Origin of the sequence: Pseudomonas sp. Irchel s3a12 (assembly GCF_900187485.1) — a bacterium.
Lineage (GTDB): Bacteria > Pseudomonadota > Gammaproteobacteria > Pseudomonadales > Pseudomonadaceae > Aquipseudomonas > Aquipseudomonas neuropathica.
On the sequence record NZ_FYDN01000015.1, the window covers coordinates 173,015 to 214,970 of the forward strand.

At 59.3% G+C, this 41,956-nt stretch carries 37 protein-coding genes, 1 pseudogene and 1 riboswitch (1 of these 39 only partly in view); of the genes and pseudogenes, 22 read left to right on the forward strand and 16 right to left on the reverse strand.

Features of this window, described 5'->3' with window-relative positions:
* The 6 genes from CKW14_RS23980 to yccS form a co-directional block, all read left to right on the forward strand.
* Positions 1-1,057, forward strand: the 3' portion of a protein-coding gene (locus tag CKW14_RS23980; RefSeq protein WP_095126239.1) for a TldD/PmbA family protein. It extends 386 nt beyond the left edge of the window; 1,057 of the gene's 1,443 nt are visible here — the last part of the coding sequence; the start codon falls outside the window, past its left edge; its stop codon occupies positions 1,055-1,057.
* A complete protein-coding gene (locus CKW14_RS23985) occupies positions 1,057-2,394 on the forward strand; it encodes a TldD/PmbA family protein (RefSeq protein WP_095126240.1) in 1,338 nt (445 codons plus the stop codon). Before CKW14_RS23980 ends, CKW14_RS23985 begins: the two co-directional genes overlap by 1 nt.
* A gap of 150 nt (positions 2,395-2,544) precedes the next feature.
* A complete protein-coding gene (gene mdtD, locus CKW14_RS23990; RefSeq protein WP_093429880.1) occupies positions 2,545-3,972 on the forward strand; it encodes a multidrug transporter subunit MdtD in 1,428 nt (475 codons plus the stop codon).
* A gap of 80 nt (positions 3,973-4,052) precedes the next feature.
* Positions 4,053-5,438, forward strand: a complete 1,386-nt coding sequence (gene dbpA / locus CKW14_RS23995) for an ATP-dependent RNA helicase DbpA (protein WP_077574844.1) — start codon at positions 4,053-4,055, stop codon at positions 5,436-5,438.
* Positions 5,439-5,569: 131 nt separating this feature from the next.
* Positions 5,570-6,748, forward strand: a complete 1,179-nt coding sequence (locus tag CKW14_RS24000) for an NAD(P)/FAD-dependent oxidoreductase (protein ID WP_095126241.1) — start codon at positions 5,570-5,572, stop codon at positions 6,746-6,748.
* Between the two features lie 254 nt (positions 6,749-7,002).
* A complete protein-coding gene (gene yccS, locus CKW14_RS24005; protein ID WP_095050244.1) occupies positions 7,003-9,186 on the forward strand; it encodes a YccS family putative transporter in 2,184 nt (727 codons plus the stop codon).
* 142 nt (positions 9,187-9,328) lie between these two features.
* On the opposite strand, the gene CKW14_RS24010 is transcribed toward yccS, so the two are convergent.
* Positions 9,329-10,066 carry an ABC transporter substrate-binding protein gene (locus tag CKW14_RS24010; RefSeq protein WP_095050243.1) on the reverse strand — a complete coding sequence of 246 codons (738 nt, stop codon included), beginning with the start codon at positions 10,064-10,066 and terminating at the stop codon, positions 9,329-9,331.
* A 255-nt stretch (positions 10,067-10,321) separates the two neighbouring features.
* Here CKW14_RS24010 and CKW14_RS24015 point away from each other — a divergent pair, with 255 nt between their 5' ends.
* Positions 10,322-10,774 carry a GNAT family N-acetyltransferase gene (locus tag CKW14_RS24015; protein WP_034153611.1) on the forward strand — a complete coding sequence of 151 codons (453 nt, stop codon included), beginning with the start codon at positions 10,322-10,324 and terminating at the stop codon, positions 10,772-10,774.
* A gap of 187 nt (positions 10,775-10,961) precedes the next feature.
* Here CKW14_RS24015 and CKW14_RS24020 read toward each other — a convergent pair whose 3' ends face one another.
* Genes CKW14_RS24020 through CKW14_RS24030 form a run of 3 tightly spaced genes read right to left on the reverse strand, consistent with a single transcriptional unit; the run spans position 10,962 to position 13,944 of the window.
* Positions 10,962-11,258: a helix-turn-helix domain-containing protein gene (locus CKW14_RS24020; protein ID WP_008081019.1), complete on the reverse strand. Its 297-nt coding sequence runs from the start codon at positions 11,256-11,258 to the stop codon at positions 10,962-10,964.
* A 24-nt stretch (positions 11,259-11,282) separates the two neighbouring features.
* Positions 11,283-11,777 carry a M48 family metallopeptidase gene (locus tag CKW14_RS24025; RefSeq protein ID WP_095126242.1) on the reverse strand — a complete coding sequence of 165 codons (495 nt, stop codon included), beginning with the start codon at positions 11,775-11,777 and terminating at the stop codon, positions 11,283-11,285.
* 43 nt (positions 11,778-11,820) lie between these two features.
* Positions 11,821-13,944, reverse strand: coding sequence for a bifunctional diguanylate cyclase/phosphodiesterase (locus CKW14_RS24030; protein ID WP_095126243.1), 2,124 nt, complete (start codon positions 13,942-13,944; stop codon positions 11,821-11,823).
* Between the two features lie 321 nt (positions 13,945-14,265).
* On the opposite strand from CKW14_RS24030, the gene CKW14_RS24035 reads away from it, so the two are divergent.
* From CKW14_RS24035 to CKW14_RS24050, 4 genes and pseudogenes are all read left to right on the forward strand, one after another.
* Entirely contained in the window at positions 14,266-14,934 is a 669-nt protein-coding gene (locus CKW14_RS24035) for a polysaccharide lyase family 7 protein (RefSeq protein ID WP_095050240.1), read from the forward strand.
* Positions 14,935-15,396: 462 nt separating this feature from the next.
* Positions 15,397-15,759 (forward strand): DUF6124 family protein, encoded by a 363-nt coding sequence (locus CKW14_RS24040; protein ID WP_095050239.1) that lies wholly within the window; start codon positions 15,397-15,399, stop codon positions 15,757-15,759.
* Between the two features lie 101 nt (positions 15,760-15,860).
* Positions 15,861-16,113, forward strand: a pseudogene (locus tag CKW14_RS30575) (transcriptional regulator).
* Between the two features lie 405 nt (positions 16,114-16,518).
* The gene (locus CKW14_RS24050; protein ID WP_095126244.1) at positions 16,519-16,881 is read left to right on the forward strand and encodes a hypothetical protein; all 363 of its coding nucleotides are present in this window, start codon (positions 16,519-16,521) and stop codon (positions 16,879-16,881) included.
* Positions 16,882-16,988: 107 nt separating this feature from the next.
* Here the strand turns inward: CKW14_RS24050 and fba are convergent, their stop codons facing one another.
* The 6 genes from fba to tkt form a co-directional block, all read right to left on the reverse strand.
* Complete coding sequence (gene fba, locus CKW14_RS24055) at positions 16,989-18,053, reverse strand: class II fructose-bisphosphate aldolase (RefSeq protein ID WP_007913760.1); 1,065 nt, start codon at positions 18,051-18,053, stop codon at positions 16,989-16,991.
* Between the two features lie 252 nt (positions 18,054-18,305).
* Positions 18,306-18,638 (reverse strand): MliC family protein, encoded by a 333-nt coding sequence (locus CKW14_RS24060; RefSeq protein ID WP_008081029.1) that lies wholly within the window; start codon positions 18,636-18,638, stop codon positions 18,306-18,308.
* A 57-nt stretch (positions 18,639-18,695) separates the two neighbouring features.
* Positions 18,696-18,917 carry a hypothetical protein gene (locus CKW14_RS24065; RefSeq protein WP_007913756.1) on the reverse strand — a complete coding sequence of 74 codons (222 nt, stop codon included), beginning with the start codon at positions 18,915-18,917 and terminating at the stop codon, positions 18,696-18,698.
* A 34-nt stretch (positions 18,918-18,951) separates the two neighbouring features.
* A complete protein-coding gene (locus CKW14_RS24070; protein WP_007913753.1) occupies positions 18,952-20,115 on the reverse strand; it encodes a phosphoglycerate kinase in 1,164 nt (387 codons plus the stop codon).
* A gap of 12 nt (positions 20,116-20,127) precedes the next feature.
* Complete coding sequence (gene epd / locus CKW14_RS24075; protein ID WP_064388120.1) at positions 20,128-21,180, reverse strand: erythrose-4-phosphate dehydrogenase; 1,053 nt, start codon at positions 21,178-21,180, stop codon at positions 20,128-20,130.
* A gap of 178 nt (positions 21,181-21,358) precedes the next feature.
* A complete protein-coding gene (gene tkt / locus CKW14_RS24080; protein WP_093429867.1) occupies positions 21,359-23,356 on the reverse strand; it encodes a transketolase in 1,998 nt (665 codons plus the stop codon).
* A 259-nt stretch (positions 23,357-23,615) separates the two neighbouring features.
* Here tkt and CKW14_RS24085 point away from each other — a divergent pair, with 259 nt between their 5' ends.
* The 4 genes from CKW14_RS24085 to CKW14_RS24100 all read left to right on the forward strand — a co-directional run bounded on the left by CKW14_RS24085 (position 23,616) and on the right by CKW14_RS24100 (position 28,250).
* Entirely contained in the window at positions 23,616-24,611 is a 996-nt protein-coding gene (locus CKW14_RS24085; RefSeq protein WP_095049498.1) for a metalloregulator ArsR/SmtB family transcription factor, read from the forward strand.
* Between the two features lie 18 nt (positions 24,612-24,629).
* Positions 24,630-25,820, forward strand: coding sequence for a methionine adenosyltransferase (gene metK, locus CKW14_RS24090; RefSeq protein ID WP_095049497.1), 1,191 nt, complete (start codon positions 24,630-24,632; stop codon positions 25,818-25,820).
* A 260-nt stretch (positions 25,821-26,080) separates the two neighbouring features.
* On the forward strand, positions 26,081-27,757 hold the full coding sequence (gene ligB / locus CKW14_RS24095) for an NAD-dependent DNA ligase LigB (RefSeq protein ID WP_095049496.1): 1,677 nt from the start codon (positions 26,081-26,083) through the stop codon (positions 27,755-27,757).
* 97 nt (positions 27,758-27,854) lie between these two features.
* Positions 27,855-28,250 carry a DUF1090 domain-containing protein gene (locus CKW14_RS24100; protein ID WP_095049495.1) on the forward strand — a complete coding sequence of 132 codons (396 nt, stop codon included), beginning with the start codon at positions 27,855-27,857 and terminating at the stop codon, positions 28,248-28,250.
* Between the two features lie 78 nt (positions 28,251-28,328).
* Here the strand turns inward: CKW14_RS24100 and CKW14_RS24105 are convergent, their stop codons facing one another.
* Positions 28,329-28,778: a cytochrome c gene (locus CKW14_RS24105; RefSeq protein ID WP_095049494.1), complete on the reverse strand. Its 450-nt coding sequence runs from the start codon at positions 28,776-28,778 to the stop codon at positions 28,329-28,331.
* 128 nt (positions 28,779-28,906) lie between these two features.
* On the opposite strand from CKW14_RS24105, the gene CKW14_RS24110 reads away from it, so the two are divergent.
* On the forward strand, positions 28,907-30,085 hold the full coding sequence (locus tag CKW14_RS24110; protein ID WP_095049493.1) for a murein transglycosylase A: 1,179 nt from the start codon (positions 28,907-28,909) through the stop codon (positions 30,083-30,085).
* A 120-nt stretch (positions 30,086-30,205) separates the two neighbouring features.
* Here the strand turns inward: CKW14_RS24110 and CKW14_RS24115 are convergent, their stop codons facing one another.
* Positions 30,206-30,589: an MAPEG family protein gene (locus tag CKW14_RS24115; protein WP_008081053.1), complete on the reverse strand. Its 384-nt coding sequence runs from the start codon at positions 30,587-30,589 to the stop codon at positions 30,206-30,208.
* Between the two features lie 38 nt (positions 30,590-30,627).
* Complete coding sequence (locus tag CKW14_RS24120) at positions 30,628-31,461, reverse strand: EamA family transporter (protein ID WP_095049492.1); 834 nt, start codon at positions 31,459-31,461, stop codon at positions 30,628-30,630.
* Positions 31,462-31,796: 335 nt separating this feature from the next.
* Here CKW14_RS24120 and CKW14_RS24125 point away from each other — a divergent pair, with 335 nt between their 5' ends.
* Both CKW14_RS24125 and CKW14_RS24130 read left to right on the forward strand, forming a co-directional pair.
* A complete protein-coding gene (locus CKW14_RS24125; protein ID WP_095049491.1) occupies positions 31,797-32,966 on the forward strand; it encodes an MFS transporter in 1,170 nt (389 codons plus the stop codon).
* A 267-nt stretch (positions 32,967-33,233) separates the two neighbouring features.
* Positions 33,234-34,499: a sodium:proton antiporter gene (locus tag CKW14_RS24130; RefSeq protein WP_093429858.1), complete on the forward strand. Its 1,266-nt coding sequence runs from the start codon at positions 33,234-33,236 to the stop codon at positions 34,497-34,499.
* Here CKW14_RS24130 and CKW14_RS24135 read toward each other — a convergent pair whose 3' ends face one another.
* Together CKW14_RS24135 and CKW14_RS24140 are read right to left on the reverse strand one after the other, a co-directional pair.
* On the reverse strand, positions 34,500-35,387 hold the full coding sequence (locus tag CKW14_RS24135; protein ID WP_095049489.1) for a formate/nitrite transporter family protein: 888 nt from the start codon (positions 35,385-35,387) through the stop codon (positions 34,500-34,502). It lies immediately after the preceding gene.
* Positions 35,388-35,561: 174 nt separating this feature from the next.
* Positions 35,562-35,969 carry an acyl-CoA thioesterase gene (locus tag CKW14_RS24140; RefSeq protein ID WP_016984776.1) on the reverse strand — a complete coding sequence of 136 codons (408 nt, stop codon included), beginning with the start codon at positions 35,967-35,969 and terminating at the stop codon, positions 35,562-35,564.
* Between the two features lie 198 nt (positions 35,970-36,167).
* Positions 36,168-36,266: riboswitch (S-adenosyl-L-homocysteine riboswitch) on the forward strand.
* Positions 36,267-36,289: 23 nt separating this feature from the next.
* On the opposite strand from CKW14_RS24140, the gene ahcY reads away from it, so the two are divergent.
* The 4 genes from ahcY (at position 36,290) to CKW14_RS24160 (ending at position 41,777) form a co-directional block, all read left to right on the forward strand.
* Entirely contained in the window at positions 36,290-37,699 is a 1,410-nt protein-coding gene (gene ahcY / locus CKW14_RS24145; protein ID WP_008083099.1) for an adenosylhomocysteinase, read from the forward strand.
* A gap of 156 nt (positions 37,700-37,855) precedes the next feature.
* Positions 37,856-38,701 carry a methylenetetrahydrofolate reductase [NAD(P)H] gene (gene metF, locus CKW14_RS24150; RefSeq protein WP_095049506.1) on the forward strand — a complete coding sequence of 282 codons (846 nt, stop codon included), beginning with the start codon at positions 37,856-37,858 and terminating at the stop codon, positions 38,699-38,701.
* A gap of 145 nt (positions 38,702-38,846) precedes the next feature.
* Positions 38,847-39,659, forward strand: a complete 813-nt coding sequence (locus CKW14_RS24155; RefSeq protein ID WP_095049488.1) for an ABC transporter substrate-binding protein — start codon at positions 38,847-38,849, stop codon at positions 39,657-39,659.
* Between the two features lie 222 nt (positions 39,660-39,881).
* A complete protein-coding gene (locus tag CKW14_RS24160; protein WP_095126245.1) occupies positions 39,882-41,777 on the forward strand; it encodes a DEAD/DEAH box helicase in 1,896 nt (631 codons plus the stop codon).
* A gap of 58 nt (positions 41,778-41,835) precedes the next feature.
* Here the strand turns inward: CKW14_RS24160 and CKW14_RS24165 are convergent.
* On the reverse strand, positions 41,836-41,956 hold a 121-nt coding region (locus CKW14_RS24165; RefSeq protein ID WP_141228961.1), incomplete at its 5' end, for a transposase.

Sequence of the window (41,956 nt, forward strand, 5' to 3'; positions counted from 1 at the left end):
CGCGGAATCCGCCTCGGTGCCAAAGGATGAGCGCCTGGTGAACTGGCAGGTGAGCATTGGCATTACCCACGTCGAACAGATTTACCTGAGCAGCGCCGGGGCTGAATTGCGCCAGGCCCAACGCTTCGTCTATCCAGGCCTCGACGTCACCGCCTACGACGGTAACGACAGCCAGACCCGTAGCCTCGGCCGCGAGAACTTCGGCCAACAGGGCGGCGCTGACGTGATCAGCCGCTGCGGCCTGATCGGCGCCGGCCCGCAAGTCGCCGATCAGGCCTTGCAACTGCTGCTCGCGCCGAACACCCCGCAAGGCCCGCGCGACCTGCTGTTGATGCCGGACCAGATGATGCTGCAGATCCACGAATCCATCGGCCATCCTCTGGAACTCGACCGCATCCTCGGCGACGAGCGCAATTACGCCGGCACCAGTTTCGTCAAAGCCAGCGACTTCGGCAGCCTGCAATACGGCTCGAAACTGCTCAATGTGACGTTCGATCCGGGCATTCCCGAAGAACTCGCCAGCTACGGTCATGACGACGACGGCAGCAAGGCCAGCAAACAATTCCTGATCCGCGATGGCCTGTTGTTGCGCCCGCTGGGCGGTGCGCTGTCGCAGTTCCGCGCCGGTCTCGATGGCGTTGCCAACAGCCGCGCCTGCGGCTGGAACCGGCCGCCGATCGACCGCATGGCCAACCTCAATATCGAACCGGGCGATCAGCCTCTGAACAAACTGATCGAAGGCATCGAGAACGGCATCCTGATGAGCACCAACCGCTCATGGTCGATCGACGATGCGCGCAACAAATTCCAGTTCGGCTGCGAATGGGGCCAGTTGATCGAAAACGGTGAACTCAAAGGTGTGGTGAAAAACCCGAACTATCGGGCGATTTCCGCGCACTTCTGGAAAAGCCTGCGCGCCGTCGGCGACGCCAACACCGTCAAGGTGCTGGGCACGCCGAACTGCGGCAAGGGCGAACCGAACCAGGTGATCCGCGTCGGCCACGCTTCGCCGGCCTGCGTATTCAGCAACGTTGATGTGTTTGGGGGAGACGCCTGATGAGCATTTCGAAGAGTCAGTCCGACGCCTTCAAGGTCATGGTCGAGTGGCTGCGCGACAGCGTGCGCGAGCCGGAACAGTTCACCCTCAGCTTTGCCGCCGAATCCTCGGCGTTCGTGCGTTTCAATCACGCCAAGGTGCGTCAGGCCGGGCAAGTGCAGCAGGCCAATATCGTTCTGAAACTGATCAACGACGGTCGCCACGCCGACCTGCAGGTCACCCTGTCCGGTGATCAGGAAGGCGATCTGCGACGCCTCGCCGAAGGTCTGCAACAACTGCGCGAAACCCTGCCGCTGCTGCCGCAGGATCCGTACCTGTTGCTCAACCACAACGGCTGGCAGAGCAAAAATGTGCAGGAGCATCCGCTGCCGGACACCGAGCAGGTTGTCGATGAAATCTGCGCTGCCGCTGAAGGTCTGGATCTGGTGGGCTTCTATGCGGCCGGCCCGATCAGTCGTGGTTTCGCCAGTTCAGCGGGGGCGTTTGGCTGGCATCAGGCGAACAGCTTCAACTTCGATTTCAGCCTGTTCCACGAGAACGGTGAAGCGGTGAAAGCCAGCTACGCCGGGCATGACTGGAGCAGCGAAGGCTTCGCCAAGCGCTTCGGCCAGGCTCGCGAGCAACTGGAGTTTCTCGGCCGCCCACTGCGCACCTTGGCGCCGGGGCAGTACCGCGCGTATCTGGCACCGGCGGCGCTGGAAGAAATCATGGGCATGCTGAGCTGGGGCGGTTTCTCGGCGCAGTCGATCGCCAGTAAGAGCAGCCCGTTGCAGAAGCTGTATGTCGGCGATCAGGCGTTCAGTCCACTGCTGTCGCTGGATGAGAAAGTCAGCGAATCGCTGAGCCCGGCGTTTTCCGGCGAGGGGTATCCGCGCAGTGATTTGCGCCTGATCGTCGAAGGCAAGGCTGGCGATCAACTTGTCGGCTCGCGCAGTGCAGCGGAATATGGCCTGACCGCCAACGGCGCCGGTGGCGGTGAAATGCCAAGCGCGTTGAACATGGCGGCGGGTGATCTGGCGCAAGCAGAGATCCTCAAGCAATTGGGTACCGGGCTGTACATCAGCAACCTGTGGTACCTGAACTTCTCGGATCAACCGGCGGCGCGCATGACCGGCATGACCCGTTTCGCGACCTTCTGGGTCGAGAACGGCGAGATCCAGGCGCCGGTCAGCACCATGCGCTTCGACGATAGCGCTTACAGCCTGCTCGGTTCGCAGCTGGAAGCGTTGACCGCCGAGCGCGAGTTGCTGCTGTCGGCGAGTACCTACAGCCAGCGCAATACTTCGTCGGCGTTGCTGCCGGGGGCGCTGGTCAGCCGTTTGACTCTGACCCTCTGACGGCGAGCATTCCCACGCTCTGCGTGGGAATGCAGCAGGGGACGCTCTGCGTCCCAGCCAAAAGCGGACGCGGAGCGTCCGTGGAGGCATTCCCACGCAGAGCGTGGGAACGATCATGGATATGCATTAACTCCAACGACAAGAGGTTCCATGCCCAACCGCCCGCCTCTCGACGCCATCACCGCCCGCTGGTTGCCGTGGGTCGTCGCCATCGCTTTCTTCATGCAGTCCCTCGACGGGACCATTCTCAATACCGCCCTGCCCGCCATGGCTCGCGATCTGGCCGAAGATCCCTTGCGTATGCAGGGCGTGATCATCGCCTACATGCTCACCGTGGCCTTGCTGATTCCGGCTTCGGGCTGGATCGCCGACCGTTTCGGCACCAAGAAAATTTTCTTCGGCGCGATCTTGTTGTTCAGTTTCGGCTCGCTGCTCTGCGCCTTGTCGAGCAGTCTGAGCATGCTGGTCGGCGCCCGAGTGATTCAGGGCCTGGGCGGTGCGCTGATGCTACCGGTCGGGCGACTCGTCGTACTGCGCGCCTATCCGCGATCCGAACTGGTGCGGATCATGGGCTTCATCACCATCCCCGGCCTGCTCGGTCCGCTGATCGGCCCGACCATGGGCGGCTGGATGGTCGAGTACCTGACGTGGCACTGGATTTTCCTGATCAACCTGCCGGTCGGCGTGATTGGTTGCTACGCGGTGTGGAAATTCATTCCCGACCTGCGCGGCACCGAGCGCACGCGTTTCGATAGCCTGGGTTTCCTGCTGTTCGGCGCGGCGATGATCCTGATCACCATCGCCATGGAAGGCCTTGGCGAACTGCACTTGCCGCATCTGCGGGTGATGTTGCTGCTGTTCGCCGGTCTGGCGTGTCTGGCGGCGTACTGGTTGCGCGCCGGGCACATCGAAAACCCGCTGTTCGCGCCATCGCTGTTCAAGACCCGCACGTTTGCCGTCGGCATTCTCGGCAACCTCTTTGCCCGCCTGGGCAGCGGCGCATTGCCATTTCTGGTGCCGTTGCTGCTGCAAGTGGCGCTGGGCTATTCACCGTCGCAAGCGGGGATGAGCATGCTGCCACTGGCGGCGGCGGCAATGTTTGCCAAGTGGATGGCACGGCCGCTGATTGAGCGGCTTGGTTATCGCATCGTGCTCACCGGCAACACCCTGGCACTGGGGATCATGCTGGCGAGCATGGGCCTGGTCAGCGAGCAGACGCCGTACTGGTTGCTACTGTGTCTGCTGGCGATTCTCGGCGCGATCAACTCGCTGCAATTCACCGCGATGAACACGGTGACGCTGATCGATCTCGACGATGCGAGCGCCAGTAGCGGCAACAGCTTGCTGTCGGTGGTGGCGCAATTATCGTTGAGCCTGGGGGTGGCGTGCGCCGGTGCTTTGCTCGGTGGGTTTACCGCAGAGATCGGTAACGATGGCGTGGAGACCGTGCTGGGTGCGTTCCAGCTGACCTTCGTCACCGTCGGCATCATGGCGATGCTGGCCGCGACGATCTTCTCGCAACTGTCGAAAGAAGACGGGCGCCGCGCCAAACGTCCGGAAGAACACATCGAACATTAACCACTGTTCGTCCAGAACTTTCGAAGAAAGTGGCACGGGGCTGCTACACTGCGCGACATTTTGTTTTGCAGGCCAGTCCCGTGACCACCATCGCCACCGCTTTTAATACTCTGCCGCTGTCCGCTGCCATGCTGGCTAACCTCGAATCCCTCGGTTATGCCCAGATGACGCCGATCCAGGCGCAGAGCTTGCCGGTGATCCTCAAGGGGATGGACCTGATCGCCCAGGCCAAGACCGGCAGCGGCAAGACCGCCGCGTTCGGCATCGGCCTGCTCAACCCGATCAACCCGCGCTATTTCGGTTGCCAAGCGCTGGTGATCTGCCCGACGCGTGAGCTGGCCGACCAGGTCGCCAAGGAAATCCGTCGTCTGGCCCGTGCCGAAGACAACATCAAGGTCCTGACCCTGTGCGGCGGCGTGTCGTTCGGCCCGCAAATCGCTTCGCTGGAGCACGGCGCGCACATCATCGTCGGCACCCCGGGGCGTATCCAGCAGCACTTGCGCAAAGGTTCGCTGGTGCTCGATGGCCTGAACACGCTGATCCTCGACGAAGCCGACCGCATGCTCGACATGGGTTTCTACGACGCCATCGAAGACATCATCATCAAGACCCCGGAGCGTCGTCAGACCCTGCTGTTCTCAGCCACTTACCCGGTAGGCATCAAGCAACTGGCGTCGAAATTCATGCGTGATCCGCAAACGGTGAAAGCCGAAGCGTTCCACGATGACACGCAGATCGAGCAGCGTTTCTACGAGATTTCCCCGGAAGATCGCATGAGCGTGGTGACCAAAGTCCTGCACCACTTCCGCCCGGCATCGTGCGTGGCGTTCTGCTTCACCAAGCAGCAAGTGCAGGAAACCGTTGATCACCTGACCGCCAAGGGCATTTCCGCCGTCGGCCTGCACGGCGATCTGGAACAGCGTGACCGCGATCAGGTGCTGGCGATGTTCGCCAACCGCAGTACCTCGGTACTGGTTGCCACCGACGTCGCCGCCCGTGGTCTGGACATTGATGCGCTGGACATGGTGATCAACGTCGAACTGGCCCGCGACTCGGAAATCCACATTCACCGCGTCGGCCGTACCGGTCGCGCTGGCGAAAAAGGCATCGCGATCAGCCTGGTTGCACCGGGCGAAGCGCACCGCGCGCAAGCCATCGAACAACTGCAGAAGTCGCCGCTGAACTGGGATCAGGTCGATAACCTCAAGTCCCAGGGCCTCGCCCCGCTGCAACCGCCGATGACCACGCTGTGCATCGGCGCGGGCCGTAAAGACAAGGTTCGCCCGGGCGACATTCTGGGCGCACTGACTGGCGATGCCGGCATTCCGGGTGCGCAGGTTGGCAAGATCGCGATTTTCGACTTCCAGGCTTATGTAGCCGTGGACCGCACCGTGGCCATGCAAGCCTTGCAGCGTTTGAACGACGGCAAGATCAAGGGCCGTTCGCTGCGCGTCCGCATCCTCTGACCTGATCGTTCCCACGCTCTGCGTGGGAATGCATCCCGTGACGCTCCGCGTCACATAACAACGGACGCAGAGCGTCCATGGCGGCATTCCCACGCAGAGCGTGGGAACGATCATTGTGTGAGGACACCGTTTTGCGCTCTACCGAAGTCGTGATCATTGGCGCTGGCGCCGCTGGGTTGATGTGTGCACTGACCGCTGCCGGACGCGGGCGTCAGGTGTTGCTGCTCGACCACGCGAACAAGGCCGGCAAGAAAATCCTGATGTCGGGCGGTGGTCGCTGCAATTTCACCAACATGTACACCGAACCGAGCAATTTCCTCTCGCAGAACCCGCACTTCTGCAAATCGGCACTGGCGCGCTACACCCAGTGGGATTTCATCGGCATGGTCGGCAAACACGCCGTGCCGTACCACGAGAAGAAACTCGGCCAGTTGTTCTGCGATAACAAATCCAGCGACATCCTCGAAATGCTCCTGACCGAGTGCGATCAGGCCGGTGTCGAACTGCACCTCGACACGTCGATCCAGACTATCGAGAAGGTCGAAAGCGGTTACTTGCTCGACACCACCCTCGGTCAGGTCCAGTGCCAGTCGCTGGTGATCGCCACCGGCGGTCTGTCGATCCCGACGCTGGGCGCCACCGGTTTCGGTTATCAAGTGGCCAAACAGTTCGGCCATGAACTGCTGCCGACCCGCGCCGGGCTGGTGCCGTTCACCATCACCGATCAGCTCAAGGAACTGTGCACCGAGCTGTCCGGCACTTCGGTGGATTGTCTGGTGAGCTGCAACAATCAGAGCTTTCGCGAGAATATTCTGTTCACTCACCGTGGCCTCAGTGGCCCGGCGATTTTGCAGATTTCATCGTTCTGGGAATCCGGCGACACGGTTGAGATCAACCTGCTGCCGGATCACGACGCGGCGAGCTGGCTGCAGCAGCAAGTGGCCGAGCGTCCGAACAGTGAATTGAAAACCATGCTCGGTGAGATTTTCACCAAGAAGATGGCCAATCTGCTGGCGGACAACTGGTTCGTGTCCAAGCCGATGAAGCAGTACACCCACGCGGAACTGGCGGAAATCGCCGACAAGCTGGGCAGCTGGAAAGTGGTGCCGGCGGGGACCGAAGGTTATCGCACGGCCGAGGTAACGCTCGGTGGCGTCGATACCCGCGAGGTGTCGTCCAAGACCATGGAATCACTGAAAAGCCCTGGCCTGTATTTCATCGGCGAAGTGCTCGACGTGACCGGGCATCTGGGCGGTTTCAACTTTCAGTGGGCCTGGGCCTCCGGCTACGCCGCCGCGCAGTACGCTTAATTCAAAGCTAAATACAAAAACCTGTGGGAGCTGGCTTGCCAGCGATGAGGCCGGCAGATCCAACATCATTGTTGACTGTCATGCAGCCATCGCTGGCAAGCCAGCTCCCACAGGGTTCCGTGCCCAATTCAAGATTTAGTTCTACACAAGATCTCAAAGGAACACTTTTTGCTGTCAGATGTGATCGGCGCCATTGCGTCGGCGTCATTACTGGCTCAATTTAGCGGCATCGCCTCGGAAGGCCTTCGCACGTCATGTCCTCGACCTCGTTTCGTCAGTCTTTGCGGCGCCTGTGGGCGCTGGATAAATTCAGCTACAGCGTGCGGGTGTTCATCGCCCTGACCGGCAGCATGGCGCTGTGTTGGTATCAGGATGAAATGGGCCTGCTGATCCCGTTGTTCCTCGGCATCATCGCCAGCGCCCTGGCCGAAACCGACGACAGTTGGCAGGGCCGCCTCAACGCCCTCGCCGTGACCCTGGTGTGCTTCAGCATCGCCGCGCTGTCGGTGGAATTGCTCTTCCCCTACCCCATCGTGTTTGCCATTGCTTTGGCGCTGGCCAGTTTCGGCCTGACCATGCTCGGTGCGCTCGGCGAGCGTTATGGCGCGATTGCCTCTGCGACGTTGATTCTGTCGGTGTACACGATGATCGGCGTTGATCAGCGCGGCGGCGCGGTCACCGATTTCTGGCACGAGCCGATGCTGCTGGTCGCCGGCGCGGCGTGGTACGGCTTGCTCTCGGTGTTGTGGCAGGCAATGTTTTCCAACCAGCCGGTGCAGCAGAGTCTGGCGCGTTTGTTCCGCGAACTGGGCTTTTACCTGAAGCTGAAATCTTCGCTGTTCGAGCCGATCCGGCAGATGGACGTCGAAGCCCGGCGGCTGGAACTGGCCCAGCAAAACGGTCGCGTGGTGGCGGCGCTGAACAGTGCCAAGGAAATCATTCTGCACCGCGTCGGCAATGGCCGCCCCGGCTCGAAAGTCAGCCGTTATCTGAAGCTGTACTTCCTCGCTCAGGACATCCACGAACGCGCCAGCTCCTCGCACTACCCGTACAACGCACTGGCCGAAGCGTTCTTCCACAGCGACGTGCTGTTCCGCTGCCAACGCCTGTTGCGCCAGCAAGGCAAGGCCTGCCGCGCTCTGGCCGAATCGATCCAGATGCGCCAGCCATTTATTTATGACGCGAGTTTCGCCGAAGCCCTCAGCGACCTCGACGCCTCCCTCGAACACCTGCGCATCCAGAGCAATCCGGCCTGGCGCGGATTGCTGCGTTCGCTGCGCGCACTGGCGGCCAACCTCGGCACCCTCGATCGTTTGCTCAGCGACGCGAGCAACCCGGATGCCTTGGCCGATGCGACCGACAGCAGCCTGCTCGACCGTTCGCCGCGCAACCTCAAAGACGTCTGGGTGCGCCTGCGCACGCAACTGACGCCGACGTCTCTGCTGTTCCGGCATGCCCTGCGCCTGCCATTGGCGCTGAGTATCGGTTACGGCATGGTGCATTTGATTCACCCGTCGCAGGGTTACTGGATCATCCTCACCACGCTGTTCGTCTGCCAGCCGAACTACGGCGCGACGCGGCGCAAACTCGGTCAGCGGATTTTCGGTACCGCCATCGGCCTGACCGTGGCGTGGGCGCTGTTCGATCTGTTCCCGAGCCCGTTGGTGCAGTCGTGTTTCGCCATCGCTGCCGGCGTGGTGTTCTTTACCAACCGCACCACCCGCTACACCCTGGCGACAGCGGCGATCACCATCATGGTGCTGTTCTGCTTCAATCAGGTCGGTGACGGTTACGGACTGTTCCTGCCACGGTTGTTCGATACCTTGCTTGGCAGCCTGATTGCCGGTCTGACGGTGTTCCTGTTCCTGCCGGACTGGCAGGGCCGACGCCTTAACAAAGTGCTGGCCAACACCCTGACCTGCAACAGCATCTACCTGCGCCAGATCATGCAGCAATACGCCGCCGGCAAGAGTGATGACCTCGCCTATCGGCTGGCCCGCCGCAACGCGCACAACGCCGATGCGGCGCTGTCGACAACGCTGGCGAACATGCTCATGGAGCCGGGGCATTTCCGTAAGGAAGCCGATGTCGGCTTCCGCTTTCTGGTGCTGTCGCACACCTTGCTGAGTTATCTGTCAGGGCTGGGCGCGCATCGCGAGACGCAGTTGCCGGCGGATGTGCGCGAGCATTTGATCGAAGGCGCCGGGGTGAAACTGGCGACGAGTATTGATGAAATCGCCCAAGGGCTGGCCAACAAGCAGCCGGTGGCGATTCAGAGTGATGAAGAAGAAGCGCTGGCCAATGAGCTGGAGCAGATGGCCGATGAGATCGATGAGGGGCAGCGGTTGGTGCAGACGCAACTGGCGTTGATTTGCAGGCAGTTGGGGCCGCTGCGGACGTTGGCGGCGCATCTGATCAAGGACACCGCCGAAGTTTGAGTTGCCTTGGCGGGCCTCATCGCTGGCAAGCCAGCTCCCACAGGATTTGTGTACACCGCAAAACCTGTGGGAGCTGCGGTGCGACGATTCGACTTGCCAGCGATGAGGCCATCAGCAACAACGCAACTCTGAAATCAGAAACTCACATCCCATGCTGCCTCAACAACTTGTCATAACTCCCATCCGCCTTCATCGCCGCAATCGCCTTATCAAACCCCGCGACAATCTGCTCATGCTGCGGATTCTTCAGGCTCACCAATATATGCAGGCTGTTCTCACTCAACGGCTTGGGTAAAAACTCCACCGAATCGCGCACCTTGGCGGATTCCCGCGCCAGGTAATACTTCGCCACATATTCATCCTCCAGCGTCAACTTGACCCGATCTGCCGCGAGCATGCGCACGGCCATGGCGAAGTTATGCACAGGGACTTTCTGCAACGCCGTGTCGGCATCGAACGGCGCCGAATAGGCGTAGCCGCGCACCACCGCAATCGGATAGGTGTGCAGTTGCTGCAGATTGGAATAGTCGAGTGGCGTGTCTTTGCGCTTGAGAAAGCGGATGCGGTTGAGCAGGTATTCCCCGGAGAACTGGCCGAACCTGGTGCGTTCGTCGTTGTACCAGGCGTTGACCAACACATCGTAGCGGCCCTCGCCGACGCCAAGCAGCGCCCGCGCCCACGGCACCTGCTCATAACCGCTGGCATAGCCGGCCCGGGCGAGTGCGGTGGTGACAATGTCGGTAGCCAGACCGCCGTTGACTAGCGTGTCGTCGGTAAAGGGTGGCCAGATATCAAACACCAGCCGCAGCTTCTCCGCTGCAGCGGTCTGAGCCAGCAAGAGCAATCCGGTCAAAGCAACGGCTCGATGCAAACGCGGCATGCTTGAAAATCCTTAGCGGGCGAGTTGCCCAGCATGTTTTCAGCCAAAACCCCAAGGCCCCTTACCGGCAAAACCCAGGCCCTAACATTAGCTCATTGCAGCCAGTGCACAGGGCTCTCCAGCAGATTACACAAAGTCACCGAGGCTGCGAGAAAGGAATGATGGCATTTTGACCTTTGTCACAGACTCTTACGCCATACAGACATCTTTGCCGTGGGCGCTTAGTATCGGGCGACACGTTCAAGGAATCGGCAAATGACAATCGAATGGGTCTGCAAACATCACAGTGATCTGGGCAAGGAACAGCTATACGCGCTGTTGAAGCTGCGCTCGGACGTGTTCGTCGTCGAGCAGAAATGCGCCTATCCGGACCTCGATGGCCAGGATCTGGAAGGCGACACCTACCATCTGATGGGGTGGGAGGATGACCAGTTGATGGCGTACCTGCGCCTGCTGGATCCGGAATCCCAGGGGGGTGACGTGGTGATCGGCCGCGTGATTACCGCACCGCAAGGGCGCGGCAAAGGGCTGGGGCACGAAATGATGGAGCAAGCACTGAAACAGGCCGAGAAGCACTGGCCGCAAGTGCCGATCTATTTGTCGGCGCAGGCGCATTTGCAGGGGTATTACGGTCGGTACGGGTTTGTTGTGGCGGGTGAAGAGTATCTGGAGGATGACATTCCACACATTGGGATGCGTCGGGCCTGAACAGCCCTCACCCTAGCCCTCTCCCAGTGGGAGAGGGGACTGACCGAGTTGTCTTGCGTCAGACATCGACCTGAAAAACCGCGTCGATTATGGATTCACAGCAATTCGTTCAGGTCGGCGTATCTCTCCAATATCCCCCAATCGGCGCCCTCTCCCTCCGGGAGAGGGCTGGGTGAGGGGCTCTTTTTCAGGGATACTCCAGAACTGCCTTGATCTGCCGCAAATTACGCTCGATCCACCCACGATCAATCGCTCCCCACTCGCGAATCCGATAGCGCCCGGCGTGATTGCGCGCGCCCTCTTCCTGCTCGAACTCACAAACGATATCCAGATCGGCCAACGCGGCAATCGTGTCCTGCGCCGTGCGCCGGGGCATGCCGGTCACGTCGGTCAGCGTCGGCACACTCGGCGCCAGACCGCTGTCGATCAGGTACGCCACATATAAGCGACGGTAGAAACTGCTTTTGGTCTTGCTGACGTCCATCCACACCTTCCTGGTTGCGTACTGTTAAGCCTGCATATCGCGCCACGTCAGATACACACGCAGATCAAACTCGACCTGGTGATACCCCGGCAGCATGTGCTCGCACAATTTATAGAACGCCTTGTTGTGATCCGATTCCTTGAAGTGCGCCAGCTCATGCACGACGATCATTTTCAGAAAGTCCGGCGCGGCCTCCTTGAACAACGAGGCGATACGAATCTCTTTCTTGGCCTTGAGCTTGCCGCCCTGCACTCGCGACACCGTGGTGTGCAGACCCAGTGCGCGGTAGGTCAGGTCAAGGCGGTTGTCGAACAGCACCTTGTCGATGGCCGGGGCGTTGCGCAGGTATTCCTGCTTCAGGTCCAGCGCGTAGCTGTACAAAGCCTTGTCGCTCTGCACGTCGTGGCGCCCCGAATAGCGTTGATTCAGGTAATCACCCAGACGCCCTTCGGCAATCAGTTGACGCACCTGATCCTGTAATTGCGCGGGATAGGCCTGGAGGTACTTCAACACAGTCATGGACGAGCGACACGGTTCGAAAAGGTGCGCCAGTGTAGCGAATTCAACCGGGCAGTGCGCTCCAGTCAAACGGTTCGGCGAAGCTGACCGCATCCTCGGCCATCAGCGGCCGCGCGACGAGGAAACCCTGCACGTATTCGCAGCCATGGGCTTGCAGCCATTGGTATTGCTCGATGGTTTCCACCCCCTCGGCAATCACCAGCAAACCGTATTGTTTGCACAGACTGATCACCGTACTGACCAGCGAGGCGTCGCGTTTGGAGTCCGGCAACCGCGCAATAAGATGGCGATCAAGCTTGAGGGTATCCAGCTCCAGATCACGCAGATGCGCCAGCGAACACGGCCCGGAACCGAAGTCATCCAGCGCCACCCGCACGCCCAGATTGCGCAGCAACCGCAGTTGTTTGCGGGTTTCGTCGGGATTCTGCATCAGCGCTTCTTCGGTGACCTCGACCTCCAGTTGCCGAGGCTGCAAGGCATGTCGTTCCATCACCTGACGCAACTCGGTGACCAGATTCGGCAGGCTGAACTGGGTGTTGCTCAAACTCACACCGAGCACCAGATCCTCGGCAAACAGGGTTTCCCAGGCTTTGCGCTGGCCGGCACCACGATGATAAATCCAGCTGCCGAGGCGGCTGATCAGCCGCGCCTCTTCCAGCAACGGCAAGAACAACCCCGGCGGCACATCGCCAACGCTCGGATGCTGCCAACGCAACAAGGCTTCGAAGCCACGAATCTGGCCCGTGTCGATGGCCACTTGCGGCTGATACACCAAGTTGAAATCGCGGTTCTCGATGGCCGCACGCACACTTTCTTCAAGCATCAATCGCGAACGCGCCCGGCCGTTCATTTCATGATCATAAAAGCGATATTGCTGACGTCCGGCGCGCTTGGCTTCATACATGGCGATGTCGGAGGCACGCAGCAATCCGTCAAGGTTGGAGCCGCAGTCCGGGTAAGTGGCGATGCCGATGCTGGCACCGAGAGCGATGTCCAACCCTTCAATCTGCTGACAGATCGACACCCGTTCGATGAGTTTTTCGGCAATCTTCGCCGCTTGCTCGGGAAACTCCAGATCCAGCAGCGCGGTAAATTCATCGCCGCCCATGCGCGCAAGAATGTCGAACGGCCGCAGACATGCCTTCAATTGCTCGGAAACCCAGCGCAACACCCGATCGCCGGCATCGTGACCGAGTGAATCGTTGACCCGTTTGAAGCCATCAAGATCCAGATACAGCAAGACCCAACTGCTATCACTGCGCTCACCACGCAACAGCAGATTTTCAACAGTCTGGTAAAACCCGCGCCGGTTGAGCAACCCGGTCAGTGGATCGGTCACCGCCTGGAATTCCAGTTGTTGGTGCAAGTGACGCACCACCGACATATCGAGCACGGTCACCACCATCGCATGCTGTTCGGCGGGCAACGCCGCACAGGACAGCGCCACCGGCACTTGCTGGCCGGGCGCGGTGCGCAGCAAGGCGTCGTGCAGCCTTAACGTCTCGCCACGCTTGTAGCTGGCATAAAACTCGGAATCGGCCCACAGCGGAATGTGCGGCTTCTGTAGAAAGTCGAGAAACTCCTGACCTTCCAGCTCCTTCACCGGCGCATTCAGCAACCGCGAAATCGCCGGATTGGCGAAGCGGATCAAACCATCCTCGCCCACCACTAATATCCCCTCGGCTGCGTTATCCAGCACCGAAGCATTGAAGGCGCGCGCCACTTCCAGGTCATGACTCAGGCGCTGCAAGGCGCGACGATTGCGCTGGTGTTCCAGCAACGCCTGCACCTTGGGCTTGAGGATCTGCGGGTCGAACGGTTTGAACAGGTAATCCACCGCGCCACTGGCATAGCCCTTGATCACGGCGTCCTGGGATTGCTCGTTGGCGGTCAGAAAGATAATCGGCGTCAGGCGCGTGCGCTGACTGCCACGCATCAGGCGCGCGACTTCAAAGCCGTCCATGCCCGGCATCTGCACGTCCAGCAGCACCAGATCGACGTCGTGGGAGAGCAGAATATTGAGCGCTTCGAAACCGGAGGCTGCCGTGAGGACGTGCCAATCCTGACGCTGCAGCAACGCGCGCATGCTGATCAGATTTTCAGGGTAATCATCAACGATCAAAAGGACAGAGCTGCCTTCACCTGGCGGGGGTTGCGCGCATTCCATGCTGCTTCTCTTGTCGGGACTTTCGGTCGGTTTCCGGTAAAAACCGCACACATACTGAGCCTTCACTCTAGTACTGGATCCAAGAAAGCAGAAGCTGTCATCAGGCCATCATTTAACCAAAGCGTGAATTTGCCGACTAACGGTCACCGCTGAAGCCCCCGGAAACCGGCAGAGATGGCATTTCGACAGGATGTTGACGTCAATCATCTGCCAAACGGGCATTAACAAAAAATCCCTCTACGCTTATAAAGTCCGCCCCAAAACGTGCGGGCTAGAGCTTCTGGCACGTACGTGCAGTGAAACTTGAGTGGAAGAACCGACATGATCGATCTCGCAACCTGGAACCTCAGCGTTCCCGTTGGCAGCCCGCCATACACCGTCGAAACCTCCAAACTGGTGAACGGCTTCAAAGATCAGTACTTCCATTCCGACACCGGCACCTTGTTCTTCTGGTCACCGGTTACCGGGTCAAAAACCGAAAACGCCATCTACCCGCGCACCGAACTGCGCGAAACCTACAGCAACGGCACCCTGCGCAACTGGTATTACCCGGATGCCGACAATTCATTGCGCGCGACCGTCACGGTGAACAAAGTACCGAGCTCGGGCAAGATCGTCATCGGCCAGATTCATGCTTATGAAAGCCAGAAGCCGATGGTCAAACTTGAGTATCAGTACAAGACAAAAACTGAAACCGGCAACCTGGTAATCAAGGTGCGCATGCACCCCGATGATGACGAAAGCCGTGTCATCACCCTCGCCACCGGGGTCAAACTGGATCGCGAATTCAATTACCTCATTCACCTCAGTCCTGGCGGTGCACTGGGTGTGAGTGCGGCGGGTTATCAGTGGGATTCACAGATCAGTGCGACGTGGCGCAACAAGCCGCTGTATTTCAAGGCTGGGGTTTATGTGCAGGACAACACGGGGTACACCAGCGAGGGTGGCCAGGTAACCTTCTCCAAACTCGACATCGATCACGACAAATAACCCAATCCGCACTGTAGGAGCTGCCGAAGGCTCGGGCCGCGATCGGACGATCTTTTGATCTTGTTTTTGATTCTAAAAAGACAAAATCAAAAGATCGCAGCCTTCGGCAGCTCCTACCTTTAAACAGTGCTGTTTAGATCTGTCGGCGGTTACTTCCGGATGCCTACAACAGCTTGCGCCGTTGCCTACCACTACGCCAGAATCCGCCGGCTTGTGCGCCTGGCGGGCCATCGGTAACTTGATTCGCGTCACTGATTTCCAGTGATCGGGTTTAGTAGCCCGTGGTTACGCGATGCGCATTGGCACCATTCAGTCGGGCATAACCCGCGCTTGATGGTAGCTGTACGCAGGGCGCCTTCGGGTGCGCCGGTCGCGTCTCCCCGGTCTACTAACCTGCGTTCAGCTGCCACCCTCTTCGTTTAGTAGCGATCCGGTGTCGGCTCCATTTACCGGAGACGAAACATGATCAGATCAACGCCTCACCCGCCAGAAACAGATCTCGCATCCCCTTACGAATCCCTCGATTCCAAAAAACTCAACGACGCCGCCGAGCGCGCCCTCGACCATTACCTCAAACCGTCCGCCTTCATCATGGCCAGCACGCACAAACCCGAGCCCATGTACCTCGCCAACCCGAAGTACAACACCGAATCGCTACTGGCCAACGCCAGCGAAACCCTGGGTTCAGCCAGCGAAATGCTCAACAACTTCGCCGCCATGCTCGACACCTCACACCGCAAGACTGCCCTAGGCATTGCGCAAGTGGTCATGCTCGGTGAATTGGCGGTAAATCAGGCACTGGATCACGTTGAACTAAAGGAGTAGTCGTTCACAAAGAAGCCCGTCTCACGACGGGCTTCTTGAGCCAAATAGATTAAATGTTCCGCATACGCCACATTGAGATCAAAATGTTACGGTAGCGCAACATGGATTACTCTCTTTTTAATTACCCGTCTGGGCATTCAATTACGTGAAAAACGTATAAATCGTGGCCTGACGCAGGCTCAGCTTTCCGATCTGGCGGAACTGACGCGATACAAAGTCATAGCGGTGGAGAAAGGTACCCTTTCTGTTGGCATGATCGCTTACGCGCGCGTTTTGGCTGCGTTGGACTGCGAACTCTCGGTGGTTCCAGCAACGATGCCAACCTTTGAAGAGATTAGAGATTTATTCAAATAAAAGGGAAAAAGGGGACAGACTTATCTAGTCCATTGACGGGCAGTCCGCGTTTCACAGAAGAAATTGAAAACATCACGAGAATGCGGATTTCACAACGCTCTAGAGGTAACCTGGAGATTTAATAAATCTGTCCCGTTTTGTGCTCAACTGGAAGGGTGACGGATGGCGGGCCTTTTGGTGTTACGTCCTTAGTTGCCATTGATAAATAAATCGTCGCCTTTTTCTACTAAGCCCCTTTTTCTATAGATCATATTGCACAGATCATTATTTCAAAAGCATATAAAAACCTGTCACTTTTTACAGGTGACAACGAATAACGCTGAAAACTAGTCTGTTCTCGCAGCAACGGCTCCTTAGGGACAACTCAAAGGAACTGAATTCAATAATTTACAGCGGAGGCTTCAAATGTCCCATTCAAATATGAAAGGTACTTACAACTCGTTTCCGAAAGGCCATCAACTTGTAATCACTACCATGGATGAATCGGCTGGTCGCTTTACAGGTACTTTTCTCACCGCTGCTGGCAAGGAAAACATCAGCGGCGGATTTCACTTTAACAACGCAGCCAAGAAAACTGATTTGAGCTTTTCAACATCCGACGCAAATTGGGCGTTCGAGGCTAAATACAACAACGATGGTCCAGACTTCGAGGAGTGGAACGGTCTTAAAAAAGAAAAATCCAACCCCGAGGCCACTGCGCTATGGCCATTTTATAAGGACTTGTCGGGGGGTACTGCAGGACTGATAGTTGACGGAAATTTAATGTAGGCGAAATATCCAAACAGCTCAGCGAGTGTCGATTCTGAGTTGACCATTCCTAATGCACTAAAAAACCGCCCGACGGCGGTTTTTTAGTGCATCTACAACTCGAAGGCTCAGTTAACCTTAGCGTTCAACTCACCCTTCAGATAACGCTGGTACATCGCTTCCAGCGAGATCGGCTTGATCTTCGAAGCATTACCGGCAGTACCGAACGCTTCATAACGAGCGATACACACGTCACGCATTGCAGTAACAGTCGCGCCGAAGAATTTACGTGGGTCGAACTCGCTCGGGTTGGTGGCCATCAGGCGACGCATCGCACCGGTGGATGCCAGGCGCAGGTCGGTGTCGATGTTGACTTTGCGCACGCCGTACTTGATGCCTTCGACGATTTCTTCAACCGGTACGCCGTAGGTTTCTTTGATGTCGCCGCCGTACTGGTTGATGATCGCCAGCCATTCTTGTGGCACCGACGAGGAACCGTGCATCACCAGGTGGGTGTTCGGGATGCGTTTGTGGATTTCCTTGATGCGGTCGATCGCCAGCACGTCACCGGTAGGTGGCTTGGTGAACTTGTAGGCGCCGTGGCTGGTGCCGATGGCGATGGCCAAGGCATCGACTTGGGTGCGCTTGACGAAGTCAGCGGCTTCTTCCGGGTCGGTCAGCATTTGGCTGTGATCCAGAACGCCTTCGGCGCCGATGCCGTCTTCTTCACCGGCCATGCCGGTTTCCAGCGAACCCAGGCAGCCCAGCTCGCCTTCTACCGAGACGCCGCAGGCGTGAGCCATGGCTACGGTTTGTTGGGTAACGCGGACGTTGTAGTCGTAGTCGGTCGGGGTCTTGCCGTCTTCGCCCAGCGAGCCGTCCATCATCACCGAGCTGAAGCCCAGTTGAATCGAACGCTGGCAGACGTCAGGACTGGTGCCGTGGTCCTGGTGCATGCACACCGGGATGTGCGGGAATTCTTCGATCGCGGCGAGGATCAGGTGACGCAGGAAAGGCGCGCCGGCGTATTTACGGGCGCCGGCCGAAGCCTGAACGATCACCGGGGAGTCAGTCTTGTCAGCGGCTTCCATGATGGCGCGCATCTGCTCAAGGTTGTTGACGTTGAAGGCTGGAACGCCGTAGCCGAATTCGGCTGCGTGGTCCAACATCTGGCGCATGCTGATAAGTGCCATTGTGTGTGTCTCTCCCGGTTGAGGGTCGTTAATCGTGCCAGCCTGCCGGAGCGGCGGCGGCTATTCAAGTGATTGCAGATCGGGGGTTGAGGCCCGGTCTGGTGATTCGATAAAGCCAATTCTTCAGAACTGCGCAGAACCCCTGTAGGAGTGAGCCTGCTCGCGATAGCAATCTTTCAGTCAATATTGCAGCGACTGTCAGGCCGCTATCGCGAGCAGGCTCACTCCTACAATGGGCCTGCGGTGTTGCAATTACTCGGCTTTGCAGCCGCGGCCGATCAGGTCATTGGTGGCGACCCAGTACACCAGGCCTTCCTCTCCCTTGACGTGAAACGCCAGCATGCCGTCGCTGTACAGCGTGCCCGAGGCGCCCGGTTCTTCTTTCAGGCGATAGACCTGATCACCGCCACCCAGTCGAACATCGACTTCCTTCTGGCCGGCATCGGCGTAGCGCCACAGCACTTTGGCCTGGCTGTCGCAGGTCCAGGTGGTCCAGTTGTCCGCCGGGGCAGAAGACTGAAACAGGTTCAACTGCGCGCAACCGCCCAACAATGCCAACGCCGCAATGGCGATCAAGCCTTTCATCCGTGTTCCTCGACTGACAGCACACGCCGCCAGCCCTGAGTTAAAGAGTCAGACCCGTCAAGGACAACCATGTTCCTTGGCCGGGGTTTGCGTCTCGTATTTGTCCAGGCCATCCGGCCCCGAGCGCTTATTCAGCACCGGGTTGGTTTCGGCCTGCCAGTCGGCCTGATAACAGCCCTTCTGCGACTCGCTCGGCGCCGGCGTGGCTTCGGCCTTCGGGTTACTCCCGCAGGCCGCCAGCGTACCGGTCAGCAACAACAGTGCTAACGACTTGACCATGTAAACACTCCTTTGCCTGGCCAAACGGGCGGCCTTAGGCCTTGGCCCGGCTTTCCAGGACTTCTACGGCTGGCAGCACTTTGCCCTCGACGAATTCGAGGAACGCGCCACCACCGGTGGAAATGTAGGAGATTTGCTCAGCCACGCCATATTTATCGATCGCGGCCAGGGTGTCGCCGCCGCCGGCGATGGAGAACGCCGAGCTTTCAGCGATGGCCTGCGCCAGCACTTTGGTGCCGTTGCCGAACTGGTCGAATTCAAACACGCCGACCGGGCCGTTCCACAGAATGGTTTTCGAAGATTTCAGCAGTTCGGCGAAGTTGGCTGCGGTTTGCGGGCCGATGTCCAGAATCATGTCGTCAGCCGCGACGTCAGCGATCAGCTTGACGGTGGCTTCTGCGGTTTCAGCGAATTCTTTGGCAACCACTACGTCAACCGGCAGTGGCACGCTGACTTTGGCAGCGATAGCGCGTGCGGTGTCGAGCAGATCCGGTTCGTACAGCGACTTGCCGACCGGGTGACCGGCCGCCGCGAGGAAGGTGTTGGCGATGCCGCCGCCGACGATCAGTTGATCGCAGATCTGGCTCAGGCTGTTCAGCACGTCGAGTTTGGTCGAGACCTTGGAGCCGGCAACGATGGCCGCCATTGGCTGAGCCGGCGCGCCGAGGGCTTTGCCCAGTGCGTCCAGTTCAGCGGCCAGCAGTGGACCAGCAGCCGCAACCTTGGCGAACTTGGCCACGCCGTGGGTCGAACCTTCGGCGCGGTGAGCGGTGCCGAAAGCGTCCATCACGAACACGTCGCACAGAGCAGCGTATTGCTGGGCCAGTTCGTCAGCGTTCTTTTTCTCGCCTTTGTTGAAGCGCACGTTTTCGAACAGCACGATGTCGCCGGCCTTGACGTCAACGCCGCCCAGGTAATCAGCCACCAGCGGCACTTCACGGCCCAGGGCCTTGCTCAGGTAGTCAGCGACAGGCTTGAGGCTGTTCTCGGCGGAGAACTCGCCTTCGGTCGGACGGCCAAGGTGCGAGCAGACCATCACGGCCGCGCCTTTTTCCAGGGCCAGCTTGATGGTCGGCAGCGAAGCCAGGATTCGCGCATCGCTGGTGACAACACCGTCCTTGACTGGGACGTTGAGGTCTTCGCGGATCAATACGCGCTTACCTTGCAGATCGAGGTCGGACATCTTCAACACGGTCATGGGTCGCACTTCCTACGGTTTTTTTGAAGTTGCTGTTTGCAGATAGTGTTCTGCAACGTCCAGCATTCGGTTGGCAAAACCCCATTCGTTGTCGAACCAGGCCAGGATGTTCACCAGCTTAGGGCCGGAAACACGGGTCTGACTGGCATCGACGATGGCCGAATGTGGGTCATGGTTGAAATCACAGCTAGCGTGCGGCAACTCGGTATAGGCGAGCAGACCTTTGAGCGGGCCGCTGGTGGCGGCTTCGCGCAGGATCCGGTTGACCTCATTGGCATCGGTCGCGGTGGCGGTCTGCATCGTGATGTCGAGGCAGGACACGTTGACCGTCGGCACGCGTACGGCTTTGGCCTGAATTCGCCCGGCAAGTTCCGGCAGCAGGCGCTCGATACCACGCGCCAGACCGGTGGACACCGGGATCACTGACTGGAATGCCGAACGGGTGCGGCGCAGGTCTTCGTGGTGATAGGCGTCGATCACCGGCTGGTCGTTCATTGCCGAGTGAATCGTGGTGATCGACACGTAATCGAGGCCAATGGCCTTGTCGAGCAAGCGCAACAGCGGCACGCCGCAATTGGTCGTACAGGAGGCGTTGGACACCAGCAGTTCGTCGCCGGTCAGGCAATCCTGATTGACGCCGTAAACGATGGTGGCGTCGACATCCGCCTCGCTGGCCATTGGCTGCGAGAACAACACACGTGGCGCGCCAGCGTCGAGAAAACGCTGGCCGTCTTCACGGGTGTTATAGGCACCGGAACACTCAAGCACCAGATCGACGCCCAGTGACGCCCAATCGATGCCTTCGGGGGTGGCACTGCGCAGGACCTTCACGCAGTCGCCATTAATATGCAGACAATCGCCTTCTACTCGCACCTCGCCCGGAAAACGGCCGTGAGTGGAGTCGAAGCGTGTCAGGTATTCGATGCTGGCCATGTCCGCCAGATCGTTGATCGCGACAATTTCAAACCCGGCTTTCTCGCCTCGCTCAAACAACGCACGCAAGACGCAACGACCAATGCGGCCGTAGCCGTTGAGTGCAACTTTGAAGGGACGCGGTTGAGGCATGGGGTTCTCGATAGTACGCAGGCAGACGTAATGTTTGTTGCAACACAACCCCTGTGGGAGCTGGCTTGCCAGCGATAGGGCCATTCGCTTCAACATATATGCTGACTGAACGGACGCTATCGCTGGCAAGCCAGCTCCCACAGGGATTGCGGTGACCCTGAGGCCACCGCGCTGTGCCTTAGTCTTCCAGCAGCTCTTCAGCCTGACCGAGGATGTTTTCCAGGGTGAAGCCGAACTCTTCGAACAGGGCCGAAGCTGGAGCCGATTCGCCGTAAGTGGTCATGCCAATCACGCGACCTTCCAGACCCACGTACTTGAACCAGAAGTCGGCGTGTGCCGCTTCGATCGCGATACGCGCGCTCACCTGCAACGGCAGCACGGCTTGCTTATAGCCCGCGTCCTGAGCATCGAACACGCTGGTGCAAGGCATCGAAACCACGCGCACTTTGCGGCCCTGCTCGGTCAGCTTGTCGAAAGCCTGAACCGCCAGACCGACTTCCGAACCGGTGGCGATCAGGATCAGCTCAGGCTCGCCTGCGCAGTCCTTCAGCACGTAACCGCCACGGCTGATGTCGGCAATCTGGCCGGCATCGCGTTCCTGGTGTTGCAGGTTCTGACGCGAGAAGATCAGCGCCGATGGGCCGTCCTTGCGCTCCAGCGCATTTTTCCAGGCCACGGCCGATTCAACGGCATCGGCTGGACGCCAGGTGTCGAGGTTCGGCGTGGTACGCAGGCTGGTCAATTGCTCGATCGGCTGGTGCGTCGGGCCGTCTTCGCCCAGACCGATGGAGTCGTGGGTGTAGACGTGGATGACCTGCTTCTTCATCAGCGCCGACATGCGCACGGCGTTGCGGGCGTATTCCATGAACATCAGGAAGGTCGCGCCGTAAGGCACCAGACCGCCGTGAAGGGTCACGCCGTTCATGATCGCGGTCATGCCGAATTCGCGCACGCCGTAGTACATGTAGTTGCCGCTGGCATCTTCAGCGCTGACGCCCTTGCAACCTTTCCACAGGGTCAGGTTGGAACCGGCCAGGTCAGCCGAACCGCCGAGCAGTTCCGGCAGCAATGGGCCGAACGCGTTCAGGGTGTTCTGGCTGGCTTTACGGCTGGCGATGGTTTCGCCTTTGGCCGCAACTTCAGCGATGTAAGCCGAAGCTTTTTCGGAGAAATCGGCCGGCAGCTCACCGCTCAGACGACGCACCAGTTCGTTGGCTTCGGTCGGGAATGCAGCGGAGTAGGCAGCGAAACGCTGATCCCACTCGGCTTCGGCCGCGCGACCTTTTTCCTTGGCATCCCACTCGGCATAGATGTCGGCCGGGATTTCGAACGGGCCGTGGTTCCAGTTCAGCGCCTGACGGGTCAGCGCGATTTCCGCATCACCCAGTGGAGCGCCGTGGCAGTCTTCTTTGCCTTGCTTGTTCGGCGAGCCGAAACCGATGGTGGTCTTGCAGCAGATCAGGGTCGGCAGCGGGCTCTTGCGCGCGGTTTCGATGGCGGTCTTGATCTCTTCCGGGTCGTGACCGTCAACGTTGCGGATCACTTGCCAGTTGTAGGCTTCGAAACGCTTCGGCGTGTCATCGGTGAACCAGCCTTCGACTTCGCCGTCGATTGAAATGCCGTTGTCATCGTAGAAAGCGATCAGTTTGCCCAGACCCAGCGTACCGGCCAGGGAAGCGACTTCGTGGGAAATGCCTTCCATCATGCAGCCATCACCCAGGAACACGTAGGTGTGGTGGTCAACGATGTTGTGGTTTGGACGGTTGAACTGCGCTGCCAGGACTTTTTCTGCCAGAGCGAAACCGACGGCGTTGGCCAGACCCTGACCCAATGGGCCGGTGGTGGTTTCAACGCCCGGGGTGTAGCCGAATTCCGGGTGGCCCGGGGTGCGGCTGTGCAGTTGACGGAACTGTTTGAGGTCTTCGATCGACAGGTCGTAACCGGTCAGGTGCAGCAGCGAGTAGATCAACATCGAGCCGTGGCCGTTGGACAGCACGAAGCGGTCACGGTCGGCGAACGATGGATTGCTCGGGTTGTGCTTGAGGTAGTCGCGCCAAAGCACTTCGGCGATATCTGCCATACCCATAGGGGCACCGGGATGGCCGCTGTTGGCTTTTTGCACGGCATCCATGCTGAGGGCACGAATGGCGTTGGCACGCTCACGACGGCTAGGCATCGCTGATCTCCTGGGTGTGAATAGATTGAAACGGAAAAAAGGAGGGCATTTTCCCTCACCGGAGCGCCTCGGGGCAATGACAGATAGTCATCCGGAGGCGTTTTTCCAATGGATAGCAGTGGTTTCGGTAGGTGAAACCTTTCCGCTGTTCGTTTGTAGAGTTAACCGTTTCGGGAGAAGTGCCATTTATCGAGCAATATCAAAACTTTTTGATATTGGCCTTGCGATGATTTGCCCCCCTCTCTAGACTGCCAGCCCTATGAACTTACGCGTGCCTTCCATTCGCCATGACGATTGCGACGAGCTGGCGGCCCTGTGCAAGGCCGGCGGCGATCCGCTGCGCCTGAATGTATTGCGCGCGCTGGCCAACGATTCGTTCGGTGTTCTGGAACTGGCGCAGATTTTCGGCATTGGCCAGTCCGGCATGAGCCACCACCTCAAGGTACTGGCCCAGGCTGATCTGGTGGCGACGCGCCGCGAAGGCAACGCGATCTTTTATCGCCGCGCCCTGCCCCACACCGAATTGCTCGGCGGTAAGTTGCACGCTGCATTGTTAGAAGAAGTCGACAATCTGGATCTGCCTGACGACGTGCAAGCGCGCATCGAGCAGGTTCACGGCCAACGTGCCGCGGCCAGTCAGGACTTTTTCACCCGGGTGGCGGAAAAATTCCGTGCCCAGCAAGACTTGATCGCAGGCCTGCCGCAGTACCGTGACAGCGTGCTGGCCCTGCTCGACAAACTGAACTTCGATGGTGCAGCCACGGCCATTGAAGTCGGCCCCGGCGATGGTGCTTTTTTGCCGGAACTGGCGCGTCGCTTCGGCACCGTAACTGCGCTGGACAACAGCCCGGCGATGCTCGAACTGGCTCGCCAGGTATGTGAACGTGAACAGCTGGCTAACGTCAGCCTGCAATTGGCCGATGCATTGAATGGCACAAGCCTTACGGCCGATTGCGTGGTGTTGAACATGGTGTTGCACCATTTCGCCGCGCCGGCCGACGCACTCAAGCATATGGCCAACCTGCTGCAACCGGGCGGTAGCCTGCTCGTGACAGAGTTATGTAGCCACAACCAGAGTTGGGCCAGGGAGGCCTGCGGTGATCTGTGGTTGGGGTTTGAACAGGACGATTTGGCCCGTTGGGCCACCGCTGCGGGACTCGTTCCCGGGGAAAGCCTCTATGTAGGCTTACGTAATGGTTTCCAGATCCAGGTCCGCCATTTTCAGCGACCGGCTGGCGACACTCACCATCGGTAAATTCAGGAAAACATCGAGATGAGCGAATACTCCCTCTTCACCTCCGAGTCCGTGTCCGAAGGACATCCGGACAAAATCGCCGACCAGATTTCCGATGCGGTGCTGGACGCCATTATTGCCCAGGACAAACATGCACGCGTTGCCGTGGAAACCCTGGTCAAGACCGGCGTGGCCATCGTTGCCGGTGAAGTGACCACCAGCGCCTGGGTCGACCTGGAGCAGATCGTCCGTGACGTCATCTGCGACATCGGTTACACCAGTTCCGAAGTCGGCTTCGACGGCGCGACATGCGGCGTGATGAACATCATTGGCAAGCAGTCCCCAGACATCAACCAGGGTGTTGACCGTGCCAAGCCTGAAGATCAGGGCGCCGGCGACCAGGGCCTGATGTTCGGCTACGCCAGCAACGAAACCGAAGTGCTGATGCCAGCGCCGATCACCTTCTCGCACCAGTTGGTGCAGCGCCAGGCCGAAGCCCGTAAATCGGGTCTGCTGCCTTGGCTGCGCCCGGACGCCAAGTCGCAAGTGACTTGCCGTTACGAAGGCGGCAAGGTTGTCGGCATCGACGCCGTTGTTCTGTCGACCCAGCACAACCCTGAAGTGTCGTACAAAGACCTGCGCGAAGGCGTGATGGAGCTGATCGTCAAGCACGTGCTGCCTGCCGAACTGCTGAGCAAAGACACCCAGTTCCACATCAACCCGACCGGCCAGTTCATCATTGGCGGCCCGGTAGGTGACTGCGGTCTGACCGGTCGCAAGATCATCGTCGACAGCTACGGCGGCATGGCCCGTCACGGCGGCGGCGCATTCTCCGGTAAAGATCCATCGAAGGTTGACCGTTCGGCGGCCTACGCTGGCCGTTACGTGGCCAAGAACATCGTCGCGGCCGGCCTGGCCGAGCGTTGCGAGATTCAGGTTTCCTACGCGATCGGCGTGGCTCAGCCTACCTCGATCTCGCTGAACACCTTCGGCACCGGCAAGATCAGCGATGACAAGATCATCAAACTGGTGCGTGAAGTGTTCGACCTGCGTCCATACGCAATCACCACCATGCTCGATCTGCTGCACCCGATGTACCAGGAAACTGCAGCGTACGGCCACTTCGGTCGCGCGCCAGAGACCAAGACCGTTGGCGAAGACACCTTCACCACGTTCACCTGGGAAAAAACCGACCGCGCCGACGCCCTGCGTTCTGCTGCTGGTCTGTAAGACTCCCTGGCGGTACAAAAAAGCCCCGCACGGTTCGCCCCGTGCGGGGCTTTTTCATGCCTGAAACCGGGAGTTCAACTCAGAACGCTCAGGTCGATGCATATCCAACAAACCACTCGGTCAGTCCCCTCTCCCCCCGGGAGAGGGTTAGGGTGAGGGGCTGTTTTCACGGCCCAGAAACAAGCCGTAAAACACCCTTCCGGCGGAGTAAATATCTTCGCCTAACCTTCAAGCACTCCCCTTGAGCAAGGACGCTCACGATGCTTGCCACGCTGCGCCTGTTATTTATTTTCCTGCTGATGCCCGCAACATTCAGCGCGCAAGCCACCTGCCCAAACTGGCCCGCTGCACACGCCCAACGCGAAATCACCGCCCTGCAAAACCAGATCAATCAATGGGACGACGCCTACCACCGCGAAGGCCGCTCACTGATTGCCGACGAACTCTACGACCAATCCCTTGCGCAACTGAACGATTGGCGAGCGTGTTTCAAAGTGCCCTCGCCACCCGATCCTTTGCACACAGTTTCAGGCTCAAACGCGCACCCCATCGCCCATACCGGCCTGGATAAAATCCACAAAGATGAGGCCGTGGAGGCCTGGCTACATGATCGCAAGGATGTCTGGATACAACCCAAGATCGACGGCGTCGCAGTAACGCTGATTTATCGCGCGGGCGTTTTGCAACAGGTCATCAGTCGCGGTGACGGGGTTCGCGGGCAAGACTGGACGCCATCAGCACAGAAGATCGGCGCCATTCCTCAACACCTGACACAACCGCTGGATATGCTGGTGCAGGGCGAACTCTATTGGCGCTTGAACGAGCACGTGCAAGCTCGATCCGGCAGCGTTAACGCTCGCTCCACCGTCGCGGGACTGATGGGACGCAAAACCCTGGATGCCGCGCAAGCCGCCGGTATCGGACTGTTCGTCTGGGACTGGCCACAAGGCCCAGCGCAATTGCCCGAGCGAATCGCCACGTTGGCGACGCTGGGTTTCGCCACGATTGAACCGTACAGTCATCCTGTCGCCGACTTTGCTGCAGCACAGAAATGGCGCGATCACTGGTATCGCTCACCCCTGCCCTTTGCCACTGACGGCGTGGTACTGCGCCAGAGCCAACGACCACGCGCCGAACGCTGGCAGGCTCGCGCTCCGTATTGGGCAGTTGCGTGGAAGTATCCTTTTGCTCAAGCGCTGGCCGAAGTGCGCAAGGTCAACTTCAAGATCGGGCGCACCGGGCGCATCACGCCAGTACTCGAACTCAAACCCGTCATGCTCGATGACCGGGAAATCAAACGGGTCAGCGCCAGTTCCTTCAAACGCTGGCAAGACCTGGATATCCGCCCCGGCGACCAAGTGGCAATCAGCCTCGCCGGCCTGACCATTCCACGGCTCGACAGCGTGGTGCTGCGCGCCGCCGAACGCCCAGACCTCAACATCCCCAACGCCGACGACTTCCACGCATTGAGTTGCTGGCAACCCTCGCCCGGCTGCGAAAGCCAGTTTCTCGCTCGCCTGACCTGGCTCAGTGGCAAACAAGGGCTGGCGCTGCAACATGTCGGTCGTGGCACTTGGGAGAAACTTCTCGAAACACGCCGCGTGAACAACCTGCTGGATTGGTTGACCCTCGACGCACCGGAGCTTGCTAACATTGCCGGCTTTGGCGAGCGCAGCAGCGAACGCCTGATGAACAGCTTTCACAGCGCCCGCCAGCGACCGTTCACTCAATGGCTCAAAGCCTTGGGCTTGCCGCCAACCGGTCAGGCACAACTGCCTGATTCATGGCAGGCGCTGGCACAACGAGACACCGAACAATGGCAGGCAGAACCCGGTATCGGCCCCGGTCGCGCAGCGCAATTGAGCGCCTTCTTCCGCGACCCGCAGGTGTTAGCCTTGAGCGATACCTTGCGGACCGCCGGCATCGACGGTTTCTGAGCACGCAATCCCGGTACCCCGGGAACCCAACCACCACCGAGGCGCTCCAACAGCGCAGTGCCGCCCCGACCCGATTGCCTTTGCACATGGAGCTTTTATGAAATTTCTCGCACCGCTCGCCATGCTGACCCTTTGTGGCGTGATGGCCACCCCTGTCATGGCCGACGAAGACGCCCCGGGCCTGACCGGTTGCGCGGCCAAGAAGCAAGGCATCATGAACCAGATCGAACAGGCCAAGTCGCGCGGCAACGCTGATCAGCAGGCAGGCCTGGAAACTGCCCTGCGTGAGGTGACCGAACACTGCACCGACGCGGGCCTGAAGAAAGAACGCGAAAACAAGGTGCTCGACGCCAAGCACGAAGTGAGCAAGCGCCAGGCTGATCTCGACAAGGCGATGAAGAAAGGCGATCCAGAGAAGATCAACAAGCGCAAAGACAAACTCGCCGAATCGCGCAAAGAACTTCAGGACGCGCTGGACGAAATCGATAAGTAAAAATCAATAGATCGCAGCCTGCGGCAGCTCCTATATTGATCAGGGTAGGAGCTGCCGCAGGCTGCGATCTTTTAAATATCAATGATCGCGAAACTGTTTATGACAAGCGCTGCAGGCATCTTCGACTTTCTGCACCGCAGGCCCGAGGTTGCTGGCCTTGTACGGTTGAATCTGACTGGCAATCACCAATTCACCGGTGGCAGCTTCGAGAGTGCGGGCCATTTCCTGAAACTTCGCCTGCTTCTGCCAGACATCGTCCTTGGCGCTGGTGTGATCTTCTTCGCGAACCTGCGGGAAATGCTTCCACGGCTCATGGGACAACGCATTGAGTTTGACCGCGCCTTCGGCGAACTTCGGCCCGTCGAACGGGATGCGTCCACGCAACATACCGCCGAGGTCTTCACCAGTCTTGAGCATCTGTTTGAAAATGGCCTTGCGCTGGCCCAGTGGAGAATTCGGATCGACACCGCCACAGGCGGACAAGGTCAGACAGGCCAGCAATACAACAGAAATGCTTTTAAGAGTCATGGTGGCTTCAGGTCACGGAATTCGGCGGCCAGTATCCTCGCGTCACCGCCAAACACCAATAGCCCTATTAAAAATACGGGTTGTTCGAGCGCATGGAGCACTCGGTCAACCGGCACAGGAATTACTCCATGAACAGCCCTTTCAAGGCCTGGCGTCACCCGCTGATCGCATCCCTGCCTCTAATGGCGATTCTCGCTGGCTGCACCGGCGGTGATAGCGCCAAACCAAAAACCCACGCACTGGCCACTTATTCCAGCGCCACCTGGGAAGCACTGCCGGCAGTATCCGATAGCGATCTGGTCGCCGGTTTCGGTTCGTGGCGTAGCGCCTGCACCCGACTCAAAGCTGATGCCGTATGGGGCTCCACCTGCGCCGCTGCGGCCAACGTACCGCAAAGTGCTGGCGAGATTCGCGCTTTCCTTAAGCAAAACCTCGACGTTTACGGCCTGCGCGCTGAAAACGACAACCCCAACGGTTTGATCACCGGTTACTACGAACCGGTCTACCCCGGCAGCCTGACGCCCACCGACACGGCCAATGTGCCGGTGTACGGCGTGCCCGAAGACATGATCATTGTCTCGCTGGACAGCATTTACCCGGAGCTGAAAGGCAAACGCTTGCGCGGCCGCCTCGAAGGTCGCGTGCTCAAGCCTTACGACGATGCCGCCACTATTGAATCCAAAGGTGTAAAAGCCCCGGTGGTTGCCTACCTGACCGACCCGATGAATCTGCAATTCCTGCAGATCCAGGGTTCCGGGCGAATTCAGACCGATGACGGCAAACAGTTGCGCATCGCGTACGCCGATCAGAACGGCCATCCGTATCGCCCAATCGGGCGCTGGCTGGTCGAGCAAGGCGAGCTGAAGAAAGAAGACGTGACCATGAGCGCGATCAGCAACTGGGCCAAGGCCAATCCTTCGCGCATTCCGGAACTGCTGGGCAGCAACCCGAGCTACGTGTTCTTCACGCGCAACCCGGACAGCAATGAAGGCCCGCGCGGTTCGCTGAACGTGCCGTTGACTGCCGGTTATAGCGCGGCAGTGGATCGCAAGGTGATTCCGTTGGGCAGCCTGCTGTGGCTGTCGACGACAAAACCGGATGGCACGGCACTGGTTCGCCCGGTGGCGGCACAAGATACCGGAGGTGCGATTGCTGGCGAAGTGCGGGCGGATCTGTTCTGGGGCACCGGTGATGCGGCTGGACAACTGGCCGGGGACATGAAACAGCAGGGGCAGATCTGGATGCTTTGGCCCAAAGGCGCAGCGCTGCCGCAAGTGCCGCAGGTGGCTGATACAGAGAAGAAGTAACCCTTGGAATCTGCTGAGGTAATCAGATAGCTATCGCGAGCAGGCTCACTCCTACAGGGGAACGCATTCCTAATTTAGGAGTGAGTCTGCTCGCGATGAGGCCATCAGCAACACCGATAATCAAACAGACACAAAGAAGAACGAAGCAATCAACCCCATCCCCACAAACCACACCAGCGAGCGCAAGATCGCCCAGTCCGCCAGGTAGCAAATGATGTAAAGCAGGCGACTGGTGATAAACAGCACCGCCAGCACATTGACCGTTACCAGCTCCGCCGTCCCAACCAGGTGCGCAACAATCACTGCCGCCGCAAATGCCGGCGTCACTTCAAAGCTGTTCATCTGCGCGGCATGGGCACGCCTCGCCACGCCGTTGAGACTTTCGAGAAAGTCGCGCGGATCGTGGTTATCACTCAGCCGGTAGCCGCCCACGGCTTTCGCCACGCCGGTGCAGATATACGGCAGAAAAATCGCAATCAACACACACCACAGAGCCACCGTCATAACGCCGTCCTTTTTCGAGTTATAGAGTTCGCGAGCAGTCAGAACTTCATTACCAGCATGCCGATCAGTACCAGCCCACAGGCTAAGAGCCGCGGCCGGCCAAAAGGTTCTTTGAGGTAGCGCATACCGAACAGCACCACCAGAATTACGCTGATCTCGCGCAATGCCGCCGCTTCCGCAATCGAACCCAACTGCATCGCCCACAGCACCAGAGCGTAGCTGGCCAATACGCAGAAGCCCACCGCCAACCCCAGCTTCCATTGCTCACGCCAGAACAACATGAACGCCGGACGCTTGGCGACCCATGCCAACAGCGGAAACGGCCAGGCGCTGAGCAGCGTGACCCAGACCAGATAATCCAAAGGATGGGACCAGCGCCGCAACGCCTGGCCATCGATGTAGGTGTAGCAACCGATACACAGGCCGATCAGCGCCACCACCGGCAACATCGACCATGGCAAATGCTTGCCACCGCCACCCTGCCATAGCAGACAAACCATGCCGAACGGGATCAGCATGATGCCGAAGATTTGCTGCGTGGTGAGCACCTCTCCCGCGAAGATCAGGGTCAGCGCGAGCACCACCAAAGGCGATAATCCGCGCATCAGCGGATACACCAGCCCGAGATCGCCGACCCGGTAGGCTTGAATCAGAAGATAGCGATAAAGCAGTTCAAAAGCTGCCGAAGCGAGAATCCACGGCCAGATTTCCATGGGCGGCAAGCTTACGAATGGAAACGCGATGGCAACGACCAGCAGCGCCACGGTGTCCATGCACGCCACCACCAATAGTCGCTCGGCGCTGAACTTGATTAACGTATTCCACGTCGCATGCAACAGCGCCGCCATCAATACCAACCCCGTCGCCAGCACGTCTTACCCCTTATTTTTATGAGTCCCCATGTAGGAGCTGCCGCAGGCTCGGGCCGCGTTCGGACGATCTTTTGATTTTGATTTTTAACAGCAAGATCAAAAGATCGTCCGAACGCGGGCCGAGCCTGCGGCAGCTCCTACAGTGAATCGTCGAATAGTCAGATTATTGATTCGCGATGTGTCAGCAGCTGTTTATACTGCAAGCGACCACGCCGCACTCAGTTGCGCACAGAAAAATACCAATAATTCCTGCCTGCCCTGCTCTCATTCGAAAGCGGTCGTCGGCCTGCGTATGCCTGATCAAAGCGTCAAGACTACCGACAGAGACCTTGCGCATGCCACTCGCCTTGCTTGCACTCGCTGTTGCCGCGTTCGGCATCGGCACCACCGAATTCGTCATCATGGGCCTGCTGCCCGACGTCGCCCGGGACCTCTCCGTGAGCATTCCCCATGCGGGCCTGCTGATTACCGGCTACGCCCTGGGCGTGGTGTTCGGCGCCCCGATCCTGGCGATCGGCACCGCGAACATGCCGCGCAAAGCGACGCTGTTGGGAATGACGCTGATGTTCATCCTTGGCAACGTGCTCTGCGCACTCGCGCCGAACTACGCGACGCTGATGGCCGCTCGCGTGGTCACCGCGCTGTGCCACGGCGCGTTCTTCGGCATTGGCTCGGTGGTTGCCGCCGGGCTGGTCGCACCGAACAAACGCGCGCAGGCGATTGCAATGATGTTCACCGGCCTGACCTTGGCCAACGTTCTCGGCGTGCCGCTGGGCACGGCGCTCGGACAGTATGCCGGCTGGCGCTCGACGTTCTGGGCGGTGTCGGTGATTGGTGTGATTGCGGCGCTCGCGCAATGGTTGTGGCTGCCAAAACACATCCCCATGGACAAGGCCAACCTCGCCAGCGAATTCAAGGTACTGGGTAAGGTCAACGTGTTGCTGGCTCTAGGCATGAGTGTGCTCGCGTCGACCAGTCTGTTCAGTGTGTTCACTTACATCGCGCCGATCCTGCAGGACATCACCGGCGTCAGCCCGCATGGCGTGACGGTGATGTTGCTGTTGTTCGGCGTCGGCTTGACCGGTGGCAGCATGCTCGGCGGGCGCCTGGCGGATAGCCGTTTGCTGCCGTCGCTGGTTGGTGTGGCCTTGGCGGTGGTGGTGATTCTGGCGGCGTTCAGTCAGACCAGTCGCTCGGTGGTACCAGCGGCAATCACGCTGGTGCTGTGGGGGATTTTCGCTTTTGCGCTGTGCCCGATTCTGCAACTGCTGATCATCGATCAGGCCCATGAAGCACCGAACCTGGGCTCGACGCTGAACCAGAGTGCATTCAACCTTGGCAACGCAGCGGGTGCGTGGATCGGCGGGCTGGTGGTGGCCAGTGGCGCGGATCTGGCGGACTTGCCGTGGACGGGGGCGCTGGTCGGTGTATTGACGGTGCTGACGGCGCTGTTTTTCATCTATCTGCAACGTCGCGAAGCGGCTGCGGTCAATGTGTCCGGCTAGCCCTCACCCTAACCCTCTCCCAGAGGGAGAGGGGACTGACCGGGGGATGCTTCAGAAGTACGCCGACCTGAACGCGCATTGCCGAATCCATAATCGACTCGGTTATTCAGGTCGATGCATGCCGCAAGACAATAAGGTCGGCTCCCTCTCCCTCCGGGAGAGGGCTGGGGTGAGGGAAGCTTGTGCCCTCTGTCGCTCTCAGCCCATCAAACCCCTGCGCCCAAGCATCGGGCGCGCTCCACTCACCCCTCATCCAAAGGACCCCGGATGCTTGAACTTGTCGCCGCTTTCATCTGCCTCACCACCCTCCTCACCTTCGTCAATTTCCGCTTCATCGGCCTGCCGCCGACCATCGGCGTGATGGTCACCGCTCTGCTGTTCTCGCTGATCCTGCAAGGCCTGAGCGTGCTCGGTTACCCCGGTCTCGAAGAACGCGTGCAGCAACTGATTGGCCAGATCGACTTCGGCGATCTGCTGATGAACTGGATGCTCTCGTTCCTGCTGTTCGCCGGCGCCCTGCACGTCAACCTCAATGATTTGCGCAGCTACCGCTGGCCCATCGGCCTGCTGGCGACCTTCGGCGTGTTGATTGCCACCACGGTGATCGGCAGTCTCGCCTATTACATTTTCGCCCTGTTCGGCTGGCACGTGAGTTTCCTGTATTGCCTGTTGTTCGGCGCGCTGATTTCGCCGACCGACCCGATTGCGGTGCTCGGCGTGCTGCGTACCGCCAATGCCTCGAAACCGCTGAAAACCACCATCGTCGGCGAGTCGCTGTTCAACGACGGCACGGCCGTGGTGGTGTTCACCGTGTTGCTGGGCATCGCCCAACTCGGCGAAACCCCGACCATCAGCGCCACCGCGATGTTGTTCGTTCACGAAGCGATTGGCGGCGTGCTATTTGGCGGCCTGATCGGTTATCTGGTTTATCGAATGATCAAAAGCGTCGAGCAGCATCAAATCACCGTGATGCTGACGCTGGCGCTGGTCATTGGTGGTTCGGCGATGTCTACCGAGATTCACGTTTCAGCGCCGATTGCGATGGTGGTCGCCGGTCTGATCATCGGCAATGTCGGGCGCAATCTGGCGATGAATGACATGACCCGTCGTTATCTGGACGGTTTCTGGGAATTGCTCGATGACATGCTCAACGCGCTGCTGTTCGCGTTGATCGGCATGGAGCTGTTGCTGCTGCCATTCAACTGGTTGCACATGGCCGCGGCAGGTTTGTTGGCGGTGGCGATTCTGCTGTCGCGCCTGCTCACTGTGGCCCCGGCGATTCTGCTGCTGCGCCGTTGGCGGACGGTGCCGGCCGGCACCATCCGGATTCTGACCTGGGGCGGTTTGCGCGGCGGTGTTTCGGTGGCACTGGCCCTGGCCCTGCCGCTGGGTCCGGAGCGCGATCTGCTGCTGAGCATCACCTATATCGTGGTGCTGTCGTCGATCCTGTTGCAGGGCCTGACCATCGGCAAACTGGTCAAGTACGCAACTCGCAACGAGCCCGTGACCATCAGCGAAGCCGCTCACCACTGATCATTTTTTGATCTCCTGCGGATCAGGTTTCCCGGCCTGATCCGCCGTTTCCTTCGGCGCGCCGCTCTCGCTGCGGATCTGCGCATGGCTGATCAGCGCAAAGATAAAGCTGCCGCCAATGATATTCCCCGCCAGCGTGGGGCCTGCGAATACCGCCCAGAAATCACTCCACGGCAATTCGCCCGCGAACACCAGATACGAGACCTCCGCCGAACCCACCACGATGTGAGTGAAGTCGCCGAGCGCCATCAGGTAGGTGATAAGGATGATGATCCACATCTTCGCGCTCTCCATGGACGGGATCATCCAGACCATGGTGGCGATCATCCAGCCGGAAACGATGCCCTTGGCGAACATCTGGCTGGCGTGGTTTTCCATGACCTTGCGACCGATTTCGAGGAAAGCTTGATCGGTTTTGGTGTCGAAGATCGGCAATTCGAGCATCACGTACGCGACCAGAATCGTCCCGCACAGATTACCGACCAAAACCACTGTCCACAGGCGGATCAACCGGCCGAAATTTTGCAGGGTCGGCTTGGTCATGACCGGCAATACGGCGGTCAAGGTGTTTTCGGTGAACAGTTGCTGGCGGGCGAGGATCACTGCGAGAAAACCCGCGCAGTAGCCGAAACTGGCGATCACCTTGAATTCGTCACCGTCGGGCAGGCGCGAGTTGAGCAGGCCCATGCCCATCAGTGACAGGCCCATGGTCAACCCGGCCGCCAGCGCCGACCACCAGAGTGCGGCGATACTGCGCTCCAGTTCCTGATCGCCTTGGCTGCGGATGATTTCGTGCAGGACAGCCGCGCGGGGCGGCTGGTTTTTCTCGACTTCGTGCTGTTCTTTGGCCGAGAGGTCGGGGGTCTTGCCGTCGGTGGGAGTGGTCATGGCGTGGGAACCGTGGGGGTGGTGTTTACCTACGACCCCGGCGGTTCATGGCTGTTCAGTGGGCAGATGATTCTTCGCTGACTGAACAACCGCTTTCGCGAGCAGGCTCGCTCCCACAGGTACAGCGTGATCCTTGTGGGAGCGAGCCTGCTCGCGAAGAAAGCGCCGCCGATGTCACTTGGTAACTAACTCATCTTCCTGGAACTGATCTTTCACATATTTGATTTCAGTGCGCCCGTGCGGTGCGGGCAAGCCGTCTTCGCCCAGATTCACGAAAACCATCTTCTCAACCGTCAGAATACTCTTGCGGGTGATTTTGTTGCGCACTTCGCAGGTCAGGGTGATCGAGGTGCGGCCGAACTCGGTGGCAGTGATACCCAGTTCGATGATGTCGCCCTGGCGCGAGGCGCTGACGAAGTTGATTTCGGAAATGTACTTGGTCACCACGCGCTGATTGCCCAACTGGACGATCGCGTAAATCGCCGCTTCTTCGTCGATCCAGCGCAACAGGCTGCCACCGAACAGGGTGCCGTTGGGGTTGAGGTCTTCGGGTTTTACCCATTTGCGGGTGTGGAAATTCATCTTCACTCCTGAGTGTCTTACCGAACGATGGACGGTATCTTGGCAGACTGAGCGGTCAGGCTCCATGCAGCTACGACTATGGTCGCCATTAACGATCTTCATCTGGCCGACAGAAACCCTTTGGAAGATCAGTCTAGACAGCTATAATCGCCCCCGTTTCAAAACGGTAACGTTCACTTGCTACCGTTTTCCCGCCACCTGTCCGAGGGGCGCTGCAGCAGGTTCAACCTGTCAGGCTCGGATGGGGCGTTGACTGGCTCAGGCCGGACACTAAACGCACAACGGCGCCCATTCGCATACATTACGAATGGAGGCTCTTCATGAGCGCTGTTATCACGCCTGCAGATTTTAACGATTACAAAGTTGCCGACATGTCCCTGGCTGCCTGGGGCCGTCGCGAAACCATCATCGCCGAATCGGAAATGCCGGCCCTGATGGGTCTGCGTCGCAAGTACTCCGGCGAACAGCCGTTGAAAGGCGCCAAGATCCTCGGCTGCATCCACATGACCATTCAGACTGCCGTGCTGATCGAAACCCTGGTTGCCCTGGGTGCCGAAGTACGCTGGTCGTCCTGCAACATTTTCTCGACTCAGGATCAGGCTGCTGCCGCTATCGCTGCTGCCGGTATCCCGGTTTTCGCCTGGAAAGGCGAAACTGAAGAAGAGTACGAGTGGTGCCTGGAGCAGACCATCCTGAAGGATGGCCAGCCATGGGACGCCAACATGATCCTCGACGACGGCGGCGACCTGACTCAGCTGCTGCACGACAAGTACCCACAAGTACTGGATCGCGTTCACGGCGTGACCGAAGAAACCACCACCGGCGTACACCGTCTGCTGGACATGCTGGCCAAGGGCGAGCTGAAAATCCCGGCCATCAACGTCAACGACTCGGTGACCAAGTCCAAGAACGACAACAAGTACGGCTGCCGTCACAGCCTGAACGACGCGATCAAGCGTGGTACCGACCACCTGCTGTCCGGCAAGCAAGCGCTGGTCATCGGTTACGGTGACGTGGGCAAGGGTTCGGCTCAGTCGCTGCGTCAGGAAGGCATGATCGTTAAAGTCTCCGAAGTTGACCCGATCTGCGCCATGCAAGCATGCATGGACGGTTTCGAACTGGTTTCGCCGTTCATCGACGGTATCAACGACGGTTCCGAAGCGAGCATCGACAAAGCGCTGCTGGGCAAGATCGACCTGATCGTGACCACCACCGGTAACGTCAATGTTTGCGACGCGAACATGCTCAAAGCCCTGAAGAAGCGCGCTGTTGTCTGCAACATCGGTCACTTCGACAACGAAATCGACACTGCTTTCATGCGCAAGAACTGGGCATGGGAAGAAGTGAAGCCACAGGTACACAAGATCCACCGTACCGGCGCTGGTGCTTTCGACGCGCAGAACGACGACTACCTGATCCTGCTGGCCGAAGGCCGTCTGGTCAACCTGGGTAACGCCACTGGCCACCCAAGCCGCATCATGGACGGTTCGTTCGCCAACCAGGTGCTGGCGCAGATCTTCCTGTTCGGCCAGAAGTACGCCGACCTGTCGCCAGCCCAGAAAGCCGAGCGTCTGACCGTTGAAGTACTGCCGAAGAAACTTGACGAAGAAGTGGCCCTGGAAATGGTTCGCGGCTTCGGCGGCGTGGTCACGCAACTGACCAAGCAACAGGCTGACTACATCGGCGTGACCGTCGAAGGCCCGTTCAAGCCGCACGCTTACCGCTACTAACAGGCGCTTGCTCGCTCTCCCTGTGGGAGCGAGCCTGCTCGCGAAGGCGTCTCAACGTTCAACATCCGTGTTGTCCGACCCAGCGCTTTCGCGAGCAGGCTCGCTCCCACACGGGATTGCAGCGCCTCGAAGGTTCTTGTTTCCAAGGGTATGACCATGTCCCAAGACCGTCGCTACAGCTTCGAGTTCTTCCCGACCAAGACCGATGCTGGGCATGAAAAGCTGCTCAACGTTGCCCGTCAGTTGGCAACGTACAATCCCGATTTCTTCTCCTGCACCTATGGCGCTGGTGGTTCGACACGTGATCGCACCCTCAACACCGTTCTGCAACTGGAAAGCGAAGTCAAAGTACCGGCCGCACCGCACCTGTCGTGCGTCGGCGACAGCAAGGACGACCTGCGCGGCCTGCTGAACGAGTACAAGGCTGCCGGCATCAAGCGTATCGTCGCCCTGCGTGGCGACCTGCCATCCGGCATGGGCATGACCAGCGGTGAGCTGCGTCACGCCAATGAACTGGTTGAATTCATTCGTGAAGAAACCGGTGATCATTTCCACATCGAAGTTGCCGCTTACCCGGAGATGCATCCGCAAGCGCGCAACTACGAAGACGATCTGGCCAATTTCATCCGCAAGGCCCGTGCCGGCGCCGACAGCGCCATCACCCAGTACTTCTTCAACGCCGACAGCTACTTCTACTTCGTCGACCGTTTGCAGGCGCAGGGTGTGGATCTGCCGATCGTTCCGGGGATCATGCCGATCACCAACTACAGCAAACTCGCGCGCTTCTCCGATGCCTGCGGTGCGGAAATCCCGCGCTGGATCCGCAAGCAACTGGAAGCCTACGGCGATGACACGCAAAGTATTCAGCGCTTTGGTGAGCAAGTCGTCAGCGAGATGTGCGAACGCCTGCTGCAAGGTGGCGCGCCGGGTCTGCACTTCTATTCCATGAACCAGGCTGAGCCTAGTCTGGCGATCTGGAATAACCTGAAGTTGCCGCGTTAAGCATCATAGAAAGATCAAAAGATCGCAGTCTTCGGCAACTCCTACAGGGGTGTCGCAACTGCGATCTTTTGCTTTTAAAGGCCCGAAACAGAGCTTGTGCAGGCACTTTCTGGCTCTTTCGCGTTTCTCGTCGTAATCTCAAGCCATGCCTTTGATCACGCAGTTATTCGCCGTGCTGGTTTTTGCTTGCCTGAGCTTCGCCGCTCGAGGCGAGAAGTTGCGTATTGTCACCGAGCCGTGGGCGCCATATGTCTACGAAGAGAACGGTAAAAACCTCGGGCTGGATTACGAAACCACGGCCATTGTCTTCAAACGTCTGGGCATCGAAGTCGAATGGCAGTTCTTGCCGTGGAAGCGCTGCCTGTCGATGCTTGAGACCGGTCAGGCCGACGGTGCACTGGATATTTTTCACAGTGATGAACGCGACGCGACCCTGCTTTACCCAAGCGAGCCGCTGTCGGACGTCGAGTTCGTGATGTTCTACGCCAACGACCGGCCACACCCGTTCAGCAAACTCGAGGAACTCAAAGGCCTGACCATAGGCACCTCGCCGGGTTATCTGTACAGCCCCGATTTCAGCGAATCAACACTGTTTACCCGTGAACCGGCACCGACCCACGAAGCCAACTTCGGCAAACTGGTGCGCGGTCGCATCGACTTGCTGATCACCGATCGCCGTGTCGGTCAGCACTTGCTCGATGAGCTGAATATTCGCGATCAGATCACCGAAAACCCCACTGTCATTAGCCGCCAGAGCCAGTTTCTCGCGGTTAGACGCAATGCCGGCATGGATTTGCTGGTGCAGCGATTTGGCGCCGAGCTCAAGCGATTCAAGCGCGAACCGGCTTACGCCGAGCTGAGCGCACGCTACGGCGCGGCTCCCGCCATGGCTGCGCCGCTGGGCAATGCCACGGCCAGCGGTAAAACCGTTGAGCAGCAGGAAAGCAGCGCGCAGTGATTGCTCTGTTATACTCCGGCGTTCCCGCCAGGCTCACGCCCGGACGCCCGGAACCGTAACAGGCCTCTCGACCCGCTACAGCGCAGCTTTGCAGCCCGCGCGAGCACTCCAGACGTGCCTTCGGAACCGCAGCAGGACCGGACGGGATTGCGTCCTCTTAAACGCCATTCGCGCCAGGCAAGACTCCCATTGGGCCAAGCCCTAACTAAAACAGGATTACTCATGTCCTTTGCTTCCCTCGGTCTCTCCGAGGCTTTAGTCCGCGCCATCGAAGATGCGGGCTATACCGAGCCTACTCCGGTGCAACAGCGGGCCATTCCCGCCGTGTTGCAAGGTCGCGACCTGATGGTTGCGGCACAGACAGGTACCGGTAAAACCGGCGGTTTCGCCCTTCCGATCCTGGAGCGGTTGTTCCCCAACGGTCACCCGGACAAATCCCAGCGTCATGGCCCGCGCCAACCGCGCGTACTGGTCCTGACCCCGACCCGCGAACTCGCGGCCCAGGTTCACGAGAGCTTCAAGATCTACGCCCGTGACCTGAAATTCGTCAGCGCCTGCATCTTCGGCGGCGTCGGCATGAACCCACAGGTTCAGGCCATGTCCCGCGGCGTCGACGTACTCGTTGCCTGCCCGGGTCGCTTGCTCGACCTCTGCGGCCAGGGCAGCGTTGACCTGTCCCACGTGGAAATCCTCGTCCTCGACGAAGCCGACCGCATGCTCGACATGGGTTTCGTGCACGACGTGAAGAAAGTCCTCGCGCGCCTGCCGTCCAAGCGTCAGAACCTGCTGTTCTCGGCAACCTTCTCCAAAGACATCACCGACCTCGCCGGCAAGCTGCTGCACAACCCGGAACGCATCGAAGTGACGCCGCCGAACACCACGGTCGAGCGCATCGAACAACGCGTATTCCGTCTGCCGGCCAGCCACAAGCGTGCGCTGCTGGCACACCTGATCACCGCCGGCGCGTGGGAACAGGTGCTGGTCTTCACCCGCACCAAGCACGGCGCCAACCGTCTGGCCGAGTACCTGGACAAGCACGGCCTGCCGGCTGTAGCGATCCACGGTAACAAGAGCCAGAACGCGCGCACCAAAGCGCTGGCCGACTTCAAGGCCAGCCAGGTACGCATTCTGGTTGCGACCGACATCGCCGCACGCGGTCTGGACATCGATCAGTTGCCACACGTGGTCAACTTCGAACTGCCGAACGTCGATGAAGACTACGTGCACCGTATCGGCCGTACCGGCCGTGCCGGTCGTTCGGGCGAGGCGATCTCGCTGGTTGCCCCGGACGAAGAGAAACTGCTGAAAAGCATCGAACGCATGACCAAGCAGAAAATCGCCGACGGCGACCTGATGGGCTTCGATTCGAGCACCATTGAAGCCGAGAAGCCGGAAGTGCGTGAGCGTCCGGACGTGCGTAACCCGCGCAATCCACGTGGCCCACGCGGCGACGGGCCGAATGGCGGCGGCGGTGGCGGCGGTCGTAAAGACAAAGGCAAAGACAAGGGCAAGGAAAAACCGGCCGGTGAACGTGGCGAGCGCCCTGCCCGTCAGCAGAAACCGCGCGAAGGCACTCCGAGCCGCGAACAGCGTCCGAGCCAACCGCCACGTGCGGCGGCTGATCGTGCACCGGACGAGTTCCTCGACGACGATATCGATAACTTCGGTAACCGCGTTGATTACGTACCAAAACCAGCCCCTGCCGGCGGCCGTGGCCGTCGTCCAGGCGCACCGGCTCAAGGTGCAGGCGCAGGTTCGGGCGCAGGTTCGGGCGCACCACGTGGCGGTCAGTCGCAGGGTCGTCAGAACGGTCCGCGCAACAGCAACGGTTCGAGCACCGGCACCCCGCCAGCCAAGCGCAGCGGCCCGCGCAACGGCGCACCGCGTGATGGTCAGTCGGGTCGTCGCGACGATTCCGCCTCGTCGTCGCGCAACCGCCGTCCGGCCCGTGACGATCAGCCACGTAGCGAACCAGCCGTGCAGAACCCGCGCAGCAACGGCCCGAAGATCATGCACAAGGAATCGAAAGCCGACCGCTTCCCGACGCCTGAGCAGCTCGATCAACTGCCAAGCCGCCCGCGTGGCGAAAAACCAGCATTGCTGACCCGCAATCGCTGAGTTAACGCCGCCATAAAAATGCCCCGTCTCGCAAGAGCCGGGGCTTTTTTTAGGTTCTTCACGGATTACCGGGAAAGACGCTCTTGATCTTCATGAAAAAGAACTCGCTATCCCGGTAACCGTACGCCATCCGCTTGATCACCTTTATTCGATTGTTTATTCCTTCCAACTGACCGGTG

Bases quoted from the DNA above. Each gene is read 5' to 3' on its own strand.
- CKW14_RS24060 (WP_008081029.1), bottom strand. From the start codon at position 18,638: ATGAAAGGCTTGATCGCCATTGCGGCGTTGGCATTGTTGGGCGGTTGC.
- CKW14_RS24040 (WP_095050239.1), top strand. From the start codon at position 15,397: ATGATCAGATCAACGCCTCACCCGCCAGAAACAGATCTCGCATCCCCT.
- CKW14_RS24125 (WP_095049491.1), top strand. From the start codon at position 31,797: ATGCCACTCGCCTTGCTTGCACTCGCTGTTGCCGCGTTCGGCATCGGC.
- CKW14_RS24085 (WP_095049498.1), top strand. From the start codon at position 23,616: ATGAACTTACGCGTGCCTTCCATTCGCCATGACGATTGCGACGAGCTG.
- CKW14_RS24160 (WP_095126245.1), top strand. From the start codon at position 39,882: ATGTCCTTTGCTTCCCTCGGTCTCTCCGAGGCTTTAGTCCGCGCCATC.
- CKW14_RS24135 (WP_095049489.1), bottom strand. From the start codon at position 35,387: ATGACCACTCCCACCGACGGCAAGACCCCCGACCTCTCGGCCAAAGAA.
- ligB (WP_095049496.1), top strand. From the start codon at position 26,081: ATGCTTGCCACGCTGCGCCTGTTATTTATTTTCCTGCTGATGCCCGCA.
- CKW14_RS24065 (WP_007913756.1), bottom strand. From the start codon at position 18,917: ATGGTCAAGTCGTTAGCACTGTTGTTGCTGACCGGTACGCTGGCGGCC.
- CKW14_RS24155 (WP_095049488.1), top strand. From the start codon at position 38,847: ATGCCTTTGATCACGCAGTTATTCGCCGTGCTGGTTTTTGCTTGCCTG.
- metF (WP_095049506.1), top strand. From the start codon at position 37,856: ATGTCCCAAGACCGTCGCTACAGCTTCGAGTTCTTCCCGACCAAGACC.
- CKW14_RS24115 (WP_008081053.1), bottom strand. From the start codon at position 30,589: ATGACGGTGGCTCTGTGGTGTGTGTTGATTGCGATTTTTCTGCCGTAT.
- yccS (WP_095050244.1), top strand. From the start codon at position 7,003: ATGTCCTCGACCTCGTTTCGTCAGTCTTTGCGGCGCCTGTGGGCGCTG.
- CKW14_RS24015 (WP_034153611.1), top strand. From the start codon at position 10,322: ATGACAATCGAATGGGTCTGCAAACATCACAGTGATCTGGGCAAGGAA.
- metK (WP_095049497.1), top strand. From the start codon at position 24,630: ATGAGCGAATACTCCCTCTTCACCTCCGAGTCCGTGTCCGAAGGACAT.
- CKW14_RS24110 (WP_095049493.1), top strand. From the start codon at position 28,907: ATGAACAGCCCTTTCAAGGCCTGGCGTCACCCGCTGATCGCATCCCTG.
- CKW14_RS23985 (WP_095126240.1), top strand. From the start codon at position 1,057: ATGAGCATTTCGAAGAGTCAGTCCGACGCCTTCAAGGTCATGGTCGAG.
- CKW14_RS24010 (WP_095050243.1), bottom strand. From the start codon at position 10,066: ATGCCGCGTTTGCATCGAGCCGTTGCTTTGACCGGATTGCTCTTGCTG.
- mdtD (WP_093429880.1), top strand. From the start codon at position 2,545: ATGCCCAACCGCCCGCCTCTCGACGCCATCACCGCCCGCTGGTTGCCG.
- CKW14_RS24020 (WP_008081019.1), bottom strand. From the start codon at position 11,258: ATGGACGTCAGCAAGACCAAAAGCAGTTTCTACCGTCGCTTATATGTG.
- epd (WP_064388120.1), bottom strand. From the start codon at position 21,180: ATGCCTCAACCGCGTCCCTTCAAAGTTGCACTCAACGGCTACGGCCGC.
- CKW14_RS24070 (WP_007913753.1), bottom strand. From the start codon at position 20,115: ATGACCGTGTTGAAGATGTCCGACCTCGATCTGCAAGGTAAGCGCGTA.
- CKW14_RS24140 (WP_016984776.1), bottom strand. From the start codon at position 35,969: ATGAATTTCCACACCCGCAAATGGGTAAAACCCGAAGACCTCAACCCC.
- fba (WP_007913760.1), bottom strand. From the start codon at position 18,053: ATGGCACTTATCAGCATGCGCCAGATGTTGGACCACGCAGCCGAATTC.
- CKW14_RS24035 (WP_095050240.1), top strand. From the start codon at position 14,266: ATGATCGATCTCGCAACCTGGAACCTCAGCGTTCCCGTTGGCAGCCCG.
- CKW14_RS24105 (WP_095049494.1), bottom strand. From the start codon at position 28,778: ATGACTCTTAAAAGCATTTCTGTTGTATTGCTGGCCTGTCTGACCTTG.
- ahcY (WP_008083099.1), top strand. From the start codon at position 36,290: ATGAGCGCTGTTATCACGCCTGCAGATTTTAACGATTACAAAGTTGCC.
- tkt (WP_093429867.1), bottom strand. From the start codon at position 23,356: ATGCCTAGCCGTCGTGAGCGTGCCAACGCCATTCGTGCCCTCAGCATG.
- CKW14_RS24130 (WP_093429858.1), top strand. From the start codon at position 33,234: ATGCTTGAACTTGTCGCCGCTTTCATCTGCCTCACCACCCTCCTCACC.
- CKW14_RS24025 (WP_095126242.1), bottom strand. From the start codon at position 11,777: ATGACTGTGTTGAAGTACCTCCAGGCCTATCCCGCGCAATTACAGGAT.
- CKW14_RS24030 (WP_095126243.1), bottom strand. From the start codon at position 13,944: ATGGAATGCGCGCAACCCCCGCCAGGTGAAGGCAGCTCTGTCCTTTTG.
- CKW14_RS24050 (WP_095126244.1), top strand. From the start codon at position 16,519: ATGTCCCATTCAAATATGAAAGGTACTTACAACTCGTTTCCGAAAGGC.
- CKW14_RS24100 (WP_095049495.1), top strand. From the start codon at position 27,855: ATGAAATTTCTCGCACCGCTCGCCATGCTGACCCTTTGTGGCGTGATG.